Below are 55881 nucleotides of genomic sequence, written 5' to 3'. Positions count from 1 at the left end.
CATGCGACTGTATCCTTGCCAGTGTCATGAGGATGACGTGGCCGGTCGGGCGTGTGTGACATCTCCGGATGATTTTCTTGGGTGTGAAAACAAAAAAGCGGCGGCCCCAGGGAGGAGGGGGCCGCCGCCTTCGTCATGCCATCCGGTCAGGGAGGAGGAGGACCGGTTTGACAATCTCTGCACCGTTTTTGGTGCGGTATTCGTGCGACGACATTCGGGAGGAGGTGAATGCCGCCGCGCTTGCAACATCGCGTCGGTCAGGGAGGAGGAAGACCGAAAGTGCGATGTATTGCGGTGTTAAAGTGCGGCGACGCCAGGGAGGAGGAAGGCGCCGCCGCCAATTTCAGATGCCCCAGGGAGGAGGAGGGGGCGATCTGATCCGTGTGTTCCTTGTTTACGCCGCGACGTCGTTCGCGGATTCCCAAGCCACGCGCTTCAGTTCCGACCGGTGCAGACCCAGATCGGCCAGTTCGCGGTTGGACAGAGCGTTCAGCTCGGTAAATGTGCTGCGGAAGATGCGCTGTTTTGCGCGACGCTCTGCAGCAGCTTCAAACACGCGGGCAACCGTGCCGAGGGTACGTTCGACGAGGTTGGTGCGACGTGCTACGTCATTGTAATAGGCCATGTTCTTTGCCTCATGCTCGTTTCGTTGACCTGAATATAAGCCAATGCTGCGGGTGCACAATACACACCAATTCAATGCTGCTATGCAGCAATTGCATGGGGTTCCGGTCGAATTGTCGGGCAATGTGCACAACGATGCGGCGTTTGCGCCGTAGCAGTTTACGGGCTCTTGCAAGACGGGAAATTTGTGCCATTTCTTTCACCATAAAGCGGGGAAATCGAGCATGGCTGTCACGAAGCAAAATGTTATGGACGCGCTGACGCGCGTGGGAATGCCGGACGGTGGTGATCTGATCAGCCGTGATTTGATTCGAGCGGTGCAGGTGCAGGGCGATGCCGTGCAGTTTGTGATCGAGGCCCCGACCCCGGAACTGGCGGCGCAAATGGAGCCCGTGCGTGCCGCTGCCGAGGCGGCCGTCCGGTCGTTGGAGGCCGTGGGCGATGTGCGCGTTGCATTGACCGCACATGGACCTGCCAAGAAGGCCGCGGCCCCGCCAAGCCTGAAGATCGGGGGACATCCGAAACCTCAGGAGGGGCCCACCAAGCCCACAGGCGTCAAACGCATCCTTGCCATCGGATCCGGCAAGGGCGGTGTCGGCAAATCCACCGTGTCGTCGAACCTGGCCGTGGCGCTTGCCAAGCAGGGACGCAAGGTTGGGCTGCTGGATGCAGATATATACGGTCCGTCCCAGCCCCGGATGATGGGAGTGAACAAGCGCCCGGCCTCGCCCGATGGCAAAACCATCATTCCATTGCACGCCCATGGTGTGACCCTGATGTCCATCGGGTTCATGTTGGAAGAGGGTAAGGCCGTCGTTTGGCGTGGCCCCATGCTGATGGGCGCGCTGCAGCAGATGCTGGGGCAGGTGGAGTGGGGCGAGTTGGACATTTTGCTTGTCGACCTGCCGCCCGGCACTGGCGACGTACAGCTGACCTTGTGCACCAAGTCCGAACTGTCCGGGGCCATTGTTGTCAGCACCCCGCAGGACGTTGCGTTGATTGACGCCCGCAAGGCGCTGGACATGTTCACCACGCTCAAGACGCCGGTGCTGGGTCTGATCGAGAATATGTCGATGTTTGTGTGCCCCGACTGTGGATCAGAGCATCAGATTTTCGGTCAGGGCGGTGTGGCGGCGGAGGCCGACAAGCTGGGTGTGCCGCTGCTGGGTGCGCTGCCCATCGACCTTGAGACCCGGCTGGCCGGGGACGGGGGGACGCCCGTTGCGTTGGGCGATGGCCCCATGGCGCAGGCCTATGCCCGCATTGCCGAGGGGCTCATCAAGGGCGGGATGGCGTGATCAGACGTCACGCCCTTCGACGGCGATGCCGTAGATGGTGGTGAGGATGCTGGCGCTGACGAGGGCGTAGAGCAACGACACGATCACAGAGATCAGTCCGCTGACGATGTTGTCCGTCAGGATCGACGACAGGACGGTGTTCAGGGCGAAATCGAAGACCGCAAGGATGATCATGATCCCGAAGATCGTGCCGGCCAGCGGTCTGGACGCCTCCCAGCTTTCGCTGAACTTCATCTTGTGCCCGATTGTGCAGGCGGGGAGGATCAAGCTCCACCGGAAGAACACCCAGCCTAAAAGCGCGACCAACGGGATGGCGACAAGGCTCGCGACGACCTCGCCCGCGGCGGCTCCGACGATGCCAACGGGAATGAAGATCGGGATGGCGATCAGGCCGAGGACAAGGCCCAGAAGGATGCTGCGACCCAAATAGCCCAGCACGATGCCGGCGCTTGGCGTGAACCCTTCGCCTCGCCGCTCGGGCGGGAGCAGAACAAAGCGGTGCCAGGCCGCGATCATCATCAGGTATCCGACCGCCATCAGGAGGAAGGCGGGGATGATCAGCGCGAAATTGATATCGCTTTCCGCGTCGCTGGATGGGACGAATGGATCAGGTAGGGTGGTCACACCGCTTAACAGCCCGGGGGTGACTGCAATCAACAGCGCTGACCCCACTGCAATCAGAAGAATGCCCGCCGACGTGGCCCGCACCGTGGCGGAGAAGTCGCGGAACACCATGGAAATAGCATGGCTGAAGATTCGGACGGCGTGGGACATGTGTGCTCCTGTCTTGATCTTGGATGCTGTTGCCGCGTCTGTGCGGTCGGCGCAAGGGATTTCATGGGACTGAGTGCGGGGCGGGTGTGTGATATGGGAAATCATGGGCGCAGAGTGTCAAAACGACCATGATTCGAATCAAGTCGTTTGATTTCTGCACCAAAGATCTGGAACAATAGAAGAACATGAGCGTATTGATATCGCTCGGCGCACTTTTTTGGGAATTTGTGGGAAAAACTAGCGCTGGCCTCTGCGGCACTACATGTTGTGTCTGTCTCTTGCAGAGTGCCATCATCGTCCGTAGGGTTGGCCGGTTTAGCCACAATATGTTGTTTTTGAGCGTGCGCAAAAGCAAGCTGTTGCACCTACCACCCTCAAAAAACCATTGCTTCCCATGTTTTCCCACGTCATACCTAATGACATCAGATGAGAACGAGCACGGGGCAACGAACGACCCCAAGCAAAAAACAAAACTCTAGCAGGTTTCATACAGGCACCTCGCTTTCATCAGACCAGAGATCCGGCGCGTGAGCGAGCAGACATCCCCCCAGGTGGCGCGCGCAGCTGGACATCCCGCGAGGCGGGACGAGGGCGGCGGGTTGATCAGTGGCAGCAGATCAACCCGCCGTTTCCATTTCTTGCCCCTTGAGGGGCGGTGGAAAACACAAGCCCCGGCAAGAGGGCGCAGGTGACTGGGGAACGAATTTGAAGCGCGGGGGCGCGGAAACGAAATAGGGACGGGCCAAACAGTGGCACGCAGGTTCAGAGGCGAAAGCGACCACAAGGTGGACGCAAAGGGGCGGGTGTCTATCCCGGCCTCGTTTCGTCGTGTGATCGAAGCCTGCGACCCCGACTGGACTGACGGCCTGCCGCCCCGCGTGATCATCGTCTATGGTGGCGCGACCCGCGGTTACCTTGAAGGCTTCACAATTGAAGCCATGGACGAGGTGGACGCCAAGATTTCCAAATTCCCACGAGGGTCCGCCAAGCGGAAGGCGATGGAGCGGCTGTACAGCGCGCAGGCCATCGAAACCGTCGTGGACGACACGGGCCGCATCGTGCTGCCCGCCAAGCTGCGCGAGAAGATCGGCCTTGATGGCATGGCGCGCTTTGTCTCCTCGGGCGATACATTCGAGATCTGGCAGCCCGACGCCTATGACGAGAGTATCGCGGCGCTGGACGATGACGGTTTCGATCCGGATCTGGACCCGTCAGCCTACCTTGACGGGGACATGGAGTAGGAATGGCTGGGGGGCCACATATTCCGGTTCTGATCGACGCGATCCTGCAGCACTGTGCGCCGATTGAAGGCGCGTGGCTTGATGGCACCTTTGGCGCCGGGGGCTACACCCGCGCCTTGCTTGAGGCAGGTGCGGATCGGGTGATCGCCGTTGATCGCGATCCGCTTGCGTTCGAGATGGCCGCCGGTTGGGCGGATGCCTATGGCGACCGTATCACGATGCAACCCGGTGTGTTTTCCAAGCTGGATCAGTACGGTGAGAGCCTTGATGGCGTTGTGCTGGACCTTGGTGTGAGTTCAATGCAACTGGATCAGGCTGAGCGCGGCTTTTCCTTCATGAAAGACGGGCCGCTGGACATGCGCATGTCGCAGGATGGGCCGTCGGCGGCGGATATCGTGAACGAAGCCGATGAAGGCGTGCTGGCCGATATTCTGTTTCAGTACGGAGAAGAGCGGGCGAGCCGCCGTATTGCGCGGGCCATCATCACGGCGCGTCCGATCACCACGACAATGGCGCTGGTGGGCGTGATCGAGAAATGCTTGCCCCGTCCCAAGCCCGGTCAATCGCATCCCGCCACACGAAGCTTTCAGGCGCTGCGCATTGCGGTGAACAACGAATATGACGAGCTCTATCAGGGGCTTATGGCCGCAGAGCGGGCATTGAAGCCCGGCGGCAAGCTGGCTGTTGTGACCTTCCATTCGGTCGAGGACCGGATGGTCAAACGCTTCATGACGGCGCGGGGCGGGCGGCAAGCCAACCCCAACCGTTACGCGCCCGAGGTCGAGGCCGCACCCGCGCAGTTCGAATTGAAGACCCGCAAGGCCATTGGACCCGACAGGGATGAGCTGGACATGAACCCGCGCAGCCGGTCGGCCAAGCTGCGGGTGGCGGTGCGCACAGATGCGCCCGCCGGAGAGATTGACGCGAAGAGTATTGGTATGCCGCAGGTCAGGGGGGCCATCTGATGCGCACTGTTTTGTATATTTTTACCACGTTGGCCGTGATTGGCTTGGCCTTCTGGGCCTACCGCGAGAACTACGCGACGCAAGAGGCGCTGTCCAAGACGGACAGGTTGCATCACGACATTCGCACAGCGCATTCGCGGCTTGCGGTTCTGAAGGCTGAATGGGCCTATCTGAACCGTCCGGACCGGTTGCGTGACCTGGCTGATATCAACTTTGACAGGCTGGGCCTGCTGCCTTTCCGTCCCGACCAGTTTGGCCATGTGGACGAGGTGGCGTATCCCGCGCCTCCGCTGCTCATCATCGACAATGCGGTCGAAGTGTCTGGTGAATTGCCTGGCGACGGAGAGCAGCCATGACCCGTACCCCCCTGCGTCCTCTGGCCCGCATCCTGCCTGCACGCGCTGCCGGTGAAAGCACCGAGGCGATCGAGCGTGAAAACCTGCGTGCCCGTCACGAGGAAATGCGCGACCGGTCGCGTCAGCGCGCCGAAGGGCGTTTGCTGGTTTTGGGCCTGTTCTTTTTCTGCGCCTTCGTGACCGTCGCTGTACGCATGGGTGTGCTGGCGACGTCCGAACCGGTTGAACCGCGTGCGAGCGCCCAAGGGGCGGCCATTTCAGCGGCCCGTGCGGACATCGTGGACCGGAACGGGCGTTTGCTGGCCACGAATTTTGAGACCCATGCGCTGTATGCCCAGCCGCCACAAATGGTGGACCCGGCGGCATCTGCCAAGGGATTGGCCGCGATCTTTCCCGATCTGAAGGAAGAGGAGCTGCTGAAAGACTTTATCGGCAAGCGCAAGTTCCTTTGGATCCGCAAGAAAATCAGCCCCGAGCAGATGCAGAAGGTGCATGAAATCGGTGATCCGGGTCTGTTGTTTGGTCCCCGTGACATGCGTCTGTATCCAAACGGATCGTTGGCAGCACACGTCCTGGGCGGTGCGAGCTTTGGCAAAGAAGGTGTAAGTGCCGCCGAAGTCATTGGCGTTGCCGGGGTCGAAAAGCATTTTGATGACTACCTGCGCGATCCGGCAAACGGGCAAAAGCCGCTGCAACTGTCACTTGATTTGACCGTTCAGGCGGCAGCCGAACGCGTGCTCTATGGTGGCATGCGCTTGATGAACGCCAAGGGTGCGACATCGGTCCTGATGGATGTGAAGACAGGCGAGGTGATTTCGGTCGTGTCGTTGCCGCATTTCGATCCGAACAACCGGCCTCGGCCTGCGACCAGCGGTGACCAGTCTGACAGCCCTTTGTTCAACCGATCGGTGCAGGGCGTGTATGAGCTTGGATCCGCGTTCAAGATATTTACGGCGGCGCAGGCCGTCGATCTGGGGCTCGTGTCGCCCTCGACCATCATCAACACGGCAGGGCCGATGCGTGTAGGTGGTTTCCGCATCGGTGAGTTCCGCAACAAGAACTATGGCAAGCTGAGCGTTGCAGATATCATTGTGAAATCGTCGAACCGCGGCACGGGTCGCATGGCCTTGCAGATTGGTGCGGAGCGGCAGCAGCAGTTCCTGAAGTCACTGGGTTTCTTCGAGCCGACGGAGTTCGAGATTGTCGAGGCGCGCACCGGTAAGCCGCTTTTGCCCAAACGCTGGACAGAACTGAGCGCTGTGACGGTGAGCTATGGCCACGGGCTGTCGTCCTCGCCCATGCATCTTGCGGCTGGATATGCGGCCATTGCCAACGGCGGGCGGCTGGTGAAGCCCACGATTCTCAAACAGCAGGGCCCTCGTCTGGGCGACCGGGTGATGAGCGAAGGTGCAGCACGCTCTGCACGCGAGATGCTGCGCAAGGTGGTGACGGATGGGACTGCCAGCATGGCTGAGGTGCCGGGGTATGCCGTCGGCGGCAAGACCGGGACCGCCGACAAGCCGAAGCCGCGTGGCGGGTATTATGATGACAAGGTCATTGCCACCTTTGCCACCATGTTCCCGGCCCACGATCCGAAATACGTGCTGGTGGTTACCCTGGACGAACCTGTCGAGACTTCCGGCGACAAACCACGCCGTACGGCGGGCTGGACCGCCGTTCCCGTAGCGGCGGAGATGATTGGCCGGATCGCGCCGCTTTTGGGCCTGCGTCCAAGCGTTGAACCTGTCACGCTCGCTGATATAACGCTGACCAGCAGCAACTGAGCCAAAAGGCCATCCATATGGGCGCGCAGGCACGATCACTTTCATCGCTGGGCCTGACCGCTCGCGGTGGGGCCAATCCAGACATCACCGGCATTGCCGTCGACAGCCGCGAGGTGAAGCACGGGTTCCTGTTCGCGGCCATGCCCGGGTCTCGCGTGCACGGAGCGGAGTTCATTCAATATGCCGTACGCATGGGGGCAGCGGCTGTTCTGACGGATGCCGAGGGCGCGACGTTGGCCGCGGATTGGTTGAAGGACGTGGCGGTTGTTGTCACCGATGCACCGCGCGAGGCGCTGAGCCGCACGGCCGCCCTGTGGTTCGGCGGTCAGCCTGATGTGATGGTTGCCATCACCGGCACCAATGGCAAGACATCCGTGTCGACCTTTGTGCGCCAGATCTGGATCGAGATGGAGCTGCCCGCCGTCAACCTTGGCACAACGGGTGTCGAGGGCACATGGACCGCGCCCTTGGCCCATACGACGCCGGAACCCATCACGCTTCACAGGACCCTGGCCGAAGCGAAAGCCAATGGCATCACCCATGCCGCGATGGAAGCGTCGTCTCATGGCCTTGACCAGCGGAGGCTGGACGGGGTCACTTTGCGAGCAGCCGGGTTCACGAATTTTACCCAGGATCATCTGGATTATCATCACACTTTCGAGGCGTATTTTGATGCCAAGGCCGGTCTGTTTGCCCGGGTCCTGCCCGAGGACGGGGTGGCTGTGATCAACATGGATGATGCGCGTGGTGTGGATATGGCAGCCATTGCACGCGCACGCGGCCAAAAGGTGTTGGCCGTTGGTCGCGATGGCGGTGACCTTTGCCTGACAGCACAGCGTTTTGACGCCACGGGGCAGGATGTGCGATTTGAATACGGGGGCAGGGCCTATACTGCGCGTTTGCCCCTGATCGGGGGGTTTCAGGCTGACAATGTCATGCTGGCCTGCGGTTTGGTCATTGCTTGCGGGGCTGAGCCTGCGCGGGTCTTTGAGACATTGCCGCATCTGGGTACAGTGCGAGGCCGCATGCAATTGGCCGCAACGCGGCAGAATGGCGCTGCGGTGTTCGTGGACTACTCGCACACGCCTGACGCGGTGGCGACCGCGCTCAAGGCCATGCGCCCCCATGTGATGGGGCGGTTGATTGCTGTTGTCGGGGCGGGTGGTGATCGGGATGCGGGTAAGCGCCCATTGATGGGGCAGGCCGCGGCCGAGAATGCGGATATCGTTTTTGTCACTGACGACAACCCGCGCAGCGAGGATCCCGCGTTGATCCGTACCGCCGTTATGGAAGGGTGTCCGGACGCGACTGAAGTTGGCGACCGGGCCGAGGCGATCTTGCGCGCTGTGGATGCGCTTGGCCCGGGTGACGCGCTTTTGATTGCGGGCAAGGGGCACGAGACGGGCCAGGTGGTTGGCGATGATGTGTTGCCCTTTGACGATGTGGAACAGGCCAGCGTGGCAGTGGCTGCCTTGGAAGGACGATTGACATGACGCTTTGGACCTCAGCCGAGGCTGTTGCCGCAACGGGCGGTCGGGCCACGACGGATTGGACGGCCACGGGTGTCTCGATCGATACGCGGACCTTGCAGCCCGGTGATGTGTTTGTGGCGCTGAAGGCGGCGCGGGATGGGCACGAATTTGTTGCTCAAGCGCTTGAGAAAGGGGCCGCGGCAGCCCTTGTGACCCATGTTCCGGAGGGTGTGGCCGAAGACGCGCCTTTGCTGATCGTCGAGGATGTTCTGCAGGGGTTGGAGGCGCTGGGTGTTGCGGCGCGTGCCCGCACGGAGGCCCGTGTGGTCGCGATCACGGGATCGGTTGGCAAAACCTCGACCAAGGAAATGCTGCGCGCGATCCTGTCGGATCAGGGGCGCACCCATGCCTCTGTCGCCAGTTACAACAATCACTGGGGCGTGCCGCTGACCTTGGCGCGGATGCCCAAGGATACGGAATATGCCGTGATCGAGATCGGGATGAACCATCCCGGCGAAATCGCGCCCTTGGCAAAGATGGCCCGCCCGCATGTCGCAATGATTACAACCGTGGCGGCTGCGCATCTGGAAGCCTTCGAGAATATCGAAGGGATCGCGGTCGAGAAGGCATCGATCATTGATGGGTTGGAGCATGGCGGTGCAGCGGTGCTGAACAATGATTGTTCGACAGCCGCGATCCTGCAGGCCAAGGCGCATGATGCCAAGCGCCGCGACATTGGCTTTGGCGAACACGGCTTTGATTTCAAATTGAAATCCGTTGATCTAAAGCGCGATACAACCGTGGTGCAGGCCGAGGCGCATGATGTTCCGCTGCTGTTCAAGATCGGCGCGGTGGGCAGGCACTATGCCATGAACGGTTTGGGTGCGTTGGCCGCAGCCGAGGCGCTGGGCGCGGATCTGGCGCTTGCCGCGCAGTCGCTGGGCCGGTGGTCGCCTTACCAAGGGCGCGGTGCGAGAGAGGTTGTCGTGCTGGATCCGGTTGAAACGCATATGACGCTTGAACTGATCGATGACAGCTACAACGCCAATCCGACGTCGATGGGCGCGGCACTTGAGGTGTTGGCGGCAGCGGAAGTGACCCATGACATCGGGCGCGTCAGCAAGGGGCGGCGGATCGCCTTTGTCGGTGACATGAAAGAATTGGGCGATGAAGGCCCCGCAATGCATGCCGAGATTGCCGAATTGCAATCGGTGTCGGCCATCGACGTGATCCATTGCGTTGGCCCGTTGATGCAGCACCTGCACGAGGCGTTGCCTGCGGACAAGCAGGGCCAGTGGACCGAAACGTCGGACGAGATGGCAGGACAGGTGCGGCGTCGGCTGGACAGCGGGGACGTGGTGCTGGTCAAGGGCTCGCTCAGCATGAAACTGGCGCTGGTCGTTGACGCGATCCGCAAAATGGGCCATCCGATGGTTAAGGGCGAAGACCCACAAAATAATGCGTAGGGACAGGCAGGCATGCTCTATTGGTTGACGGCACTTTCGGATGGCGGGGACTTTTTCAACCTGTTCCGCTATATCACTTTTCGGGCCGGGGGCGCGTTTCTGACGGCCCTGGTCTTTGGATTTCTGTTTGGCCGTCCGCTGATTGCGGTGTTGCGGCGCAAGCAGGGCAAGGGCCAGCCGATCCGCGATGACGGTCCCGAGGGGCACTTTTCGAAGGCCGGGACGCCAACGATGGGCGGGCTGTTGATTGTTGGCGCGCTGGCGACCTCAACGCTGTTATGGGCGCGCTGGGACAACCCGTTCATGTGGATCGTGCTTGGGGTTACGCTTGCGTTCGCCTTGATCGGTTTTGCCGATGATTATGCCAAGGTGTCCAAGCAAACCACGGCAGGTGTGCCCGGTAAGATACGGCTTTTGCTTGGGTTTTTGATTGCCGGCATTGCTGCCTATTTTGCGACGATCAGTCATCCGGACGATCTGCAGAACCAGTTGGCCGTGCCTGTACTCAAGGATGCGCTGATCAATATGGGTGTACTGTTCATTCCGTTTGCCATCATCGTCATCGTTGGCGCCGCAAATGCCGTAAACCTGACGGACGGGCTGGACGGGCTGGCCATCATGCCGGTGATGATCGCGGGTGGGACGCTGGGTATCATTGCATACGCTGTGGGCCGCGTTGATTTCACCGAGTATCTGGATGTGCACTATGTGCCCGGCACGGGCGAGCTGTTGATCTTTACCTCTGCTCTTTTTGGCGGGGGGTTGGGGTTCTTGTGGTACAATGCGCCGCCTGCGGCCGTTTTCATGGGCGACACCGGGTCTTTGGCGCTGGGTGGTGCTTTGGGTGCGATCGCCGTTGCGACGAAACACGAATTGGTTCTGGCCATCGTAGGTGGCTTGTTCGTGGTCGAAGCTCTGAGCGTCATCATCCAGGTCCTCTACTTCAAACGGACCGGCAAGCGGGTGTTCCTGATGGCCCCGATCCATCACCACTATGAGAAAAAGGGCTGGGCCGAGCCGCAGATCGTGATCCGGTTCTGGATCATCTCCCTGATCCTCGCGATGATCGGTCTTGCCACGTTGAAGGTGCGGTAATGCCCCGTGCGCTGATCACCGGCGGCAACCGAGGGATCGGATATGCCATGGCGCAGGGCCTGCTGGCGCGGGGATGCGACGTTGTGATTGGGGCAAGAGATGCGCAGGCCGGGGCAAAGGCCGCGACCGAATTGGGCTGCGACTGGGTGCATCTTGATCTTGAAGACGCCGCCAGTTTTGCACCGGCCATTGAGGCCGCTGGTGGTGTAGACATCCTGATCAACAACGCAGGCATTCTGATCGAGGACAGCATGGTGCGCCATCCCGAGGGTTTGCGCCGTTCCATGCAGGTGATGTTCCATGCACCGTTCGAACTGATCCTTCTGTGTCTACCACATATGGAGCAGGCTGGGCAGGGGCGGATCATCAACGTGAGCTCTGGTTGGGGCGCTTATGACGAAGGCATGGAAGGCCCCGGCGGATACGGTGTTGCCAAAGCCGCGCTGAATGCACTGAGTTTTGCGCTGCCGCGCGATCTGCCGCCGGGAGTGACCGTCAACGCGATGTGCCCCGGTTGGGTGCATACGCGCATGGGAGGGGCTGCTGCACCGGGGACGCCTGAGCAGGGCGCCGATACAGGCATCTGGCTTGCCTTGGACGCGCCTGCTGATGTTACCGGGAAGTTCTTTCGCAACCGTCAGGAAAAGGCGTGGTGATGATCCTTCTTCTGGCTGAAAATACCTCGGGGGAGGCCGCAGGCCGGGGGCAGAGCCCCCAAGGAGCACCGCAATGATCCCGGTGCAGGGTCTGAACGGTGCGCGTGTGGCGGTTCTTGGGCTTGGACGCTCAGGCCTTGTTGCGGCGCGCGCGGTGAAGGCGGGCGGGGCGACACCGATCTGCTGGGACGACAATCCGGACGCCCGCGCCAAGGCTGAAACCGAAGGGTTTGCGTGCCTCGACCTCAAGAAAGGCGGTGCTTTTGACGATGTTGCACGCCTGATCGTCAGCCCCGGCATTCCGCATCTTTATCCGTGGCCGAACCCGGTGATTGCGGCGGCTTGGGCGGCCGGTGTGCCCGTAGACAATGACATCGGTCTGTTCTTCCAGTCCTTCGCCACATCCGAGTGGAACCGCTTTGACACCGTGCCGCGTGTGATTGCCGTGACCGGATCCAACGGCAAATCGACGACCTGCGCCCTGATCCATCACATCATGGAGGTCGCGGGCCGTCCCAGCCAGCTTGCGGGCAATATCGGTCGTGGTGTGTTGGATATCGACCCGCCCCATGATGGAGAGATCGTGGTGCTGGAGCTGTCGAGCTACCAAACCGACCTGGCGCGCAGCCTGACACCGGACGTGGCCGTGTTCACCAACCTGTCGCCTGATCATCTGGACCGGCATGCGGGTATGGGTGGATATTTTGCCGCCAAGCGCAGGCTTTTTGCCGAAGGTGGCCCGGACAGGGCCGTCATCGGCGTGGATGAGGATGAAGGGCGATCCCTTGCAGGACAGCTCAGCGAAGGGCCAAGCGATGATCGCGTGATCCGCGTGTCTGGTGCCGAAAAGCTGACCGGCCCGGGATGGCAGGTCTTTGCCAAGAAGGGGTTTCTGGCCGAGTACCGCAAAGGACGGCAGGTGGCGTCGATTGATTTGCGCGACGTCGCAGGGTTGCCCGGTGCACATAATCATCAGAACGCCTGTGCGGCCTATGCCGCCGCACGCGCTGTTGGTGTGGCCCCCAAGGTGATCGAGCAGGCGTTCCACAGTTTTGCAGGCTTGCCGCATCGCAGCCAGACCATCGCCGAGGCGGATGGTGTCAGGTATGTGAACGACAGCAAGGCCACAAATGTGGACAGCGCGGCCAAGGCGCTGGCGGCGTTCAAGAACATCCGTTGGATTTGCGGTGGGTTGCAGAAGGAGGGCGGGCTTGACCCGCTCAATCATGCGGCATCTGGTGTGCGCAAAGCCTATGTGATTGGCCGTGAAGCGGCACAGTTCGCAATGCAACTGAATGTCGAGACGCAGGTTTGTGGCAGCATGTCGGCCGCTGTTGCGGCTGCCATGGAGGATGCCGAGGCCGGGGACGTGGTCTTGCTTGCCCCGGCGGCGGCCAGTTTCGATCAGTATGACAGTTTTGAACGCCGCGGCGAGGACTTTGCCGCCGAAGTCACGAAACGAATGTAATCCAAAGGCGCGCCTGCGGCGCATTCCATTTTGATTTTGGGCGCGCCCTACTGCTTCTTTCGGGCCCGGATCAATTCTGGATGGCGCGTGCGGCCGCCATGGCCGATGACCAGGCCCATTGGAAATTGTACCCGCCCAACCAGCCGGTGACATCCAATGCTTCACCGATAAAGAACAGACCGGGGGTGGTTTGCGACTCCATGGTTTTGGAGCTGATCTGGTCCGTGTCGATCCCGCCCCGCGTCACTTCCGCTGTGCGGTACCCCTCTGTGCCGCCCGGCGTCAAAAGCCAGTTTTGCAGGTCGTGGGTCAGTGCCTTGATCCGCGCGTCTGACATGTCACCCAGACGCCCCGACATATCCATCTGAGTGCTGAGGTGATCAACAAGCCGTGCGGGCAGGTGGCGGGCCAGTTCGGTTGTCAGTGCTTTTTTTCCGTCTGTTTGCCGTTTGTCGCGGAGAATTGTGGTCAGGTCCGTCTCGGGTGCCAGATGCACAGTGATGTCCTGACCCGCATGCCAGTAGCTGGAGGCCTGCAGAATGGCCGGACCGGACAGACCGCGATGGGTGAACAGCATGGCTTCATCAAAGCTGGTGCCATTTGCCGTGACCCGGGCGGGGCATGCGACACCTGAAATGTCGGCAAAGCGGCGGTCGGGGAATGTGAAGGGGACAAGGGCAGGCTCGGTCGCGGTCACGCGGTGCCCGAATTGACGAGCAATGTCATAGGCAAAGCCGGTGGCGCCCATCTTGGGGATGGATTTGCCGCCACTGGCGATAACAACGTTGCGTGTGGTGATCTGCCGTTTGTCGCTTAGCGTGGCGACAAAACCGCTGTCGCTTTTGGCAAGGTTGGTGGCTGCTGTTTGCAAACACAGTTCAACGCCAGACTGCTGCAGGAGGCCACGCAGCATCGCGATGATGTCCTTGGCTGAATTGTCGCAAAACAGCTGGCCCAGTGTCTTTTCGTGCCACGAGATGCCGTGCCGATCCACCAGATCGATGAAATCCCATTGGGTGTAACGCGCCAGCGCGGACTTGGCGAAATGCGGGTTCTGGCTGATGAAAGCGTGCGCATCGCAATAAAGGTTTGTGAAGTTGCAACGTCCGCCGCCCGAGATACGGATCTTTTCTCCCGGTGCCTTGGCATGGTCGATCAGCAGCACGCGCCCACCGGTGTGGGCCGCGCACATCATACCTGCGGCCCCAGCCCCAATAACAAGCGTGTCATATTCCATGACGTCCCCGTGCAGCATCGCACAGAAAGGGTCAAGCAGATGGGGTTGTGTGGCTCACAGCCTTGCCTAGGTCGAAGAAAGTGCAACAAACATGAGGATATTCTAAATGACAGCTTTGGCCGCAGGCAGCGTTTTCCCGAAACTTGATGTCGCAAAACTGGGCGGCGGTACGCTGACCCTGGGTGAGCCGCAGAGCGCGCATGATTGGCAACTGGTCATTGTGTATCGCGGTTTGCATTGTCCGCTTTGCAAAAAGTACCTCGCGCAGTTGCAGGAGCTGGAAGCGAGTTTCAACGCGGTGGGTGTCGACGTTGTGGCCGTGTCGGGTGATCCGCAGGACAAGGCGCAAGCGATGGTCGATGAGAAAGAGCTGAGTGTTGCCATGGGGTATGGATTGACCGTGGCACAGATGGAAGCGCTGGGTGTGTACGTGTCTGACCCCCGCAGCGCGCAGGAAACAGACCGCCCATTTCCAGAGCCCGGCCTGTTCGTCGTGAACGGTGACGGTGCGATCCAGATGGTCGATGTATCGAATGCACCGTTCCTGCGTCCCGACCTTCAGAGCGTGTTAAACGGTCTCAATTTTGTGCGTGGCAATGATTATCCGATCCGCGGGACGCATAAAGCGGCATAAGCTTGCTTGCGGGCCAGTAAACAAAGGCTGGCCCGCCTGACCATTTGTCGCTATGGTGATTGCGCGCACCTTGGATCAACCGGGGGCGTGAGGCAGTTACAGGTAGCAAGGCGGCAGATCATGACTGAGATGGTCTATGGCGCGGTCCCGGTGCGGGACGGCGAACCAATTCTTCCAAAATGGTGGCGCACGGTCGACAAGTGGTCGCTGAGTTGTGTTTTGTTCCTGTTCGCCATTGGCTTGCTGCTGGGGCTTGCGGCCTCTGTGCCGCTGGCCGAGAAAAACGGTTTTCCTCCATTTCACTACGTCGCCCGGCAGGCCTTTTTCGGCTCGGTCGCACTGATGCTGATGATTGTCACGTCGATGATGTCGCCCGTTGTGGTCCGCCGTCTGGCCGTGCTGGGTTTTCTGATTTCCTTTGTGGCGCTTGCGTTGTTGCCGTTTTTCGGCACCGACTTTGGAAAAGGGGCGGTGCGTTGGTATTCGATGGGCTTTGCCAGTATTCAGCCGTCCGAGTTTCTGAAGCCCGGCTTTGTTGTGGCCGCTGCATGGATGCTGGCCGCCAGCCAGGAATTGAACGGCCCGCCGGGGCGCACGTGGTCTTTTGCGCTGTGTGTCTCAATCGTTCTGATGCTCGCGTTGCAACCTGACTTTGGGCAGGCATGCCTTGTCCTGTTTGGCTGGGGGGTCATGTATTTCGTGGCCGGTGCGCCGATGATCCTTCTGGTCGGCATGGCCGGGTTGGTCGTTTTTGGGGGCACCATCGCCTATTCCAATTCGGAGCACTTTGCCCGCCGCATCGATGGCTTCCTGAGCCCTGATGTCGATCCGCGCACGCAGCTTGGCTACGCAACGAACGCCATCCAGGAAGGTGGGCTTTTTGGTGTTGGTGTTGGTGAGGGGCAGGTGAAATGGTCACTTCCTGACGCACATACCGATTTTATCATCGCTGTCGCGGCCGAGGAATATGGCCTGATCCTCGTGTTGTGCATCATCGCGCTTTACACCGGCATCGTGGTGCGGTCGCTGATGCGGTTGGTGCGCGAACGTGATCCGTTTATCCGCCTTGCGGGCACGGGGCTGGCTTGCATGTTCGGTGTTCAGGCCATGATCAACATGGGCGTTGCCGTGCGTCTGTTGCCCGCCAAGGGCATGACCCTTCCGTTTGTCAGTTATGGTGGATCGTCCGTGATCGCATCGGGCATTGCCGTCGGCATGCTGCTAGCCTTTACCCGAAGCCGCCCGCAAGGTGAGATTTCGGATCTTTTGGGGCGCCGTCGATGACGCAACAGCCGCTTCTTCTGATCGCAGCCGGTGGCACCGGTGGTCACATGTTCCCGGCCCAGGCTTTGGCCGAGGCGATGCTGGCGCGCGGTTGGCGGGTGAAGCTGAGCACGGATGCACGAGGCGCGCGCTACACCGGTGGGTTTCCGCATACGACCGAGATTGAACAGGTGTCCTCGGCCACCTTTTCGCGCGGCGGGGTGCTGGCCAAGATTGCCGTTCCGTTTCGTATTGCTGCGGGCATAGCGGCGGCCAAGATCAAGATGCTGCGTGACCGTCCCGCTGTTGTCGTGGGGTTTGGTGGCTATCCCACCATTCCTGCCTTGGCGGCCGCCACGATATTGCGCGTCCCGCGTATGATCCATGAGCAGAATGGTGTGCTGGGCCGCGTGAACCAGCTGTTTGCCAAGCGGATGGATGCTGTTGCCTGCGGCACATGGCCAACCGAATTGCCCGAGGGTGTCGAAGGCACCTATGTTGGCAACCCGGTGCGCGGGGCCGTGTTGGAGCGGGCCGGAGCCGGGTACATTGCACCCGGCGACTACCCGATGGAGGTGCTGGTCATCGGTGGCAGCCAGGGCGCGCGCATCCTGTCGGACGTCATCCCGCCTGCCATTGCCAGCCTGTCCATGGATCGGTTGCGCAACATCCGCGTCAGCCATCAGGCCCGGGGTGAGGATGAAGATCGCGTGCGCGCGTTTTATGCCGAAAGCGGCATCAATGCCGATGTGCAGCCGTTCTTTCACGATGTCCCGCGCCGGATGTCCGAGGCACAGTTGATCATTTCGCGTTCCGGCGCGTCTTCGGTTGCTGACATTTCGATCATCGGACGGCCTTCAATCCTTGTTCCATTGGCCGCAGCCATTCGGGACGAGCAGACGGCTAACGCCCGTGGTCTGGTGGACGCGGGGGCGGCCATCCTGATCCCCGAAAGCCAATTGAGCATCGAAAACGTGGCGGAACAGATCAACGCTGTACTGGACAATCCCCACGGCGCGTTGCAGATGGCCAACGCCGCGCTGAGCGCTGGCAAACCGGATGCCACCGAACAACTTGTCTATATGGTCGAAACCCTCAGCCAGAAAGGGGTCTGACAATGAATGCCGCAACCAAACTGCCCGGAGATGTCGGGCCGATCCATTTCGTTGGTATTGGCGGGATTGGGATGTCCGGCATCGCCGAGGTGCTGTTGAACCATGGATATGTCGTGCAGGGGTCGGACCTTAGACGCACGCCGATCACGGAACGGTTGCAGGAACTGGGCGCGCATATCTTCGTCGGTCAGAATGCCAAGAATGTCGAACAGGCGGAGGTGGTTGTGATTTCGTCCGCCATCAAGCCGGGAAACGCGGAACTTGATGCCGCCCGTGCACGCGGATTGCCGATTGTGCGGCGGGCCGAGATGCTGGCCGAGCTGATGCGCTTGCGGTCGAACATCGCGGTTGCCGGAACCCACGGTAAGACGACAACCACCACTATGGTTGCGGCCCTGCTGGATGAGGGCAAATTTGACCCGACCGTGGTCAATGGTGGTATCATTCACGCCTACGGCTCGAACGCCCGCAAGGGTGATGGCGAGTGGATGGTGGTTGAAGCGGACGAGAGCGACGGGACCTTTAACCGCCTGCCTGCGACCATCGCCATCGTAACCAATATCGATCCCGAGCATATGGAACACTGGGGTACGGAAGAAGCACTGCACAAAGGCTTTTATGACTTCGTGTCGAACATCCCGTTCTACGGGCTTGCCGTGTGCTGCACCGATGATCCCGACGTACAAAGCCTGGTGGGTAAGATCACCGACCGACGCGTGACGACCTATGGCTTCAATGCGCAGGCCGATGTGCGGGCCATGAACCTGACCTATGAGAATGGTGTCGCCCATTTCGACATTGCTTTGCAGGCCGAGGATCAGGTGATCGAAGGTTGCAGCCTGCCTATGCCCGGTGATCACAACGTGTCGAACGCTTTGAGCGCTGTTGCCGTGGCCCGTCATCTGGGCATGAAGGCGGATGAGATCCGCACGGCTCTAGCCAATTTTGGCGGCGTTAACCGTCGGTTTACCCGTGTGGGCGAGGTTGAGGGGGTTACGATCATTGACGATTACGGCCACCACCCAACCGAGATTGCCGCCGTGTTGAAAGCTGCGCGTCAAGCGACAACGGGCCGCGTGATCGCGGTCCACCAGCCGCACCGCTATACGCGGCTGCATCATCATTTCGATGATTTCTGTTCCTGCTTCAACGACGCTGATGTCGTGGGTATCGCCGATATTTTTGCCGCGGGTGAAGACCCGATCGACGGGGCCAGCCGCGATGATCTGGTTGCGGGCCTGATCCGTCATGGTCACCGTCACGCCCGCGCTGTGGTCGATGAAAACGACTTGGAACGGTTGGTACGCGAACAGGCGCGGCCCGGTGATATGGTCGTGTGCCTTGGGGCCGGGTCGATCAGCGCATGGGCCAATGGTTTGCCTGCGCGGTTGCACAAGGGGGCGGCGTGACGTCCATGCACATGGTTTGGGAGCAGGTCAAAGGTGGGCAGTACCCCGGGGTGTTCTGGGTTACTGCCGTCGCCGCGGCGGCTATCGGGCTTGCAACAACGGCTCTGATGCAGCATGGATTTGTTCTGTTTGGACTTGCAGTCAGCCTTTTGGCGGTGCCCATCATCGTCACCTACGTCGTGGCCACGCTGACTGCAGACATCAGCATCGCGGCCAAGGCAGCTCGCGTGTTGGCGTTGTTTGCCGTGTCGATGGTCCTGTTTGTTCTACTGAACGGTATGAGGACAGCATGACCACAGTTGCGATCATATTCGCGCTGTTGATGATGCCCGTCGGTATCCTGCTGCGCATGCGTAACCTGCCAATGGTGTTGGGGGCGCTGGTTGTCCTTTGCCTGGTTCTGAGCCTTTACAATCTCTTTGTCAGTGCGCCTGGCTCACCTTTGTTCTTTGCCGGTCCCGCAGCACTTGCGTTGATGCTGGGGTGGGTCCTCGGCAAGCGGTTTGGAGGGCGCGGTTGATGTTGATCTGGGCGTGTATCGGGTGGGTCTTTGCCGCGACGGTTGTCGCAATGCTGCCCATGCGCCATCAGTATTTTCCGGGTATCGCCCTGCTGATCGCGGCGCCGCTGCTGATCCTCTGGATCGGCGTTTCAGTGGCGTGGTGGGCCGGCCTTCTGGCGCTTGCGGCCTTTGTATCAATGTTCCGCAATCCACTGCGCTATCTCTGGGCCAAGGCCCGCGGTCAGAACCCTCAACTTCCGCCGGAGCTCCGCTCATGAGCCTATCCCTGATACTCGCGTGCCTATGGGGTGTTGCGGCAAACGTCCTTGCGATGATGCCAAGCCGTGACAACCATTGGACAAATGCCTACGCGCTCATTGCGATTGGTATTCCCATCATTGGCTACGTCACGTGGCAGCATGGTCCGTGGTTGGGGTTGATCGTCATGGTTGCAGGAATGAGTATCCTGAGGTGGCCGGTCATTTACCTCAGTCGCTGGCTCAAACGGAGGGTGATCCGATGATGTATGCAATTGCGCTTACGGCGCTTGGTTTGGGTATTGTCGCTGGATGGTCGATGGCCTCGCGTTTCATGTTGCGCAGTTTGGCAGCCGTATTCATTCTGCTGGCTTCGACGGTCTTGTGGGTCAGTCTGGCGCCCGGCACGCTTCCGGGCGACGGGTTTGCGGTGGTTGTGGCGACCTTTCTGGTTGCTCTGCCCATGGCCTCCGGGCTGCTGGGCGGCGCAGTGTTTTGCGGCTTGATCCGGCGTCATGCCAAGGCGTCTTGACCTCGTGTCAACGTGACGGCATTGCAGCGGCATGAGTTATGATCTGCCAGCCGTACGCGGCACTCTGACCCCAAACAGGGATTTGTCCGGCCTGACCTGGTTGCGCGTTGGCGGTCCGGCAGACTGGTTTTTTCAACCGGCCGATGTCGCAGACCTGAGCGCATTTCTGACAGCCCTTGACCCATCAGTGCCGATCTTTCCCATGGGTGTGGGCAGCAACCTGATCGTGCGGGATGGCGGTCTGCGGGCCGTGGTGATCCGGCTGGGACGTGGTTTCAACGGCATCGAGGTGGACGGCGACACGGTCACGGCAGGGGCGGCGGCCCTTGATGCGCATGTTGCCCGCAAGGCGGCGGACGCGGGCGTTGATCTGACCTTTCTGCGTACCATCCCCGGAGCCATCGGTGGTGCCGTGCGCATGAACGCGGGCTGCTACGGCAGCTATGTGGCTGATGTTTTTGTCCAGGCGCGGGTCGTATTGCGGGACGGTACAATCAGGACCTTTGAAGCGGACGACCTGAACTTCCAGTATCGCCAAAGCGATTTGCCCGAAGGCGCTGTGCTGACCCATGTGACGTTGCGGGGACCAATGGGGGCCCCCAACGCCCTGCATGGGCGCATGGCTGATCAATTGGCAAAACGCGATGCAACCCAACCCACCAAGGATCGCAGCGCCGGATCGACGTTCCGAAACCCGGCCGGATTCTCGTCCACCGGGCAGGACGACGACGTGCACGATCTCAAGGCGTGGAAGGTGATTGATGATGCGGGCCTGCGCGGCGCACGACGCGGTGGCGCGCAGATGAGCGAGAAACATTCCAACTTTATGATCAACACCGGGCAGGCAACCGCCGCCGATCTGGAGGGATTGGGCGAAGAGGTGCGAAAAAAGGTTTACGATTCCAGTGGCATCACGCTAGAATGGGAAATCATGCGGGTTGGTGATCCGATCTAGGATTTCACGCGCACGGCAGGCCGAAATTCGGCGAAAAATTGAGGGTCCGCAAAAGGGCCCCGGGACTTAGAGGCACATGTTGGGGCAGTCGAGCAGACGTTCCAAAGTGGCGGTGTTAATGGGTGGCCCCTCGGTTGAGCGCGAGGTGTCGTTGTCAACGGGACAGGCCTGCGCAGCCGCGCTGAGGGGCATGAAATATGATGTGGTTGAGGTCGATGCCGGCCCCGACCTTGTTTCCGTTTTACAATCAATATCGCCTGATGCCGTCCTGAACTGCCTGCATGGCCGCTGGGGCGAAGATGGTTGCGTGCAAGGCATACTCGAATGGCTGGGTATCCCGTATTCTCATTCAGGTGTGCTGGCCTCGGCCCTTGCCATGGACAAGCAGCGCACCAAGGATGTGTACCGTGCGGCGGGTCTGCCGGTTGTCGACAGTGTCATCCGGTCGAAAGTCGATGTGATGGCCGATCATGTCATGCCGGTGCCCTACGTGGTGAAGCCCAACAATGAAGGGTCGAGCGTTGGTATTTACCTGGTCAACGAGGGCGCCAATAGTCCGCCGCGTCTGGGCGATGAGATGCCAGAAGAAGTCATGGTCGAAGCATTTGCGCATGGGCGCGAACTGACCACGACAGTGATGGGGGATCGCCCGCTGGGTGTGACCGACATCATCACCGTTGGCTGGTATGACTATGACGCAAAGTACAAACCCGGCGGTTCCCGCCACGTGATCCCTGCGGATATGCCGACCCAAATTTACGAATTGTGCGAAGACTATGCTTTGCGCGCCCATGTTGCACTTGGGTGCCGAGGCGTCACGCGCACTGATTTCCGCTGGGACGAGAGCAAGGGCGCCGATGGCCTGATTCTGCTGGAAACCAACACGCAACCCGGCATGACGCCGACCTCGCTCACGCCTGAACAGGCGCAGGCCGCGGGCATGTCCTTTGGCGAGCTGTGCGCCTGGATGGTGGAGGATGCCTCATGCAACCGGTAAGGCGCTCGGATCCCGCTCCTTCACGCTGGTCATGGCGCATGCAGCGCTTGATGCTGACGCCCGGTATCCGGCTGATGCTGCGCGCGGGCGTGCCGTTTGTCCTGTCATTTGGTGCTGCCACGTGGTGGCTGTCGAACCCCGATACGCAGGCCGCCATCCGCGCCACGGTTGCTGAAGCGCGCGCAAGCATCGAACAGCGCCCTGAGTTCATGGTGAACCTGATGGCCATTGATGGCGCGGACACAAAGCTGTCCGAGAGCATACGCACGGCTGTCCCGCTCGATTTCCCAATCTCGTCCTTTGACCTCGATCCGGCGGCAATCCGTGCCACGGTGCTTGAGATGCCTCCGGTCAAGGAAGCCTCTGTGCGGATCCGCCCGGGCGGCGTCTTGCAAGTTGATATAACGCCCCGTGTCCCCATTGCCATCTGGCGACGGCCCGAAGGTCTGACCCTGATTGATGAGGCAGGCGCTCTTGTACGTTCGGTTGCGCGGCGGGGGCTGCGTCCCGATCTGCCCGTGATCGCGGGGGAGGGGGCCGCGAGCCACGTGGATGAGGCCATGAAGCTGATCGCAGCGGGCGCACCGCTTGGTGATCGGATGCGCGGGCTTGTCCGCCTGGGTGACCGGCGTTGGGACGTCGTTTTGGACCGCAACCAACGCATCATGCTGCCCGCAGACGGTGCGGTGCAGGCGCTGGAGCGGGTGATTGCCCTTGATGGTGTGGACGAGGTGTTGAAGCGCGACATCGCCCGCATCGACCTGCGTTTGGAGGATCGCCCGACCGTGCGCATGACAGACAATTCCACCGCCGAATGGCGGCGTATCAGACAGTTGACCCCGGGGACCGAGTAGTAGTGATGACCGACCTTTATGCCAGCCAGCGCAGCATGCGTAACATGCGCAAGATCGCGATGCAGCGGGGTGTCGTTGCGATCCTTGATGTCGGCAGCTCGAAAATTGCGTGCCTGGTTCTGCGCTTTGACGGCACGAACCAACTGGGCGAAGAGGGTGAGATCGGCTCGCTTGCCGGGCAATCCGGCTTTCGAGTCATCGGTGCTGCGACAACCCGGTCGCGTGGGGTGCGCTTTGGTGAGATCTGCGCCATGCAGGAAACCGAGCGTGCCATTCGCACTGCGTTGCAGGCTGCACAGAAGATGGCCGGTATCCGCGTGGATCACGTGATCGCATGTTTTGCGGGGGCTGAACCGCGCAGCTACGGCCTTGATGCGCGGCTGGACCTTGAGGGCGGTGTCGTCTCTGAACAGGATGTGGCGCGCGTGCTGTCGCGCTGCGATGTGCCGGACTATGGGGAAGGACGCGAGGTGCTGCATGCGCAGCCTGTGAACTTCGCGCTTGATCACCGCTCGGGCCTGTCTGATCCGCGCGGTCAGTTGGGCAATGAATTGGCGGTCGATCTACACATGCTGACTGTCGATGCTTCTGCCGTGCAGCACTTGGCGCATTGCATCAAGCGCTGTGATCTGGAACTGGCGGGTATTGCCTCATCGTCCTACGCGTCCGGGATCGCCGCACTCGTGGAGGATGAGCAAGAACTTGGCTCCGCCTGTATCGATCTGGGTGGTGGGTCGACTGGCGTGTCGATCTTTATCAAGAAACACATGATCTACGGTGATGCGGTGCGCATGGGCGGTGACCACGTGACCAGCGACATTTCCATGGGGTTGCAAGTGCCTATGGCCAATGCCGAACGGATCAAGACGTTCTATGGCGGCGTGCATGCCACCGGTATGGATGACCGCGAAATGATCGAAATCGGTGGTGATACAGGCGACTACGAACATGACCGCCGCACGGCGTCTCGGGCTGAACTGATTGGAATCATGCGCCCCCGTGTGGAAGAGATTCTGGAAGAGGTACGCGCCCGTTTGGACGCTGCCGGGTTTGATCACCTTCCCAGCCAACAGATTGTGTTGACCGGCGGCGGTAGCCAGATCCCCGGCCTTGACGGTCTCGCCTCTAAAATCCTGGGCCAGCAGGTGCGTCTGGGCCGGCCTCTGCGTGTTCACGGTTTGCCGCAGGCGGCGACCGGGCCCGGCTTTGCGTCGGCTGTCGGTCTGGCCCTGTTTGCGGCCCATCCGCAGGACGAATGGTGGGATTTCGATATCCCCGCGGATCGCTATCCCGCGCGCAGTCTGCGGCGCGCGGTCAAATGGTTCCGCGACAACTGGTAGGCGACCGCCTATTCGCGATTGTGCTGGCGGTGCTGTTTGGGCAACCGGGCACGGCCCAACAGCGGATCGCCCCCGAAGAGTTTCTGGCAAGGGTCACGGGTAAAACAGTTTCGTTCTATGATCGCAGCCGAGGCAATCTGGTTGGCGTCGAGCAGTTCCTATCCCCACGGCTCTCCGTTTGGCGCGGTCGCGAAAACAGATGCGTATATGGTGAAATCACGACGCCCGACGGGCAGGTCTGCTTCCTTTACCGTGATCTAGATCAGACCGAACCGGTGTGCTGGGTGCCTTACGACACAGAGGGGACTCTTATGGTCTTTGGTCTGGGGCGTAGCTTTGGGCAAAGCCAATTGGCGCGGTTCAACGATCAGGATCTGGGGTGTCCGGAGGTGCCGCTGAGCTAGGGAATCGCTTGATTGTCAGGGCGTTATGGACCACCCTGCGTCCAACGCCCGAAAGAGGCGCGCGGCACATGGCAGGCCGCAACACATGGCAGACCGAGCAGTTTGCACCCAAACCCGTTCTTTGCACGCCCTCGCGGCGCGCGCCGTTGTGTTGCTTGTGTCATTGCCGCTTTGAGACCCAACATGTGCATGTTTCGGCGAAATTTTGCGGATCATCATTCGAATATGGCCATATTTTGCGGTGAAACTGCGATTTGTGGGTGACGTTGGGGCGTTGAATCGCTAAGATTGCGAGGATTTAGGCACAAAAACACCCGCGAATGCGGCAAACCAGACAGGCGGACCCGACCTATGACCCTCAACCTCTCCATGCCCGGACATGACGAGCTGAAACCCCGCATCACCGTCTTTGGTGTTGGTGGTGCTGGTGGCAACGCCGTCAATAACATGATTGAAAAACAACTGGATGGCGTCGAATTCGTCGTTGCCAACACCGATGCGCAGGCGCTGCAACAGTCCGCCGCGACCAACCGGGTCCAGTTGGGCATCAAGGTGACTGAGGGCCTTGGGGCAGGCGCGCGCGCCTCCGTAGGGGCTGCGGCAGCCGAAGAATCAATTGAGCAGATCGTTGATCACCTGGCTGGCGCGCACATGTGCTTTATCACCGCCGGTATGGGCGGCGGCACCGGCACTGGGGCCGCGCCGATCATCGCACAGGCCGCCCGCGAACTGGGTGTTCTGACCGTCGGCGTCGTGACCAAGCCTTTTCAGTTCGAAGGCGCCAAGCGGATGCGTCAGGCCGAGGACGGCGTTGAATCGCTGCAAAAGATGGTCGATACGCTGATTATCATTCCGAACCAGAACCTGTTCCGTCTGGCGAACGAGAAAACGACCTTTACCGAAGCGTTCAGCATGGCTGATGACGTGCTTTATCAAGGTGTTAAGGGCGTGACTGACCTGATGGTGCGTCCGGGCCTGATCAACCTCGACTTCGCGGACGTGCGCGCCGTGATGGACGAGATGGGCAAAGCCATGATGGGTACGGGCGAGGCTGATGGCGAAGATCGCGCAATCCAGGCCGCCGAGAAGGCCATCGCGAACCCGCTGCTGGACGAAATCTCGCTCCGTGGCGCGAAGGGTGTTCTGATCAACATCACCGGCGCACACGACCTGACCCTGTTCGAACTGGACGAAGCGGCCAACCGCATTCGCGAAGAGGTCGATCCAGATGCGAACATCATCGTCGGTTCGACCCTCGACACAGCGATGGAAGGCAACATGCGCGTGAGCGTGGTCGCGACAGGCATCGACGCGTCCGACGTAAACAGCGAAATCCCTGTGCCGCGCCGCTCCATGGCGGCACCGCTCAGCCAGCCGATCATGTCGGATGAGACTGCGCCTGCTCCGACAGCAGAGCCTATGCCAGAACCTGCGCCAGCCCCGATTGCTGCCGCAGCGGAAGAGCCAACATTGTTCCAGGAGATGGACGTTCAACAGGTTGCCGCACAGGACATGGCCGAAGACATCTTTGCGGATGAAGCGCCTGCTGTGGCGCAAGATGACCTGCCGCCCCCGGCTTATCAGCCACAGGTGGCCGCGTTCGAACCGAAACCCGACCCTGAAATCACTCCTGCAGAGGAATTCGTTGCGCCGCGTGCGCCAGCACCCGGCACCCCGTCGCCCGAAGCGCTGGCCCGTTTGCGCGCCGCCACACAAAAGGCGGCACCTGCTGCTGCCGCGGCGGCACAGCAACAACCAGCGCAGCCGACAGCTGCACCGGGTGAAAAGCCGCGCTTTGGTATCAACTCGCTCATCAATCGGATGACGGGCACGGCCGATGGTGCCCCGGCGGCGCCGGAGCGTCCAGCGCGTCAGCAGCCCCCTGTTCAAGGAAACGGAGCAGCCCCAGCGCCCGCGCCACGGCCGGCGGAAGCTGTTGATCCGGACCAGGAACGGATTGAAATTCCGGCCTTCCTGAGGCGTCAAGCGAACTGAATTCTGGTCACAAACCAGCATAAGGGCTGCCATCAGGCGGCCCTTTTTGTTGTTTGATTACAACTATTTGCCACCTCATGCGCGCATTGCTGCGCACCTGTTACATCCATGTTTCAGACCGTTGCAAAGAGTGAGTTGAGTGTTGGCGTCCATCACCTTAGCTCTGGCCATGTCATGAAACTGTAATGGGTGGACCCCGTGCAAACGACCGTCAAAGGACCAGTGGTGTTTACCGGATGCGGGCTGCATTCCGGAAAACCTGCGCGTTTGACCATCCGTCCCGCCATGGCAGAGCATGGTATCTGGTTTCGACGCACTGACATCACGGACCGCGACGCATTGGTCCCGGCCCGCTATGACGTGGTTCACCAGTCCCCCTTATGTACGACACTTGTCAACGAAGCGGGCGTATCGGTTGGTACGGTCGAACATATCATGGCCGCTATCGCGGGCTGCGGTGTGCACAACGCGCTGATCGAGATTGACGGACCCGAAGTACCAATCGTTGACGGTTCTGCATTGCCATTTGTCCGCGGCATCATGCGGCGTGGCCTGCGCCGTCTGCCAGCGCGTGTGCGGGCTTTCGAGGTGCTGAAAGCGGTAACCGCCACTCAGGGGGACGCGACAGCAACCATTGCGCCTTCGGACGTGGTGCGGATCGACTTCCATATTGATTTTGCCGACACCGCCATTGGTCGCCAATCCAAGTCGTTGAACATGTCCAATGGCAGCTTCGCACGCGAGTTGAGCGACAGCCGCACGTTCTGCCGCCAAGATGATGTGAAGCAGATGCAGGCAAATGGTTTGGCCCTCGGCGGCGCCCCCGGCGTGAACGCGGTGGTCTTTGACGGTGATCGTGTATCCAGCCCCGGTGGCCTGCGCCACTCGGATGAGCCTGTACGCCACAAGATGCTGGACGCACTTGGCGACCTGGCGCTGGCGGGTGCGCCGATAATCGGCCACTACACCGGCACGCGTGCGGGGCATACGCTGACCAATCAATTGCTGCGCGAACTGTTCGCGACACCCGATGCCGTACGCATGGTGACATGCGATCCAGAGATGACGGCAAGGCTGCCGGGATCGGGTCTGGTCTGGGATGAAATCCCCGAAGTTGCCTGATCCGCATCATACGGATAAATCGTCATTTCATCCTTCCGAAACTTTGTGCTAGAGACGGGCAAACAGCCTGAAATGGGCGGTGTTGAGCATCTTGGGGGTGGCAAGGGATGATCCGCGGAAAATCCATCACGCGACTGGCAGCTGTTGTGACGATCACAGCCTTTGTTGCGGCTTGCGGCAACAGCAATGGGCGGCCAACCACGGGCGGTTTCTTTAACCGTCAGGAAGTGCCGCTTGAGAACTTCACCGCCGAGCAGATCTTTGAGCGGGGCGAGTTTGAGCTTGAACAGGGCGAACTGCCGGAAGCGGCCTTCTACTTCTCGGAAATCGAACGGCTTTATCCCTATTCGGACTGGGCACGTCGTGCACTGATCATGCAGGCCTTTGCCCATCACCGGGACAAGGACTATCCGAACAGCAGGTCAGCGGCGCAACGTTTCATCGATTTCTACCCGGATGATGACGATGCGGCCTATGCCCAGTACCTTCTGGCACTCAGCTACTACGATCAGATCGACGAAGTGGGCCGCGATCAGGGCCTGACCTTTCAGGCGCTGCAATCGCTGCGCGAGGTCATTGAACGTTATCCCGACAGCGAATACGCCAGATCATCGATCCTGAAATTCGACCTGGCCTTCGACCATCTGGCGGGCAAGGAAATGGAAATTGGGCGCTACTACCTGCGCCGCGACAACTTTTCGGCGGCGATCAACCGCTTCCGTGTGGTGGTCGAGGATTTCCAGACCACAAGTCACACGCCTGAAGCGTTGCACCGTCTGGTCGAAGCGTATCTGTCGCTCGGCCTCACGGACGAGGCGCAGACGGCGGGCGCGATCCTTGGATACAACTTCCAATCTACCGAATGGTATCAGGACAGCTTTAACCTGCTGACGGGGCAGGGTCTTGAACCGAACGCGCGTGGCAACAACTGGCTGTCGCAAATCTATCGGCAGATGATCAGGGGCCGGTGGCTCTGATCAAAAGGCGGGGTTTGCCGCCCTTAGTGAGGGTCTGTTGATGCTGCGCGGGTTGGATATTTCCGACATGCTGATCATTGACCGGTTGGAATTGCAGTTCCAGCCGGGCCTTAACGTGCTCACTGGCGAAACCGGTGCGGGCAAATCCATCCTGCTCGACAGCCTTGGCTTTGTGCTGGGATGGCGCGGGCGCGCCGATCTGGTGCGTCAGGGAGCGGCCCAGGGCGAAGTGACGGCCTGGTTTGATCTGCCCCATCATCATCCGGCACGCGCGGTACTGGACGAAGCGGGGCTGCCCGCGGATGACGAATTGATCCTGCGCCGCGTGAACACGGCGGACGGGCGCAAGACGGCCTGGGTCAATGATCGCCGCTGTTCGGGCGAGGTGTTGCGCGCATTGTCCGACACGCTGATCGAATTGCATGGCCAACATGACGACCGTGGCTTGCTGAACCCGCGTGGCCACCGCGCGATCCTTGATGAATTTGCAGGCCTCGAAGCTGCGCGAGGCAAGACACGCAAGGCGTGGCGGGCGATGGGGCAGGCGCGCAAGGCAATGGCCGAGGCCGAAGCGGCAATGGCCGCGATCCGCGACGAGGAAGAGTTTCTGCGCCATGCGGTGGCTGAACTGGATGCGCTTGACCCACAGCCGGGCGAGGAAGCCGACCTCGACACCCGCCGCCGTCTGATGCAGGGGGCCGAACGTATTCGCGAAGATGTGCAACGTGCGCATCAGATCCTGGGTCACGACGGCGCCGAAGGGGCCATGAGTGATGCGATCCGTTGGCTTGACGGGGTGGCGGACAAGGCCGAAGGGCAACTTGATGCACCACTTGCAGCCCTGGCGCGTGCGATGGTCGAATTGGACGAGGCGACCGACGGTATCGTATCGGCATTGGATCATCTGACCTTCAATCCAACCGAGCTTGAGGATGCTGAAGAACGGCTGTTTGCTATTCGCGGTCTTGCGCGCAAGCATGATGTCGCCCCGGATGATCTGGCCACCTTTGCGGCAGGGCTGCGCGAAAAGCTGTCCGCGCTGGATGCAGGCGATGCCGATCTGGGGCGCTTGCGATCCGTTGTGGCCGAGGCTGAAGCAGCCTACGACACGGCCTCTGAAAAGCTTGGTGCGGCGCGTCGCAAATCGGCCAAGGCACTGGACAAAGCCGTGATGGTGGAACTGGCCCCGCTCAAGATGGAGCGGGCGGTTTTCGAAACCCAGATCACGGCTGATGAACCCGGGCCGGAAGGCAGCGATTCAGTGGCCTTTACCGTTGCAACGAACCCCGGGGCACCGTCTGGCCCCCTGAACAAGATTGCCTCTGGTGGCGAACTCAGCCGCTTTCTTCTGGCGCTCAAGGTGTGCCTGACGCGCGAACAGTCCGGCCTGACCATGATCTTTGACGAGATTGACCGCGGGGTGGGCGGAGCGACCGCTGATGCTGTGGGCCGCAGGCTCAGCCAGATTGCCGAGACAGGTCAAGTGCTGGTCGTCACCCACTCGCCCCAAGTCGCCGCCCTTGGTGCCCATCATTGGCGTGTGGAAAAGCAAGTGTCGCAAGGCATGACTACCTCGCAAGTCGTACCGCTTGCCGCGCCAGAGCGGGTGGACGAGATCGCGCGTATGCTAGCGGGTGACACCATCACCGACGAAGCGCGCGGCGCCGCCCGCGCCTTGCTGAGCGGTTAGGGCCACAGTCTTCGCTCTGTGACATCGCGGGGGCTTTCGCAGGCGCAGCAAAGGGCGTAACCCTCGAAGGGTCAAGTATCATTGTAGCCCGACCTCATGTCCGCTCCCAACCGATCTGTTCTGTCCCAGCAATTCGCTCACGCGGCGACCGCGTGCAAGGATGGTTGGCACGTGCTGCGCCACCGCGGTCCCAGCCAGGTCCAGTTCTGGTTCATCGCGCTCGCGATCGGGATCGCCGCGGGGTTCGCCGCGTTGCTCTTCCGTAAGGGGATCGAGGCGCTTCAGGCATTTCTATACGGCACGGAGGATGTGCAATACCTGCACAGTTTTGCATCCTCCTTGCCATGGTACTGGATTCTGATCATTCCGATCGTTGGCGGACTCATCACCGGCCTGATCCTGCATAACTTCACCCGCGACGGGGTTGCCCGCAGCGTTGCCGACGTGATCGAAGGGGCTGCCCTGAGAGACGGTCGCGTGAGCACGCGGGCCGGGGTGGCCTCAGCCTTCGCCAGCTTTATCACCCTGTCCACAGGCGGCTCGACGGGCCGAGAGGGACCGGTGGTGCACATCGCCGCGGTCATATCGACCAAGGTGTGCCGCTGGATCAAGGCGGACGGGGTGACCGGGCGCGACCTGCTTGGTTGTGCGGTGGCGGCAGCCGTCTCTGCCAGCTTCAACGCGCCCATTGCAGGGGCCCTCTTTGCACTCGAGGTGGTCTTGCGCCACTTTGCCGTGCACGCTTTTGCCCCCATCGTCATCGCGTCGGTTGCAGGCACAGTCATCAACCGGCTTGAATTTGGCGACGTGACCGAATTCCGGCTGCCGGACACCAATGAACTTGTGTTCTATCGAGAGCTGCCAGCCTTCCTGCTGCTGGGTCTGATGTGCGGTCTCGTGGCCGTCGTGTTGATGCGGTCCATTTTCTGGACGGATGACATGGCCTCTCAATTTCAACAGCGCACCGAGTTGCCCCGCTGGCTGCGCCCGACGATGGCAGGCGCGTTGTTGGGAGGTATGGCGATCTTCTACCCCCACATCATCGGGGTTGGGTACGAAACCACGTCCATGGCTCTGACTGGGCAATTGGCCCTCAACGAAGTCATGGTGTTTATCGTAATGAAGACTGCGGCGGTTGCGATCACCATGGCCGGGCGCATGGGGGGCGGTGTCTTTTCCCCCTCGCTGATGATTGGGGCGCTGACGGGGCTCAGCTTTGGTTTGGTGGCGACAAGCATCTTCCCGGATGTCTCGGGGTCCGTCACATTGTATGCGTTGGCTGGAATGGGCGCGGTGGCCGCGGCCGTGCTGGGCGCTCCGATCTCTACTACGCTGATCGTGTTCGAATTGACGGGCGACTGGCAAACCGGGCTTGCAGTGATGGTGGCGGTGTCGATGTCAACCGCACTGTCATCCCGCCTGGTGGACCGGTCCTTTTTCCTGACCCAGCTTGAACGACGAAATGTGCATCTCGCCGCCGGACCGCAAGCCTATCTGTTGGCGATGTTCCGGGTGGGGTCGGTTATGCGCAAGCCTGACGATCCCCGCATGGCGGATGAAGCACGCTGCTGGGAGATGATCACCGAGGGGATATATGTAGATGAAAACGCCACGCTCGAAGCTGCGCTACCGATCTTTGATCGTACGATGGTACCCTTCGTTCCCGTGGTCACGCTGACGGGCGAAAACGCGGCCCCCGAACTGCGCGGCGCGTTGTTCCATGTCGATGCTCTCAAAGCCTATAACCGCGCCCTTGCCGCCACAGCAGCCGAAGAGCACAGCTAGATCAGATCTGCTCGACAGTGATCCCATCACCCACATAGAAGGCAAGATGATCCTTGACGCGGGCGACAGGGTTCTTCGGGTCCTCATATGTCCAGACGGCATTGGCCAATGTCTGTGATTTTGTCACCACTGAAAAGTAGTTGGCGTCGCCCTTGTGTGGGCAATGGCTGGCCTTGTCCGTGCGATCAAGAAAGGCCATGGCGATGTCGTTGCGCGGGAAATAGATGACGGCAGGATAGTCACCCTCGCTCAGCTCCAGCGCATTGCTGCTTTCGCCCAGAACCGCGCCCCCTGCACGTACCGTCCATGTGCCGGGTGCTTTGCGGATCGTGATGTGATCAGCCATGCCTGAGCCTCCTGTCGTGAGTGTTTTGCAGTGATGAAGGGCCGGTGTAACAGATGAATGAAACGTGGGCCAGACTTACAGCGGTGCGCAGGCCTGCATCAGCCATTCGCGCGCATCATCCGAGACGCGTGGGCCAATTTTATCAAGTGTTTCAGCGTGATAGGCGTTCAGCCACGCGCGTGACGTCGCGTCCAACATGTCTGCAATGATCAGTCGGCGATCAATGGGTGCAAAGGTCAGTGTACGCCAGCTCAGCATCTCGCGATGTGCATCGCCGCCGGGTGGGCACTCGGCCTTCTGCACAACGATCAGGTTTTCGATACGGATGCCGAAGCCGCCTTCGCGGTAGTACCCCGGCTCATTCGACAGGATCATGCCGGGTTTCAGCGGCACCGTGCTTAAACGGCTCAGCCGCTGCGGCCCCTCATGGACCGACAGATAAGCACCGACACCATGGCCCAGCCCATGATCAAAATCCTGGTGCGCGTACCACAAAGGTGCACGACCGATTGCCTCGATATCCCGTCCCGCCAGTCCAACCGGCCAGATCAGCCGCGACATCCCGATCATGCCCAGCAAGACGCGGGTAAAGGCAGCGCGCGCCTCTTCGGGTGGGGTACCGATGGGAATGGTTCGCGTGATGTCCGTCGTTCCATCAAGGTATTGCCCACCGCTGTCCAGAACGATCAACTGGCCGTCTTCGAGCGTGCGGTCCGTCTCTTCCGTGACGCGGTAGTGCATGATGGCACCGTTTGGCCCCGTGCCAGCGATGGTTTCGAAACTGATATCCTGCAGGGCATTGTCCCGACGGCGAAAAGTCTCAAGCTGGGTGACGACCTGCGTCTCTTGCACCGACCCGGGCTGTTGGCGATCCAACCACGCCAACAATTCGACGATAGCGGCCCCGTCACGCAAATGCGCTTCTGCCGTCCCCGCGATCTCGGCGGCGTTCTTGCAGGCCTTGGGTAGGGCGCAGGGGTCATCCCCCCACTGCACTCGGTCACCGATGACGTCGGCCACGATCACCGGAACCGAGGACTTATCGAGAAGAACAGTACCTTCCAGCCCAGATAGTGCATCCAGAAACGCGGCTGGAACATGACACATCACATCGTCGCCAAGATGGTCCTGAACCTCGCTCAGCTTGGTTGGGTCCATAAACAGATCCACGGCGCCTGATGCGTGCAGCACTGCAAAACCTTGTGCAATCGGATTGCGCGGGATGTCTGAGCCACGGATATTCAACAACCAGCACAAGCTGTCGGGCAACGTGATGACGGCAGATGCAGCACCGGCCTTTGTCAACGCCTCGGCAAGCCTTGCGCGCTTTTCACGATGACTTTCCCCTGCGAATTCAAGCGGGTGCGCCTTGGCCGGTTCCGCTGCCGGTCCCGGTTGCTCTTTCCACACCCGGTCGACGAGGTTGGCGCATTGCACCAATGCGATACCGCTGCCTTTCAAACGGTTTTCGGCCTTCTCGATCTGTCCCGAGGTGTGCAGCCAAGGATCGAAACCGACACGGCCACCGTTGGGCATCTGTTCCTTCAGCCATTCGGCCAGCGAGATTTCGGGCCATGGCACCGGTGTGTAGACATCGGCCACCTGTGCCTTCACTTGCGTACGATAGCGCCCGTCGATGAATACACCGGCAACATCGCGCAGTACTGCACAAAATCCAGCTGATCCGGTAAAGCCGGTCAACCATGCCAGACGCTCGTCCCGGGCCGAGACATACTCGCCCTGATGCGCGTCGGCACGGGGGACCAGAAACCCGTCCAGCTCCTCGACCTCCAGCTCAGCACGCAGGGCCGCCAGCCGGGGAGGACCTTGTTCAGGGCGTGCGGTAACTTCAAAGCTCTGAAACATGATCCACCTTCATCTTGCCCGATAAACTCTCCCCGAAGGGCCGATCTCAGCTGGCGCGTCGCATGCCCATGACGCGCGCCCGCGCCCTCGGGTCACTGTCAAACAGGGCTGCCAATTGCTCTGTCATGGCGCCTGCCAGCTGTTCCACATCCGTGATGGTTACCGCGCGGTCATAGTACCGGGTTACATCGTGCCCGATCCCGATGGCCAACAGTTCCACAGCCCTTTTGCGCTCCACCATTGCGATCACATCGCGCAGGTGTTTCTCCAGATAGTTGGCCGGGTTCACGGACAGGGTGCTGTCGTCAACAGGGGCCCCATCGGAAATCACCATCAGGATCTTGCGCGCTTCGGGACGGTTTACCATCCGGCGATGCGCCCATTCCAGCGCCTCACCATCGATGTTTTCCTTGAGCAACCCTTCCTTCATCATCAGCCCAAGATTGGGCCGCGTCCGCCGCCATGGCGCGTCGGCGGATTTATAGATGGTGTGGCGCAGATCATTCAGCCGCCCCGGTTGGCTCGGACGTCCATCGTTCAACCACGCCTCGCGGGCCAACCCGCCTTTCCACGCACGGGTGGTGAAGCCTAGGATCTCAACCTTCACATTGCACCGCTCAAGCGTGCGCGCCAGAACGTCGGCACAGATGGCCGCAATCGAAATCGGACGCCCACGCATGGAGCCTGAGTTGTCCAACAGCAAGGTCACGACGGTGTCGCGGAACTCGGTGTCCTTCTCGACCTTGAAGGACAGCGGCGTCGTCGGGTTCGCCACCACGCGCGCCAGACGCCCGGCGTCCAGAATCCCCTCCTCGCGGTCGAACTCCCAACTGCGGTTCTGTTGCGCCTGCAAACGCCGCTGCAACTTGTTGGCCAGACGGCTCACGGCGCCCTTCAAAGGCTCCAATTGCTGATCCAGATAGGCACGCAGCCGCTCCAACTCGACCGGTTCGGCCAGGTCCTCGGCCCCGATCTCCTCGTCATGGGCATCCAGATAGACCTGATAGTCCGGATCAGCCTCGGACACGGGCTGCGGAGCGGGGGGCTCAAGCGGGGCCTCACCCTCGGGCATTTCCGCCTCTTCTCCCATCTCCTGATCGGCCATGTCATCCATGGAGACCTGGGCCTCTGACGCATCCTGCGTCTCGTCCTGCGAGCTTTCAGGCGTGCCTTCGGCGTTTTCCTCGTCCTGATCGTCCTGGCCGGTGCTGTCGGGTTCCTGATCCTCTTCCTGGCCTTCCTCGGCCTCGTCTTCCATATCGTCGTCGAGCTGGTCGGGGTCATCCCCCAGCTGATCGCCATAGCCCAGATCGGTGATCACCTGCCGCGCGAATTTCGCAAAAGCGGCCTGATCGTCGAGGATGTTGTCGAGATTTTCCAGCGTCCCACCGGCCTGATCCTCAATGAACCCGCGCCACAGCTCCATCGCGTTTTCGGCACCGGCGGGCAGATCACGCCCGGTCGCCAGATGACGCACCAGATAGCCCGCAGCGGCAGCAAGCGGCACGTCAGAGGCCTGCTTGCACTGGTCATAGCCTTTGCGCAGGGCTTCATTGGTAATCTTGGCATCAATGTTTCCTGCAGTGCCCGGCATGTCCCGCGCACCCATCGCCTCGCATCGGGCAGTTTCCATGGCTTCGTATAGATCGCGTGCCATCTCGCCCTGAGGTGAATACCGGGCGTGGGTCTGCCCATTGTGATAGCGGCGGTGCAAGGCCAAAGCATCGGCAGTCCCACGGGCCAGCAACACCTCTTCACGGGTCATACGACGGGAAACCTGTGGCAAGCGCATGGAATCGCCCGACACACCCGCCGGATCGACAGAGTAAGAGACGTTCAACTCAGGATCATTCGCCATGACCTTGGTGGCCTCGGCGAGGGCCTTTTTGAACGGATCGGCGGGGTTGTCGTTTTGGGTGCTCATGCAGAACCGCCTACGGAATGGTCAGACAGGGTGGCGCGCCCGGTCGCGAGGGCAACCAGCACATCCACATGGATATCAAGCGCGTCGATGACTTCATAGCCCACGTCGCGCCCATCAAAAGCAAGGTTGAGATCGGTGCCAGCCAACACAACAGCTTGTGCCCCCGCATTGACCAGTTTGCGCCCTTCTTCGGTGAAAAAGGCGCGTTGCTCGTCTGTGCAGGCACCAGCCAAGGCCATGTCGGTGTAGGCCGTTCCAACTCCGTCGATATCTTGCGGCGTAACGGCCTTGGTGCGTTCAAGCTGGCCATACAACTGCGTACACATGACGACGCCCGTTCCAAGCAATCCCACCGTTCCAAAGCCATTCGCGGCAAAGAATGCATCAAGTGGGCTTACCGCGCTGACCAAAGGCAATGTTGACAGCGCAACAGTCTCGTCAAAACAGAAATGTCCGCCCAGCGACGTGATGGCCGCGCACTCGGCACCGGCCGCCTTCAGCCGTTCGATGAGGCCAGCGTAAATCCACGCCTGCGCCGCCGTATCCCCGGCTAAATTGTTAGCTAACAAGGTCGAGGCTTCGGTATTGACGATGGTCAGTTCCAAAGGTGCAGCCAGCGCACGCATGGCATCGGTCAAGCGCTGGTAATACGAAATGGTCGCGGCCGGACCAATCCCACCGATCAGACCGATGTGCATCGTTACGGTCCCCGCCCAGACAACGCTGTGGCACAGTCCGTGACAGTCTCTGGCTCCGTCATTGGTTCCGATGGAACAGTGAGCAAAGAAACGATTCCAGCGCCATATTCTGAGCGGAGTCCGAGTGCAGCCTTTCCAAGCAAGTCTGCGCTGTTTTTGTACGAAGCGGCGAGATCCTTGTCGGTGGTTTCGGCGGTCTCATAGAGGGCTATGCAACTCTCAATCCAACCAAGCGCTGTGATGGCATGAGCAGGTGGCGCTAGCGTTGTAACACAAGCAACAGCTGCAATCTGCACCGACCTCATCCCAAGCTCACACTCGCCGCACTTTCCGGCAATTCCTCGTCGAACAGACGCTGATAGAACTCGGCCACTGTCTGCCGCTCCAACTCATCGCATTTGTTCAGGAAGGACAGGCGGAATGCATAGCCTACGTTGCGGAAAATTTCGGCGTTCTGTGCCCAGGAGATGACCGTCCGAGGCGACATCACGGTCGACAAGTCGCCGTTCATAAAAGCGGTGCGGGTCAGGTCAGCGACGGTCACCATCTGCTTGACCGTTTTGCGGCCCTCTGCCGTGTTGTAGTGCGGGTTCTTTGCCAGAACGATCGCCGTCTCAGCATCGATCGACAGGTAGTTCAGCGTCGCCACCAGCGACCAGCGGTCCATCTGGCCTTGGTTGATCTGCTGCGTGCCGTGATAGAGGCCGGTTGTGTCGCCCAGACCGACCGTGTTGGCTGTCGCAAAGATGCGGAAATAGGGGTGCGGGTTGATCACCTGGTTCTGGTCCAGAAGCGTCAGCTTGCCGTCAACCTCCAGAACGCGCTGAATGACGAACATCACGTCGGCGCGGCCCGCGTCGTATTCGTCGAATACGATGGCGGTTGGGTTGCGCAAGGCCCAAGGCAAGATACCTTCTTGGAAATCAGTGACTTGCTTGCCGTCTTTCAACTTGATGGCATCCTTGCCGATCAGGTCGATCCGGGAAATGTGGCTGTCGAGGTTCACACGCACCGCAGGCCAGTTCAGACGCGACGCCACCTGTTCGATATGCGTTGACTTGCCCGTCCCGTGATAGCCTTGGATCATCACGCGCCGGTTGTGGGAAAAGCCTGCAAGGATCGCCAGCGTGGTGTCGGGATCAAACTTGTAGGTGCTGTCCAACTCGGGCACGCGTTCTGTCCGGTCTGCAAAACCTTTGACCACCATGTCCGTATCAATGCCGAACACTTCACGGACCGAGATTTCCTCGGTTGGTTTTGCGTTGATATCCATTCCACCGTCCGCCATCTCAAATTGTCCTTAAGCATAGAAAACGCGCCCCGGATGGGCGCGCTGATCGTGGTGCAACATATAGCCGGAAAGGGCAAGGGGAAGGGGGCGGTCGCCTCGGAAATTGCGCAAGACCTGCACAAGCGACAGATCAGTCTCTGCACAAGTCTTGGTCACATTGGGATCGTCAACAAAGGAAATCTGATCGTGACATGCTTTATCAACCCCTCCATTCGACTGCACAGCGCCATCCTGACCGGCATAGGCGGCGGCGCAACAGCGCAAGCCATGAGCCTGTGGGGCGGCGATTTGGCGCGCTTTCTGCCACCAACATGGCTCCTGACTTTGACAGCTGTTTTTGGTGCGGCTTGCGCAGGCGCCATCCTGGCCAGCGCCTTGGGCCGCAGCGGGTTGATAGGCGTGGTGATCTGCATCTTGGCATGGCCGGTCGCCACCGCACTAGGGGCGGCCATCGCTGCGGTGCCGTTCGGCCTGTCAGTGGCCGATATGCGTTACGGCGTGGCCGGTGGTTTCGTCACGGCCATGAGGGAGGCAGCTCCCCTGGGTCTTTTGGCCGTCGGCGATGGCATCACCACCAGTTGGGTCGTCGCCGCCGTCTGGGTGCTGTCGGCGGCTCTGGTTCATGTAGTGTTGCGTACGGAAAGGCAGGTATCTATTTGAAATTCCGGCTGTCCTTGATCTGATCCCAAGCCCAGACAACCTCCTGAAGCTGCTCTTCCTGGCTGCGATCCCCGCCGTTCATGTCGGGGTGTAGCACCTTGATCAGCGCCTTGTAGGCCTTGCGCACTTCGGCTTTGGTGGCGTCAGCTTTGGCTTCCAAAATCTCGATTGCGCGCTTTTCGGTGGGCGGAAGGCGCCTTGATGCGGCCGAGCCGCCACGACCGGGGTTCTGCGTCGCGTTTTTGCCGAGCACCTGGTGCGGGTCCTCGATGCCCAAGCGTGCCCATGCACGTGCCTCGGGGTCGCCCATGGGCTTGGTCTGGCGTTCCCACACCTTGTCCTTGGACTGCTGGGCGTTGATCTCGGCCTCGGTCGTGCCGTCAAAGAAGTTCCACTTGGTGTTGTACTCGCGCACGTGCTGCTGGCAGAACCAGAAGAAATCATCCAGCACGTCTGGCGCCTTGGGTGCGCGAAACTTGCCTGCTTCTTGGCATCCATCATGGTCGCAAACGCGCGTCGATGTCTCTGACGCGCCGGACATACCCCGGCGTCCGCGCGGATTTTTCTTCTTCGCAGAAGACACGGACATATCGAAACCAAAGGGATCAGGCTTAGGCATGGGAAGGGGTCCTTTCCGACTCAGGCCCACAAGTTTAGAGTCTGAGCGGAGAGATTGAAGGGGGTGTGGGAAAAAAATGTCAGGTAAAATGACGGTTCGGCAAGAAATTGAAGACAAGCTGAGCGTCGCGTTCAGCCCACGCGATATCGTCGTGGTCGATGACAGCGCCAGCCATGCAGGGCATGCCGGGGCGCCGGCTGCGGGTCAAAGCCACTTTAATGTCATGCTGCGTAGCGCTGATTTTGAAGGAAAAAACCGGGTCGCGCGCCACCGTGCAGTACATGCCGCCCTCGGGCCGGAGTTGATCGGTCGCATCCACGCATTGGCACTGGATCTGGACGTCTGAACCGGTTCTAGTCCTTCAGGTCCGCACTCTTGCGTTGTGTTGCAAGATTCTTGAGTGATGTCGTCATACCGGACACCGGGCTTGTTTCTTCAACACCATTGTCAGCGGCCATCTGCGTGGCGCCTTCGCCAGGCGAAAATGTCGCGTCCGTTTCGCTGCTATCGGACGACGCGTCTGCCGAAGCTTCATCCATTTCCGGGGCGTCCGCCGGGGGCGGCAGCAATTCGGGTTCGAATGCATCCATCGGATCGCTGACCGTGCGACGAAAGACCAGAAGGTTGCGCCATTCCGTCTTGGTGCCGGTCAGGCGCGACCGTTCGGTCGAAGGGAGCGTTTCGGCGCGCAGAAACTCCCAGCCATCACCGCCCATGTCATTCATCATCAGCTCAAGGGCATGAGCAAACCGTGCTTCTGGACCTTTGACACCCTTGCTTTTCAGGCCTTTGATGGGGGCGGGTACGACCTTGTATTCCCAACCTGGCATGATCTGTCCCTCTGTCATGTTTGGCGCGGATATATCCGGCGCAGGACAAAGTGGAAAGCCCTTGGCTCAGTTGCGGCGGATACCGATGTTGGCATGAACGCCTTTCGGCTTTGGCAGAGCCGCATGGGCCCGGGCAATGGTTGCAACGCGTCCCAGCACATCTTCCGGCATCGGTGCCACGCGGGGGCCGGACTGGTCTACATGCAATGTCATCGTTTCGCCCGTCGCGGCCAGCCAGCCGTCCGCATGGCGCAACTCCTGAAAGGAATGCAGCCGCTTTTCGTCATGATCCACAAGGTGATAGCTGACGATCACACGATCATTCACATGCAGCTCATGCAGATAGCGCACATGAAACTCGGCGGCATAGGTCGTGTTGCCGGTGCGCGACTGGTAATCGCGACCAAAGCCAAAATGGGCGAACATCTGGTCCGCGCCCATATCGAACAGCACGCCGTAATAGGCCATGTTCAGATGGCCATTGAAGTCGATCCACTCTGGTTTGACCGTCATCACGGTCGATTGAAACGGGGTCTGCATCTGATCTCCTGTCCCTTGTCCAGTCCACCCCGGATTGCATGCGCGGCCAAGGGTGGTAAAGCTCAAACCATTCTTTGAGTGGATACGACATGACCGATACCGTCCGCGCCCAGTACGAGGCGTTCCCTTATCCCGAACGCAAGCCAACGGACGAACGTAAGCGGTTGATCACCGGCTCGCCCTCGCTGCCGGTTGAAATGGATCACTGGCTATGGGGTGGCGCGCGCGACTGGTCACAGCCGCTGCGCGCGCTCGTGGCGGGGGGCGGAACGGGCGACGCCCTGATCCAGTTGGCGCAAAAACTGACGGATGCGGGGCGGCCCTACGACATCATCTATCTTGACCTGTCGCTGGCCGCGCGCCGTATTGCAGAGAAGCGGGCAGGTGTGCGCAAGTTGAGCGGTATTACCTTTGTCACGGGATCACTGCTGGATGCGGGCGATCACGCCCCCTTTGACTACATTGATTGCTGCGGCGTGCTGCACCATCTGCCGGACCCGCAGGCCGGGTTCAACGCGTTGGCGAACGCACTCAAACCGGACGGTGGTATGGGGCTGATGGTCTATGCACCGCATGGGCGGTCGGGCGTCTATCCGTTGCAAGATGCCTTCAACGCCCTGTTGCAAGACCAGCCGCCCGAGAAACAACTCAAAGCTGCCAAGCGCATCTTCGACCGTCTGCCCGGCGCCCATCCGTTCAAACGTAACCAGCGCCTTGTGGATCACAAAGGCGGAGATGCAGGGTTCTATGACCTGCTGTTGCACAGCCAGGATCGCCCGTTCACGATCACGGCGCTGATCGAGGCATTGCACACGTCCGGTCTGGACTATGCGGGAGCACCCGAGGTGATGCTTTATGATCCCACTACGCTGCTGGATGGTGAAAGTGATTTGGACCCGATTGCCGACATGCAGCTGGCCGAAGATCTGCGCGGCACCTTCAAGACCCACATTGCTTATGCCCGACCCAAGGGGCAGGTCATCGCGCCACCATTGGGTCGGCCTGACGCGGTGCCGCATCTGCGTGACATGGATGCCTCTGGGCTTGCCGCCCATGTGGCAAACGGGCAGGGGTTGACCATCGACACGGCAGGCACCGCGTTTCACTACGATATCCCCGCTGACGCCGCGCCATTGCTGCAGCAAGTGGATGGGATCCGCTCGATCGCCGATATCGCGCATTCGCAAACGAACCATGCCGTTTGGGCAAAGGTTGAAATAGCCCTCTGCGGGGCTGGCCTAATGCACTATTCGCGTCTCTTGGAGTAGGGTCGGCAACCTGTCCAACACCCGAACTTTCGACCGGGTGCTGCGTTCATGCGCTGACTGTTCCTGTGAAACCGGCTTACAGCCCGAGTTTCCCGGCCACGATCTCGTTCACGGCTTTTGGATTCGCCTTGCCGCCGGTCGCCTTCATCACCTGGCCTACGAACCAGCCCGCCAGTTTCGGGTTCGCCTTGGCCATTTCGACCTGCGCGGGGTTGGCAGCAATCACCTCGTCCACGGCCGCTTCGATGGCGCCCGTGTCTGTCACCTGTTTCATGCCACGGGCCTCGACGACCTCGGCCGGGTCGCCGCCCTCGGTATAGATGATCTCGAACAGGTCCTTGCCGATCTTGCCCGAGATGTCGCCCTTGCCGATCAGGTCGATGATGCCGCCCAACTGGGTCGGGGACACGGGACTGTCGGTGATGCCCTTGTCGTCATCGCGCTTCAGGCGGCCGAACAACTCGTTGATCGTCCAGTTTGCGGCCTGTTTACCGTCGCGGCCCTCGGCCACGGCCTCGAAATAGACAGCTGTGTCCACATCCGCAGTCAGCACGGATGCGTCGTAGTCGGTCAGGCCGAAGTCGCCCATAAAGCGCGTCTTCTTGGCATCGGGCAGCTCGGGCAGGGAGGCCGCGATGTCATCCACCCATGCCTGTTCGATCTCAAGCGGCAGCAGATCGGGGTCTGGGAAATAGCGATAATCATGCGCTTCTTCCTTCGACCGCATCGACCGCGTTTCGCCCTTGTCCGGGTCATAAAGGCGTGTTTCCTGATCGACGGAACCTCCGGCCTCGACAATCGCAATCTGACGCCGCGCCTCGACGTCAATCGCCTGCTGAATAAAGCGCTGCGAGTTCATGTTCTTGATCTCGCAGCGCGTGCCCAGATAGCTGAAATCTTGCGTTTCCTGGTACTTTTCGTACTGGCCGGGGCGACAGATCGACACGTTCACATCCGCCCGCAAGTTGCCGTTCTGCATGTTGCCGTCGCAAGTGCCCAAGTACCGCATGATCTGGCGCAGCTTGACGATATAGGCGGCGGCCTCTTCCGGCCCGCGAATGTCGGGGCGGCTGACGATCTCCATCAGGCAAACGCCGGTGCGGTTCAGATCCACGAAGGACATGTTCGGGTCCATGTCGTGGATCGACTTGCCTGCGTCCTGTTCCATGTGGATGCGTTCGATCCGCACCATGCGCGCGGTGCCGTCACCCAGTTCGACCAGCACCTCACCTTCACCCACGATGGGGTGGTACAGCTGCGAAATCTGGTAGCCCTGCGGCAGGTCCGGGTAGAAATAGTTCTTGCGGTCAAAAGCCGAATTCAGGTTGATCTCGGCTTTCAGACCCAGCCCGGTGCGCACTGCCTGTTCCACGCAATACTCATTGATGACGGGCAGCATGCCGGGCATGGCAGCATCCACGAAGGCGACGTTGGAATTGGGTTCGGCGCCGAACTTGGTCGAGGCACCTGAAAACAGCTTGGCGTTGGATGACACCTGCGCGTGCACTTCCATCCCGATCACCAGCTCCCAATCGTGCTTGGCACCGGAAATCACTTTGGGTTTGGGAAGGTCATAGGTCAGGTCAAGCATGGTCTCACCGATCTGCATCAAGGGGCTATCGCGCGGTGTAATGCGCTGCTGCAGCGCTCGCAAGAGGGCGCGACGATGCGGCGTCTTTGCAGATGCCTCCCACCGTGCAAGCTGGCACCATGAAAATCGATGAAATTCCGGTGCCACACGGCACATTGATCGTGCCCTTTTCTGAAAAAGAGGCGTATTACACCGATTGCTTTGAAACGCCGGTTGCGGCGCCGGTGTCGCTCGAAACCTTCGTAAGAGCGTTCTACACTCAACCGCTGTTCCAGGCAGAGCGGTTGGTTTTGCGTTTGCTGGCGTGGCAAGCCTCAACAGATGCCGAAGCCGCGGCGTTGGCCGCGGGGATCGCAGACAGGTTTGCAATGTGGCAGGTCTCAGGCCGCAGCGACACCGAACTGCTGATGGCCGACCGGACCGGGCGTACGATGTCATGGCTCATGGCGACAGAGGGGTGCTTGCGGTTTGGATCGGTTGTTGTCCCCCAGCGCACCAAGTCCGGGAAGCTGACCCTTGGACCGGTGTTTCACAGTCTGATCGGAGCGCACAAAGTCTATTCCCGAGCGCTGCTGTCCGGCGCCGTGCGGCGGGCTCAGCCGGACTGAAGCTCGGGACCGTCCTCGGTGAACACCACGCTCCTGCCAGAGGCCAATTCGCGGCGAAACAGCTGGGTCAGATAGCGCAATGCGTCAGCATGGCCGGATGCTGCGAACCTGTTCGCACAGCGCACACGCAGCCCATTGTCAAAGCCGTATGCAGCATGAGCCCATAGCATCGGATGCAACTCGGTCAGGTGTTGGCGCACAATCTGGTCAGCGACCGCTGCAATCTGGATGCGGATATAGTCGGCTTCGTCGTGGCCGGTGGGGGTAGCACCCATCGTATTGGCGCAATAGGCCGCAATCAGGTTGACCGTATGCTGATCCGTGCTGCGCTCCAGAATGTCGTCCAGACCATCCAGAAGGAAATCCAGATCAAGCCGTGCACAGGCTTTGATATCCTGTGCAATGGCGTCAAGCATGACCCAAGCATAGGCCCCGCTCCCCCACAGATCAAAAGTGTGACCAGCGGCGCGGCGTGCTTCAAGCTCCAAACGCTCGTACGTGCCGTGCCAACGCGGCAGCAGATGGGTGCCCATACCGCGAAAGGCGCGGGGGTTTCTGGGATCCAGATTGATCCAGGTCTCGTAGCGTGACACCACGTCGTGGGCCGACCCGCCACGCCCGGCGATCAGGGCGCATTGGGCCGCAGCCAGAATGGGAGAGTCGTATTCTTTCGCATCAAACCCTGCCAGGATGTCGGACGCCCTGTCGAAATGCGCTGCAAAAGCTTCGCGATTGCGCACAGGCACTTCGACATACCAACCGGTACCGCGCCATGCCCAACCCAGATCCATGTGAGCCTGTGCCACGATCGTTGCGATCACGGGTTTACCGGGATATTCGGCCAACACCCGTTCCAGCGCTTCGATACCTTCAAGCAGCGGCGCTTGCGGATCGGGACGGCCAGAAACAAGGGCGTGCTCGGCCGCACTGACCACATCAGCGCGCGCGCCATACGCCAACAGATCCGCAACCGGTGTGCCACCCAGCGTTTTTTGCCGAGCTTTGTCGGTGCGGGTGATTTCGGCCGTCAACCGGCCCCAATCGTCCAGACGGGCCAGTTTCAGTCCCCGCGCCTGGTGCGTGTCCCGGGCGCGTTCTTCGGCAGTTGGATCCGGGCAGGGGATCGAAAGTTCCCCGAACGGTATCGCGGTTTTGGACGGTGCAGGCGTGGGGGACGCATCCTGGGTGCTTTGTCCCACCTGCAGAACGCCATCATGGGCCATGGAGAGAGCCGGTTTCGCGATCTTGCCGCGAATGTGGACCCATGGCGCCTTGAGGCGTTCTGCAAAAGCCATCGTTACGTACCCATTACTAACTACATGCACAATTCTGCATGCCAAATGGGACACAAAAGGGGCGACGCCGGGACATGTTCGCGCCTTGTATGCGATCATTTTCTGGAAACTCGCGCGTCGGTTTTATCAATGCCCGACATGCGTGCAGATTGTTGCTGACGGCGCCACAGATTAACGATTTGGACCTGAACGCTGGCTGGACAGGACGGGCGCGAACCGCGCATATTGGCCGTCATGTTTCGTTTGCGCTTATTGCTGGATGTCGCGGCTGTGCTTGGCACACCGATTCTGTCCAAGGCGCAGGACAGCAACCCAGATGCCGGGATACGCCCGCCCGCCCGCGTGGGCGACGTGCCGCGCACCCGATGGACGCACCAACCGGGTCATATCTTGTGGAACCGCGCTGCCCTGTCTGCGCTCAAGGGGCATGGCCAGTCGCTTGTCGATCTGGTTCCGGCAGACATCGCGGATTGGTGTCCGCGCTACCCGTCTGCAAATGATGATGACCGGCGCGCGTTCTGGCTGGGGTTTATGTCGGCCCTGGCCAAGTACGAAAGCACCTACAAACCCCGCGCCGTGGGCGGCGGCGGCAAGTGGTACGGCCTTTTACAGATCCTGCCTGCAACGGCGCGCGGCTACGGGTGTAACGCGGGCACGGGTGAGGCGCTGAAAAACGGGGCTGCAAACCTCAGTTGCGCCGTGCGGATCATGGCGACAACCGTACCACGGGACGGTGTGATCTATGGCCGCGGTGGGCAGGGCGTGGCTGCTGATTGGGGGCCGCTGCGATCGTCTGCCAAACGGGCGGACATGGCCGGTTGGCTGAAGCGCCAACGCTATTGCGCACCATTGGATTCCGTACGGCCCGTATCCCGACCGAAAACGCCCCCGGCCATTGATTGAACTGCGCGCCCTGCGCGGCGCACACGATGCTTTGCATCCCCCTCCGGGTGCTGCGTTTGTGCGAGGCTCTGCCTCGCGCTCCGTCGTATTTTCAGTCAGAAGAAGGCTCGTTCAGAGTTGACGTGATGCGATCCCAGACCTGCGGGTAGGTGAGCAGGATCAGGTGACCATGCCCGTCGATGAAGGTCACGCGCGCATCAGGCAGGGTGTCGACGAAGCGCCGGGTCGCCCAAGGCGGAAAGACTGGGTCGACCGCCCCGTGGTAAAATGTGATTTGCGCGCCTTTTAATGCGTCTGGATCAGGGTTTGTCCAGCGTCGAAGGTCACGGGTGTGACGTCGGTAGAGCCCGTTCTCGGGCAGCTCGATCCGGTCGTCATTCGCTGCCACCAGCGCATCTGCTGCCTCGACCGTTTCAGCGCGCGTGTCGACATCGGGGCCGTAAGCGAGGCGGCGGTAGTATTCGAGCCATACTTTGCGCGGGTTCAGGCTGCGCGCGCGGGCGGCTGCGGCGACGGTGCCTGCTGCACCGCGTAGACCGGCAAGCACAGGTTGCGGAGCGGGCAGGGCGGTCGAGATGGCGCTGACATGCACGTCGACATTCGGAGAGGCTGCGCGGATGTGCTTGGCCGCCTCCAGTGCAATCACGGCCCCGGTGGAATGCCCGATGAGGTCGATACGTCTCAGATCGTGGGTCTGTACAAGGCGTGCGATTCTGGCGGCGGCGCGGTCCAGAATGATGCTTTCCTCTTTTGGGCGCCCGTCAAAGCCGGGCAGGCGGAAGTAAGCCACGGCCCGCTTGGATGTCTTCATCCGGTCGATGGGGCGCAGCACGCGGACGGACGTCAGCGCACCGGGAATGCCGATCACGACGCTGTCGGCCTGTGCCAGCTCATTGCTGTCGTAGAGCAAGGGATCGGAGGGTGGTATGGTCTGCTGTGCGGCGCAGGCCGTCAACCACAGGCTCGCGACAAGGACCCGGAAGCACCTCATCCCAGTAGCGAGAAGTGGTGACGTTTCACGGTGATCCCACGGTCGGTCAGTACGGTTTCCAACGTGTCGGCGGATGGGGTCGCCTCGAGCGGGACGCGGACCTTGCGCCCCGATGTCAGCACCGCACTGGTCCGGACGGAAAAGTCGAGCCGCGTGTCGAGGCGGATATGGTCGATCTTGTCCCAAGCGATCTCTCCCGTGCGCCGCCCGGCAAACCAGCTTAGCCCGCTCGACGCCAGTGCAAGGCCCGCGCTGCGCCCGGAGATCAGGTCGTAGAGCGCGGGCGCTGTGCAGAATGCGATCAGCGCCATCAGGATCAGTGACGCGTCCAGAAGGACGATGGCCGCCAGGATCAACGTCCACACGACCAACAGCGCCACCAGCGTCCGCCGGTTGCGCCCGGTTGTTTCATATTCGTAAGGCGTCATCGCCCGCCCGTCACGTCAAGGGTCGAGCCTGTGACGTAGCTGGCCGCGTCGGAGGCGAGCCATAGGATCGCCCTGGCCACTTCCTCGGCAGATCCTTCGCGACGCATCGGGACCATGTGGGCCAGTTTTTGCGCGCGGCCCGGCTCGCCGCCCTTGGCATGCAATTCGGTGTCGATCAGGCCGGGACGGACGGACATAACACGGATGCCGTCGGGGGCAACCTCGTCCGACAGGCCCTTGGTGAAGGTGTCGATCGCAGCCTTGGATGCAGCGTAGTCAATGTACTGGTTGCCAGAGCCAAGCCGCGCGGCGGCGGACGAGACGTTGATGATGACGCCGCCCGTGCCCTGCGCCTGCATCCGCATCACGGCCTCTTTGGCGACCATCATTGCACCGATCACGTTGACGTTCATCATGCGGGTCAGACGTGCATGGTCTATGTCGGTCAGCTTGGCGGTCTGGTCCACGATGCCCGCATTGTTGATCAACACATCGATACGGCCAAAGGCATCGTCGGTCGCCTGAAAGATGCGGGCGATATCTGCCGGTTCTGCCACGTCGCCCTGCACTGTGATTGCCCTGCCACCCGCCGCCTCGACGGCAGTCTGGGCTGCGGTCGCGCCATCCAGGTCAGACCGGTAGGTCAGGACGAAATCGTAGTCAGCCGCACCAAGGCGGACACATGCCGCGCCGATACCGGCAGAAGCGCCTGTGATCAGGCAGACGGGGCGTTTGGACATGAAATAACCTTTCGAAATCAATCAGTTCAAGGGGGTATCGGATACCAGTGTGGTGCCGGCGCCATAGATGTGGAAACCGTCCAGATCACCTTTGCCCACCTTCGCACCTGCCATCCGCACGGTGGCATAGGCGAGGGTCAGGTGAAACTGTGCATTGGGCAGGGCATACAGCAACGCATAGTCTCGGCCCGTTTGCGCCAATGCGGCCTCTCCGGCGATATGGTCGATCTTGCGCGTCTCGGCCCCGTCAAGGGCTGCGCGATCCAGTTGATCCAGCAGGAACCGCATGTCATGCGCCAGCGCCAGGATTGCGCCCGGATCAGTGTCCATGGGCATCTCGGGCACTTCGTCCCCCATCAGGGGCATGACTGTACGGGCGACATAGCCCAAGGCCACACAAAAGTGCCCGGCCGCGGTGAAGCCGTCCGGGGCCAGCCGTGCTTCAAGCTGTTTTGGATCGTCCAGACAGGCCAGCAATCGCGGCACGGCGTCCGTGAGCCGTTTCAGAGGTGGGATCGTTGCGTCATAAAGGTCCATGGTCGGCTCGGTTTTGAAGGCAGGACCGGAGGCTCTGCCCCCGGACCCCCGAAGTTTACTTGGCAAGATGAAGGAGGATCAGGCCTCCCGAATGCGCGTGATCATCTCTGTTGTGTCGCGGCTCAGGTCGGGGGTTGATGCAATGCGCTCAAGCTCCTTGCCGATCATTGACTGACGGATGGCGTCATAGCGGCGCCACGTCTGGAAGGCGGAGCACATCCGGGCCGTGGTTTGCGGGTTCACCGGATCAAGCTTGATCAACCAGTCGGCCAGCAAGGTGTAGCCCGATCCGTCCTTGGCATGGAAGCCCGCGTGATGGGCGGCAAAGCTGCCCAAGGTTGCGCGGAAACGATTGGGGTTCTTCCAGTTGAAATCGGCATGTTTCGTCAGGGCCTTGGCGGTGTCTGCGGCATCGTCCGGCTTGGCCTCGATCACCTGCAGGCCGAACCACTTATCCATCACCAGACGGTCATGTTTCCACTGCGCTTCGAACTGCGCAAGGGCCGCATCGCCGCGTCCCGCTCGGGTCAGAAAGGCAAGGGCCGCCAATTGTTGGGTCATGTTTGTCGCCGTATCAAACTGCCCCTGCGCGGCATTGCCGCCATCCAGTTCCGTCAAAAGGGCGAGGGCCGCGTTGCCCATGGTGCGGTGACCGGTTTGCTCTGCGTCGGGGGCATAGGGCGCGTTCACCTGATGTGCCGCCAACAGATCGGGCAATGCGTCACTCAATCTCGCGGCAAGGGCCCGGCGATGTGCCTTGCCCGCATCCCAGATCGCATCCGGGTCGGGGGTAATGCCTGCCTCGTGCAAGTCCGCCGCCAGTTGCGACGCACCGGGCATGGCAAGGCAAAGCGCGCGATAGGCGGGATCCTGGGTCTCGTCTGTCAGCAGGTTGGCGACACCGTCGAGCCAGGCCTGGTTCGGTGCCGTGCCATCCGTGATGTTACCCAGAAGTGACGCCTTGCTCAGGTTTCGCGCCGCCTCCCACCGGTTGAAGGGATCGGTATCATGGGCCAACAGGAACGCATGGTCTGGTGTATGGTTCAGTTCAACCGGCGCCGAAAAACCGCGCAGGATTGACGGCACTGGTTTTGCGCCCAACCCCGGAAAGCTGAAGCTTTGCTTGTCCTTTGTCAGCTCCAGCACCTGCGTCGGCAACACCTCATCCCCGTTTCGACCCAGCAGACCGACCGCAATGGGTATGACCTGGGCTTGTGGATCGGGCGTCGCTGAAGACGCAGGCGTATGCTGTGCAAAGGTGAGGGTATAGGTGCCGTTGTCAAAGCTCTCTGACACCGCCACATGCGGCGTGCCGGCCTGCGCGTACCAGCGCTTGAACTGGGTCAGGTCACGCCCGGTTGCATCCTCGAAGACTTGTAGCCAATCCTCGATCGTCGCTGCATCGCCATCATGGCGGTCGAAATACAGGTCGAGGGCCTTTTTATATCCTTCATCGCCCACCAGCGTCTTGAGCATGCGGATCACCTCCGCTCCCTTTTCATAGACGGTGGCCGTGTAGAAGTTATTGATCTCCTGAAAGCTTTCAGGCCGTACCGGGTGGGCGAGCGGCCCCTGATCCTCGGGGAATTGGCGGGCGCGCAGGTCGATCACATCGCTGATGCGTTTCACCGGTTCTGACCGCATGTCGGCGGTGAATTGGCTGTCGCGGAAGACCGTGGGTCCTTCTTTCAGACACAGCTGGAACCAGTCACGGCAGGTAATCCGGTTGCCCGTCCAGTTGTGGAAATATTCATGCGCGATGATTGCCTCGATCCGCTCGAAGTTGCCGTCGGTGGATGTCTCGGGTGAGGCCAGGACAGCCGCGGCGTTGAAGATGTTCAGCCCCTTGTTCTCCATCGCGCCCATGTTGAAATCGTCCACGGCCACGATGTTAAAGACATCGAGATCATAGGCCCGGCCATAGATGTCCTCGTCCCATTTCATCGAGGCCTTTAACGCCTGCATCCCAAAGGCACATTTCCCTTCGTCCCCGAGGCGAACGTAAAGGGCTAGGTCGACGGCGCGTCCCTCCATCGTGGTAAAGCTGTCGCGGTGGGCAACAAGTTCGCCTGCAACCAGCGCGAACAGGTAGGCTGGCTTGGGCCAAGGGTCGTGCCATTCGGCCCACCCCTCACCATACGCTATCGGATTTCCATTTGACAAAAGCACTGGATGCGGTCCGTTGATGCGGACCGAGAAGGTCGACATTACGTCGGGCCGGTCGGGGTAATAGGTGATCTTGCGGAACCCTTCGGCCTCGCACTGGGTGCAGTACATTCCGTTCGATAGGTACAGCCCCTCGAGCGCCGTGTTCGCCGCAGGGTCAATCTGCACCTCCGCTTCCCATGTGAAGGGGACATTGGGCACGTCGCAGGTCAGCCCTTCTTCCGTCAGAGTGGGTTTGACCGGTTCCCCGTCGATCTTGGCGGAGATCAGGGACAGGTTTTCGCCATGTAGAAAGAAGGTCTTGTCGGACGCAGCGGCGTTTGGTGCAAACTTGATGCGTGACGTGACGCGCGTGGCCGAAGGGGCCAGATCAAAGGTCAGGTGCACCTCTTCCACTTTGTAGCCAAAGGGGGTGTAGTCCTTGAGGTAGATTGTCTGAGGGGCTGCGTCGCGCATGGGGTCGCCTTTGTGGTCCGGGGTTGGGCGGACGGTAGGCCGATGGCCGGGCAGCGGCAAGAGTGTCGCGGGCGGGTTGGCAAGGATGTGTTCACTGCTAGCTTTGCACTCATGACAACGGTGGTGTGGTTCAAACGGGATTTGCGGGTGAGAGACCATCCGGCGCTGGCACAGGCGGCGGCGCGGGGGCATGTCATTCCGCTTTATGTGTTCGAGCCGGAATATTGGGCACAGCCCGACGTGTCAGGTCGTCAATTTGATTTTGTGCGTGAGAGCGTCGAGGATTTGGCGCAGGATTTGACGCGCCTCGGTGCACCCCTGGTGGTCCGGATGGGGCGTGTCGTGGACGTGTTGGCGGATCTGCGCGCCGGTGTCGGACTTGACGCGGTGATCAGTCACGAGGAAACAGGCAGCGGCTGGACCTTTGCCCGGGATCGCAAGGTCGCGGCGTGGTGTAAAGACAATGGAGTTTTGTGGGAAGAACTGGCGCAATCTGGTGTGGTGCGTCGTCTGAACGGGCGGGATGGTTGGGCCAAGCAGCGAAATGCGTTCCTGCGTCAACCTCAGATTGGTGTCCCCGTGGGGCTGACGGGACCGCTGTTGGCGTCGGCTGAGGTGCCGCGTCCGATGTCTGACGATTATTGTCCTGAACGCCAGCGGGGTGGGCGGCAGATGGCATTATCCCTTTTGGGTTCGTTCTTGACCGAACGCGGACAAACCTATCGCAAGGACATGTCTTCGCCCGTGACGGGTGAATGGTCCTGTTCACGGCTGTCGCCCTATCTGGCCTTCGGGTGCTTGTCGGAGCGGGAGGCGTCCCAGGCCGCGGCCGCCCGGCAGCGCGAGGTGAAGGGCACCCGGGAAGGGTGGGGCGGATCGCTCAAGTCCTTTCAGGCGCGGCTCGCGTGGCGGGATCATTTCATGCAGAAGCTCGAGGATGAACCGGCGTTGGAACACCGCTGCCTGCATTCGGCCTATGAAGATGTGCGTCCCAAGGTCCCGGATACCCAACGGCTGGCGGCATGGGAAAAGGGCGAAACGGGTATTCCATTCGTTGATGCCTGCATGCGGTATCTTGCGGCCACCGGCTGGATGAACTTTCGGATGCGATCGATGCTGATGGCCGTCGCGTCCTATCATTTGTGGCTGGATTGGCGGGTGACCGGGCTGCACCTGGCACGACAATTCACGGATTTCGAGCCCGGGATCCATTGGCCGCAAAGCCAGATGCAATCGGGTACGACCGGAATGAACACTGTCCGCATCTACAATCCGGTCAAGCAGGGGAAGGATCAGGACCCAACGGGTGTCTTTACAAGGAAATGGTGCCCCGAACTGGCTTCGGTGCCCGACACCTATCTGCAAGAGCCATGGACATGGGAGGGGGCGGGGGAATTGCTGGGCAAAGCCTATCCTGCACCCGTCGTGGACGTTCCGAATGCGGCCCGGCAAGCGCGGGAACGGGTTTGGGCCGTGCGACGTGGCGGAGCGTTTCGCGAGGAAGCCAGGCGGGTGGTGCACAAGCATGCCAGCCGCAAGGACAGCGAGGGCCATTTTGTCGATGACCGAAGTCCAAAGCGGGGCAAGGCAGGGGCATCCCCCGCCAATGACAGCCGCCAGATTGGGTTTGATTTCTGATGGGGCGGATGCGGAAGAAGGTGGATTTGCCCGAGAAAATATGCCGGGTATGCCAGCGTCCGTTTAGTTGGCGGAAGAAGTGGGAAAAGGTCTGGGACGAGGTGAAATACTGCTCGGACCGATGCAGGCGAGAGGCCAAGTGGAAGGCGCAGCAGTAGCGGCGCCGTACTTTGTCCCCGCGAGGACACGCCATACGATCACGTAACGGGATGTTTGCCGGTCTGTGAAAGTCGTTCTGCATCAAAAGGTTGACCTGCCGAGTGTATTGTTTCACGGATTTTGACCGGTCGGGGCGTAATATGCATGTCGAAGGCAGGCGGTTGTCCCGAGCTTTGTGTAAGACACGTGCACACAACACTGTTACGTTGCCCGTGTTGGCACGGTGCGTGTATGATGCGACGGTCGCGTGGCTGATGCGCTATAAGACTGCGATGCCGCAGCGCTGCGTCCTCTTTCCCGGCGCTTGCTCGAAGTGGTCGTCAGCGTGCCGCCGACATCAAGGATCATGTGGTGCTGCACTGTCGGTACGTAAGGCGTGTCGCGACTTTTTGACTTGGCTGCTGAATCCTTGGAAAACAGGCGGGAGCCCTTTGAACGATTTAAGCCGAACCCCAAGTCCATATCGTTCTGTGCCCGCACTGCGGGACGAAACTCCAATTCGCTGCGGTTGCGCGAAGTTCGGCTTCGAGAGCGGTGACAATGGGTCAGTGCTGGCCTACTAACGAACAGCGGTCCAAGTTTTGCATAGAGGAGTATGTTTGATGATTGCCTATGTCACGGTCGGCGCAGATGACATGGTAAGCGCAGAACGCTTCTATTCTGCCTTCCTACTGGCCCTCGGCTATAGCCTCGAAAAGTACCATGGAGACTTGAGCTACATCCCACCGGCACAACCAGGTCACAAACCGACCTCGCCCGATTTCTACGTAAAATCTCCTTTCGACGGCGGTCCTACATCGGCTGGCAACGGTTGCATGGTGGCATTTGAGGCAAGCAGTCAAATCCAAGTTCGCGAACTTCACGCGGCAGCCCTTGCTGCTGGTGGGGCTGACGAGGGTCAGCCGGGCTTTCGTGCTTCATACGGATCTCATTTCTACGTTGGTTATCTTCGCGATCCTCACGGAAACAAGGTTGCTTTGTTCTGCGACAATCCAGACGAACCTGGGCGCGACAATTGAAACCAAACGATTGCTGACATTCGTGCAGCTCGCAGCATCAGTGGCTCCGGGCTCAAAGCGGTTGTCCACCAAAGGGCGAGCGCTTTTCTAATGATCAACACTGTGCGATTGCTTCCTGTATGAGCAGATCGAAAATCATTGTCTATTTCGCAGCGGTCGCATTTGCCACAATAGGTAACTATGCGTCTTCAGCCGCCAAAAATGCGGTGCCATTGGAACGATTGTTCGAGCTGTGTGAGGCGTATGTGCTCGACGACCCCACAATTGAAGAACTGACAACCTATGTTCGCGACGAAAAGTATCCCGCGATCTCTTACGGGGAAGTCAATAGCGACGCCGGTTTAGTGACGGTCAAAGTTGAAGCTGATGTCAAAAGATGCTGGGTCATGGGCGCCAAATTCACCGACACCAAGCGTATCACGACGATTTCCTGGGTTGACGCCAAAGACAGATCGATCAGTTGGCTGGACAAAAGAGTTGCTGACGCAACCGCTGATGGCTTTGTGCCACTTGATGTCCTTCGATTGGATGAGGGGGTATCTGTATCTTTCTGCATCGGCAAACTGTTGTCGCACAAGATAGCGACATCGTCGGGCGGCACTGATGATGAGGACAGAGCAATGCTCTTCTCATCAGCCATTGAAGGCTATGAATGGCGGGAATGCGCGGCCTGAACAGCCCAAAAACTGCGGCTGAACTGTCTCACTCATCAAGTTAGTGCATGTCGGACTTGGGCTCAAACCAGACCTCCGGCACCAAGATACGCCTACCGCAACACACTCGCCAGAAACTGCCGCGTCCGCTCTCTTTCTGGGGCGGAGAAAATCCTGCCCGGCGCACCTTCCTCCGCCACGACGCCCTGATCCATGAAGACCACCCGATCCGCGACCTCGCGGGCAAAGGCCATTTCGTGCGTCGCCAGCACCATCGTCATCCCGTCATCGCGCAGTTTCCGCAGCACATCCAGAGGTGGTCGCGGAATTTCGGACCGGTCGTTAAGGTGGATCGCATGATGAAAGTGACGATCCAGAATGAAGAAAC

57 protein-coding genes and 1 pseudogene (1 of these 58 only partly in view) are annotated in these 55881 nt (G+C 60.5%); 38 read left to right on the top strand and 20 right to left on the bottom strand.

All coding sequences use genetic code 11. The features are described from left to right. Together Q1A75_RS12935 and Q1A75_RS12930 are read right to left on the bottom strand one after the other, a co-directional pair. Positions 1-3: the 5' end (the start) of a hypothetical protein gene (locus Q1A75_RS12935; RefSeq protein WP_299548254.1), read on the bottom strand. Its footprint begins 381 nt before the window's first position; 3 of the gene's 384 nt are visible here — the first part of the coding sequence; the start codon lies at positions 1-3; its stop codon lies off the left edge, out of view. Between the two features lie 391 nt (positions 4-394). Next, complete coding sequence (locus Q1A75_RS12930; RefSeq protein WP_299548257.1) at positions 395-625, bottom strand: DUF1127 domain-containing protein; 231 nt, start codon at positions 623-625, stop codon at positions 395-397. Positions 626-848: 223 nt separating this feature from the next. Here Q1A75_RS12930 and Q1A75_RS12925 point away from each other — a divergent pair, with 223 nt between their 5' ends. Further along, a complete protein-coding gene (locus Q1A75_RS12925; protein ID WP_299548260.1) occupies positions 849-1922 on the top strand; it encodes an Mrp/NBP35 family ATP-binding protein in 1074 nt (357 codons plus the stop codon). Here Q1A75_RS12925 and Q1A75_RS12920 read toward each other — a convergent pair whose 3' ends face one another. Continuing rightward, the gene (locus tag Q1A75_RS12920) at positions 1923-2696 is read right to left on the bottom strand and encodes a hypothetical protein (protein WP_299548261.1); all 774 of its coding nucleotides are present in this window, start codon (positions 2694-2696) and stop codon (positions 1923-1925) included. Positions 2697-3445: 749 nt separating this feature from the next. Here Q1A75_RS12920 and mraZ point away from each other — a divergent pair. The 9 genes from mraZ to murD all read left to right on the top strand — a co-directional run bounded on the left by mraZ (position 3446) and on the right by murD (position 13199). Continuing rightward, entirely contained in the window at positions 3446-3937 is a 492-nt protein-coding gene (mraZ, locus tag Q1A75_RS12915; protein WP_299548264.1) for a division/cell wall cluster transcriptional repressor MraZ, read from the top strand. Positions 3938-3939: 2 nt separating this feature from the next. Continuing rightward, positions 3940-4902, top strand: coding sequence for a 16S rRNA (cytosine(1402)-N(4))-methyltransferase RsmH (gene rsmH, locus Q1A75_RS12910; protein WP_299548267.1), 963 nt, complete (start codon positions 3940-3942; stop codon positions 4900-4902). Continuing rightward, positions 4902-5258 carry a cell division protein FtsL gene (locus Q1A75_RS12905; protein WP_299548270.1) on the top strand — a complete coding sequence of 119 codons (357 nt, stop codon included), beginning with the start codon at positions 4902-4904 and terminating at the stop codon, positions 5256-5258. Before rsmH ends, Q1A75_RS12905 begins: the two co-directional genes overlap by 1 nt. After that, entirely contained in the window at positions 5255-7042 is a 1788-nt protein-coding gene (locus Q1A75_RS12900; protein ID WP_299548273.1) for a penicillin-binding protein 2, read from the top strand. The genes Q1A75_RS12905 and Q1A75_RS12900 overlap by 4 nt, the downstream gene beginning before the upstream one ends. A 17-nt stretch (positions 7043-7059) precedes the next feature. Then, positions 7060-8535 (top strand): UDP-N-acetylmuramoyl-L-alanyl-D-glutamate--2,6-diaminopimelate ligase, encoded by a 1476-nt coding sequence (locus Q1A75_RS12895; protein ID WP_299548276.1) that lies wholly within the window; start codon positions 7060-7062, stop codon positions 8533-8535. Continuing rightward, positions 8532-9980, top strand: coding sequence for a UDP-N-acetylmuramoyl-tripeptide--D-alanyl-D-alanine ligase (gene murF / locus Q1A75_RS12890; RefSeq protein ID WP_299548279.1), 1449 nt, complete (start codon positions 8532-8534; stop codon positions 9978-9980). The genes Q1A75_RS12895 and murF overlap by 4 nt, the downstream gene beginning before the upstream one ends. A 12-nt stretch (positions 9981-9992) precedes the next feature. Then, a complete protein-coding gene (gene mraY / locus Q1A75_RS12885; RefSeq protein WP_299548282.1) occupies positions 9993-11075 on the top strand; it encodes a phospho-N-acetylmuramoyl-pentapeptide-transferase in 1083 nt (360 codons plus the stop codon). Beyond that, entirely contained in the window at positions 11075-11731 is a 657-nt protein-coding gene (locus tag Q1A75_RS12880) for an SDR family NAD(P)-dependent oxidoreductase (protein WP_299548285.1), read from the top strand. The genes mraY and Q1A75_RS12880 overlap by 1 nt, the downstream gene beginning before the upstream one ends. A gap of 73 nt (positions 11732-11804) precedes the next feature. After that, positions 11805-13199 (top strand): UDP-N-acetylmuramoyl-L-alanine--D-glutamate ligase, encoded by a 1395-nt coding sequence (gene murD / locus Q1A75_RS12875; RefSeq protein ID WP_299548288.1) that lies wholly within the window; start codon positions 11805-11807, stop codon positions 13197-13199. A 70-nt stretch (positions 13200-13269) separates the two neighbouring features. Here murD and Q1A75_RS12870 read toward each other — a convergent pair whose 3' ends face one another. Continuing rightward, entirely contained in the window at positions 13270-14436 is a 1167-nt protein-coding gene (locus Q1A75_RS12870; RefSeq protein WP_299548291.1) for an NAD(P)/FAD-dependent oxidoreductase, read from the bottom strand. A 106-nt stretch (positions 14437-14542) separates the two neighbouring features. Between Q1A75_RS12870 and Q1A75_RS12865 the strand changes: the two genes are divergently transcribed. From Q1A75_RS12865 to Q1A75_RS12775, 19 genes are all read left to right on the top strand, one after another. Next, entirely contained in the window at positions 14543-15070 is a 528-nt protein-coding gene (locus tag Q1A75_RS12865; protein WP_299548294.1) for a redoxin domain-containing protein, read from the top strand. A gap of 120 nt (positions 15071-15190) precedes the next feature. Beyond that, on the top strand, positions 15191-16354 hold the full coding sequence (gene ftsW, locus Q1A75_RS12860) for a putative lipid II flippase FtsW (RefSeq protein ID WP_299548297.1): 1164 nt from the start codon (positions 15191-15193) through the stop codon (positions 16352-16354). Beyond that, complete coding sequence (locus Q1A75_RS12855) at positions 16351-17448, top strand: UDP-N-acetylglucosamine--N-acetylmuramyl-(pentapeptide) pyrophosphoryl-undecaprenol N-acetylglucosamine transferase (RefSeq protein WP_299548299.1); 1098 nt, start codon at positions 16351-16353, stop codon at positions 17446-17448. The genes ftsW and Q1A75_RS12855 overlap by 4 nt, the downstream gene beginning before the upstream one ends. 2 nt (positions 17449-17450) lie before the next feature. Next, the gene (gene murC, locus Q1A75_RS12850; protein WP_299548301.1) at positions 17451-18857 is read left to right on the top strand and encodes a UDP-N-acetylmuramate--L-alanine ligase; all 1407 of its coding nucleotides are present in this window, start codon (positions 17451-17453) and stop codon (positions 18855-18857) included. Continuing rightward, positions 18854-19150 carry a hypothetical protein gene (locus tag Q1A75_RS12845; RefSeq protein ID WP_299592381.1) on the top strand — a complete coding sequence of 99 codons (297 nt, stop codon included), beginning with the start codon at positions 18854-18856 and terminating at the stop codon, positions 19148-19150. Before murC ends, Q1A75_RS12845 begins: the two co-directional genes overlap by 4 nt. Then, a complete protein-coding gene (locus tag Q1A75_RS12840) occupies positions 19147-19377 on the top strand; it encodes a hypothetical protein (RefSeq protein WP_299548305.1) in 231 nt (76 codons plus the stop codon). Before Q1A75_RS12845 ends, Q1A75_RS12840 begins: the two co-directional genes overlap by 4 nt. Then, on the top strand, positions 19377-19637 hold the full coding sequence (locus Q1A75_RS12835) for a DUF2484 family protein (RefSeq protein WP_299548307.1): 261 nt from the start codon (positions 19377-19379) through the stop codon (positions 19635-19637). Before Q1A75_RS12840 ends, Q1A75_RS12835 begins: the two co-directional genes overlap by 1 nt. Next, complete coding sequence (locus tag Q1A75_RS12830) at positions 19634-19882, top strand: DUF2484 family protein (RefSeq protein ID WP_299548309.1); 249 nt, start codon at positions 19634-19636, stop codon at positions 19880-19882. The genes Q1A75_RS12835 and Q1A75_RS12830 overlap by 4 nt, the downstream gene beginning before the upstream one ends. Further along, entirely contained in the window at positions 19879-20148 is a 270-nt protein-coding gene (locus Q1A75_RS12825) for a hypothetical protein (RefSeq protein ID WP_299548311.1), read from the top strand. Before Q1A75_RS12830 ends, Q1A75_RS12825 begins: the two co-directional genes overlap by 4 nt. Before the next feature lie 31 nt (positions 20149-20179). Continuing rightward, positions 20180-21103, top strand: coding sequence for a UDP-N-acetylmuramate dehydrogenase (gene murB / locus Q1A75_RS12820; protein WP_299548313.1), 924 nt, complete (start codon positions 20180-20182; stop codon positions 21101-21103). A gap of 76 nt (positions 21104-21179) precedes the next feature. Continuing rightward, the gene (locus tag Q1A75_RS12815; RefSeq protein ID WP_299548315.1) at positions 21180-22100 is read left to right on the top strand and encodes a D-alanine--D-alanine ligase; all 921 of its coding nucleotides are present in this window, start codon (positions 21180-21182) and stop codon (positions 22098-22100) included. 38 nt (positions 22101-22138) lie between these two features. After that, entirely contained in the window at positions 22139-22954 is an 816-nt protein-coding gene (locus Q1A75_RS12810) for a cell division protein FtsQ/DivIB (RefSeq protein ID WP_299548317.1), read from the top strand. Positions 22955-22959: 5 nt separating this feature from the next. Continuing rightward, a complete protein-coding gene (gene ftsA, locus Q1A75_RS12805; protein ID WP_189369814.1) occupies positions 22960-24294 on the top strand; it encodes a cell division protein FtsA in 1335 nt (444 codons plus the stop codon). Further along, positions 24273-24698 carry a hypothetical protein gene (locus Q1A75_RS12800; protein ID WP_299548319.1) on the top strand — a complete coding sequence of 142 codons (426 nt, stop codon included), beginning with the start codon at positions 24273-24275 and terminating at the stop codon, positions 24696-24698. The genes ftsA and Q1A75_RS12800 overlap by 22 nt, the downstream gene beginning before the upstream one ends. Positions 24699-25049: 351 nt before the next feature. Further along, positions 25050-26693 (top strand): cell division protein FtsZ, encoded by a 1644-nt coding sequence (ftsZ, locus tag Q1A75_RS12795; protein ID WP_299548321.1) that lies wholly within the window; start codon positions 25050-25052, stop codon positions 26691-26693. Positions 26694-26891: 198 nt separating this feature from the next. Beyond that, a complete protein-coding gene (gene lpxC, locus Q1A75_RS12790; RefSeq protein ID WP_299548323.1) occupies positions 26892-27815 on the top strand; it encodes a UDP-3-O-acyl-N-acetylglucosamine deacetylase in 924 nt (307 codons plus the stop codon). 107 nt (positions 27816-27922) lie between these two features. Next, a complete protein-coding gene (locus Q1A75_RS12785) occupies positions 27923-28792 on the top strand; it encodes an outer membrane protein assembly factor BamD (RefSeq protein WP_299548325.1) in 870 nt (289 codons plus the stop codon). Between the two features lie 40 nt (positions 28793-28832). Next, positions 28833-30482: a DNA repair protein RecN gene (recN, locus tag Q1A75_RS12780; protein ID WP_299548327.1), complete on the top strand. Its 1650-nt coding sequence runs from the start codon at positions 28833-28835 to the stop codon at positions 30480-30482. Positions 30483-30578: 96 nt separating this feature from the next. Next, positions 30579-32267 (top strand): chloride channel protein, encoded by a 1689-nt coding sequence (locus Q1A75_RS12775; protein WP_299548329.1) that lies wholly within the window; start codon positions 30579-30581, stop codon positions 32265-32267. 1 nt (position 32268) lies between these two features. Here Q1A75_RS12775 and Q1A75_RS12770 read toward each other — a convergent pair whose 3' ends face one another. From Q1A75_RS12770 to cobS, 5 genes are all read right to left on the bottom strand, one after another. Beyond that, positions 32269-32613, bottom strand: a complete 345-nt coding sequence (locus Q1A75_RS12770; RefSeq protein WP_299548331.1) for a DUF427 domain-containing protein — start codon at positions 32611-32613, stop codon at positions 32269-32271. Positions 32614-32688: 75 nt separating this feature from the next. Continuing rightward, the gene (locus Q1A75_RS12765; RefSeq protein ID WP_299548333.1) at positions 32689-34479 is read right to left on the bottom strand and encodes an aminopeptidase P family protein; all 1791 of its coding nucleotides are present in this window, start codon (positions 34477-34479) and stop codon (positions 32689-32691) included. Positions 34480-34525: 46 nt separating this feature from the next. Then, the gene (cobT, locus tag Q1A75_RS12760; RefSeq protein WP_299548335.1) at positions 34526-36403 is read right to left on the bottom strand and encodes a cobaltochelatase subunit CobT; all 1878 of its coding nucleotides are present in this window, start codon (positions 36401-36403) and stop codon (positions 34526-34528) included. Further along, positions 36400-37101 carry an aspartate/glutamate racemase family protein gene (locus tag Q1A75_RS12755; RefSeq protein WP_299548337.1) on the bottom strand — a complete coding sequence of 234 codons (702 nt, stop codon included), beginning with the start codon at positions 37099-37101 and terminating at the stop codon, positions 36400-36402. Before Q1A75_RS12755 ends, cobT begins: the two co-directional genes overlap by 4 nt. A 301-nt stretch (positions 37102-37402) precedes the next feature. Further along, positions 37403-38389 (bottom strand): cobaltochelatase subunit CobS, encoded by a 987-nt coding sequence (cobS, locus tag Q1A75_RS12750; protein WP_299200750.1) that lies wholly within the window; start codon positions 38387-38389, stop codon positions 37403-37405. Between the two features lie 6 nt (positions 38390-38395). Here cobS and Q1A75_RS12745 point away from each other — a divergent pair, with 6 nt between their 5' ends. Continuing rightward, the gene (locus Q1A75_RS12745) at positions 38396-39052 is read left to right on the top strand and encodes a hypothetical protein (RefSeq protein WP_299640074.1); all 657 of its coding nucleotides are present in this window, start codon (positions 38396-38398) and stop codon (positions 39050-39052) included. On the opposite strand, the gene Q1A75_RS12740 is transcribed toward Q1A75_RS12745, so the two are convergent. Then, positions 39045-39671: a DnaJ domain-containing protein gene (locus Q1A75_RS12740; RefSeq protein ID WP_299548342.1), complete on the bottom strand. Its 627-nt coding sequence runs from the start codon at positions 39669-39671 to the stop codon at positions 39045-39047. The two genes, Q1A75_RS12745 and Q1A75_RS12740, sit on opposite strands and share 8 nt — an antisense overlap. A gap of 88 nt (positions 39672-39759) precedes the next feature. On the opposite strand from Q1A75_RS12740, the gene Q1A75_RS12735 reads away from it, so the two are divergent. After that, positions 39760-40017 carry a BolA/IbaG family iron-sulfur metabolism protein gene (locus Q1A75_RS12735; RefSeq protein ID WP_299548344.1) on the top strand — a complete coding sequence of 86 codons (258 nt, stop codon included), beginning with the start codon at positions 39760-39762 and terminating at the stop codon, positions 40015-40017. A gap of 7 nt (positions 40018-40024) precedes the next feature. Here the strand turns inward: Q1A75_RS12735 and Q1A75_RS12730 are convergent, their stop codons facing one another. Then, a complete protein-coding gene (locus Q1A75_RS12730; RefSeq protein ID WP_299548346.1) occupies positions 40025-40501 on the bottom strand; it encodes a DUF4177 domain-containing protein in 477 nt (158 codons plus the stop codon). Between the two features lie 66 nt (positions 40502-40567). After that, a complete protein-coding gene (locus Q1A75_RS12725) occupies positions 40568-41041 on the bottom strand; it encodes a thioesterase family protein (protein WP_299548348.1) in 474 nt (157 codons plus the stop codon). Positions 41042-41130: 89 nt separating this feature from the next. Here Q1A75_RS12725 and Q1A75_RS12720 point away from each other — a divergent pair, with 89 nt between their 5' ends. Continuing rightward, complete coding sequence (locus tag Q1A75_RS12720; protein WP_299548350.1) at positions 41131-42309, top strand: class I SAM-dependent methyltransferase; 1179 nt, start codon at positions 41131-41133, stop codon at positions 42307-42309. A gap of 76 nt (positions 42310-42385) precedes the next feature. Here the strand turns inward: Q1A75_RS12720 and gatB are convergent, their stop codons facing one another. Then, positions 42386-43900 carry an Asp-tRNA(Asn)/Glu-tRNA(Gln) amidotransferase subunit GatB gene (gene gatB / locus Q1A75_RS12715; protein ID WP_299548392.1) on the bottom strand — a complete coding sequence of 505 codons (1515 nt, stop codon included), beginning with the start codon at positions 43898-43900 and terminating at the stop codon, positions 42386-42388. A 119-nt stretch (positions 43901-44019) separates the two neighbouring features. On the opposite strand from gatB, the gene Q1A75_RS12710 reads away from it, so the two are divergent. Beyond that, on the top strand, positions 44020-44508 hold the full coding sequence (locus Q1A75_RS12710; protein WP_299592378.1) for a hypothetical protein: 489 nt from the start codon (positions 44020-44022) through the stop codon (positions 44506-44508). Here the strand turns inward: Q1A75_RS12710 and Q1A75_RS12705 are convergent. Then, entirely contained in the window at positions 44496-45803 is a 1308-nt protein-coding gene (locus tag Q1A75_RS12705; protein WP_299548354.1) for a hypothetical protein, read from the bottom strand. The genes Q1A75_RS12710 and Q1A75_RS12705 overlap by 13 nt on opposite strands. Before the next feature lie 234 nt (positions 45804-46037). Between Q1A75_RS12705 and Q1A75_RS12700 the strand changes: the two genes are divergently transcribed. Continuing rightward, on the top strand, positions 46038-46706 hold the full coding sequence (locus Q1A75_RS12700; protein ID WP_299548357.1) for a transglycosylase SLT domain-containing protein: 669 nt from the start codon (positions 46038-46040) through the stop codon (positions 46704-46706). A 91-nt stretch (positions 46707-46797) separates the two neighbouring features. Here the strand turns inward: Q1A75_RS12700 and Q1A75_RS12695 are convergent, their stop codons facing one another. The 5 genes from Q1A75_RS12695 to pepN all read right to left on the bottom strand — a co-directional run bounded on the left by Q1A75_RS12695 (position 46798) and on the right by pepN (position 52024). Then, on the bottom strand, positions 46798-47697 hold the full coding sequence (locus Q1A75_RS12695; RefSeq protein ID WP_299548360.1) for an alpha/beta hydrolase: 900 nt from the start codon (positions 47695-47697) through the stop codon (positions 46798-46800). Continuing rightward, on the bottom strand, positions 47694-48125 hold the full coding sequence (locus Q1A75_RS12690) for a hypothetical protein (protein WP_299548363.1): 432 nt from the start codon (positions 48123-48125) through the stop codon (positions 47694-47696). Before Q1A75_RS12690 ends, Q1A75_RS12695 begins: the two co-directional genes overlap by 4 nt. Continuing rightward, on the bottom strand, positions 48122-48865 hold the full coding sequence (locus tag Q1A75_RS12685) for an SDR family oxidoreductase (protein ID WP_299548366.1): 744 nt from the start codon (positions 48863-48865) through the stop codon (positions 48122-48124). Before Q1A75_RS12685 ends, Q1A75_RS12690 begins: the two co-directional genes overlap by 4 nt. A 21-nt stretch (positions 48866-48886) precedes the next feature. Beyond that, entirely contained in the window at positions 48887-49402 is a 516-nt protein-coding gene (locus Q1A75_RS12680; protein WP_299548369.1) for a DUF1993 family protein, read from the bottom strand. A gap of 78 nt (positions 49403-49480) precedes the next feature. Beyond that, positions 49481-52024 (bottom strand): aminopeptidase N, encoded by a 2544-nt coding sequence (gene pepN / locus Q1A75_RS12675; RefSeq protein ID WP_299548372.1) that lies wholly within the window; start codon positions 52022-52024, stop codon positions 49481-49483. Between the two features lie 111 nt (positions 52025-52135). On the opposite strand from pepN, the gene Q1A75_RS12670 reads away from it, so the two are divergent. The 4 genes from Q1A75_RS12670 to Q1A75_RS12655 all read left to right on the top strand — a co-directional run bounded on the left by Q1A75_RS12670 (position 52136) and on the right by Q1A75_RS12655 (position 55514). Continuing rightward, positions 52136-53662 carry a deoxyribodipyrimidine photo-lyase gene (locus Q1A75_RS12670; RefSeq protein ID WP_299548375.1) on the top strand — a complete coding sequence of 509 codons (1527 nt, stop codon included), beginning with the start codon at positions 52136-52138 and terminating at the stop codon, positions 53660-53662. Beyond that, positions 53662-53820 (top strand): DUF2256 domain-containing protein, encoded by a 159-nt coding sequence (locus Q1A75_RS12665; protein ID WP_299548378.1) that lies wholly within the window; start codon positions 53662-53664, stop codon positions 53818-53820. Before Q1A75_RS12670 ends, Q1A75_RS12665 begins: the two co-directional genes overlap by 1 nt. A 603-nt stretch (positions 53821-54423) precedes the next feature. After that, a complete protein-coding gene (locus Q1A75_RS12660; protein ID WP_299548381.1) occupies positions 54424-54840 on the top strand; it encodes a VOC family protein in 417 nt (138 codons plus the stop codon). 212 nt (positions 54841-55052) lie between these two features. Further along, positions 55053-55514, top strand: a complete 462-nt coding sequence (locus Q1A75_RS12655) for a hypothetical protein (RefSeq protein ID WP_299640062.1) — start codon at positions 55053-55055, stop codon at positions 55512-55514. A 92-nt stretch (positions 55515-55606) separates the two neighbouring features. On the opposite strand, the pseudogene Q1A75_RS12650 reads toward Q1A75_RS12655, so the two are convergent. Further along, positions 55607-55881, bottom strand: a pseudogene (locus Q1A75_RS12650) (hypothetical protein); the annotation flags it as partial.

Source organism: uncultured Tateyamaria sp. (assembly GCF_947504105.1).
In the GTDB taxonomy this organism is placed as follows: Bacteria; Pseudomonadota; Alphaproteobacteria; order Rhodobacterales; family Rhodobacteraceae; genus Tateyamaria.
This window is presented reverse-complemented; position numbering and strand designations above follow the sequence as displayed.

Coding starts and splice junctions, on each gene's coding strand:
- Q1A75_RS12930 (WP_299548257.1), bottom strand. CDS start 625: ATGGCCTATTACAATGACGTAGCACGTCGCACCAACCTCGTCGAACGT.
- Q1A75_RS12925 (WP_299548260.1), top strand. CDS start 849: ATGGCTGTCACGAAGCAAAATGTTATGGACGCGCTGACGCGCGTGGGA.
- Q1A75_RS12920 (WP_299548261.1), bottom strand. CDS start 2,696: ATGTCCCACGCCGTCCGAATCTTCAGCCATGCTATTTCCATGGTGTTC.
- rsmH (WP_299548267.1), top strand. CDS start 3,940: ATGGCTGGGGGGCCACATATTCCGGTTCTGATCGACGCGATCCTGCAG.
- Q1A75_RS12905 (WP_299548270.1), top strand. CDS start 4,902: ATGCGCACTGTTTTGTATATTTTTACCACGTTGGCCGTGATTGGCTTG.
- Q1A75_RS12900 (WP_299548273.1), top strand. CDS start 5,255: ATGACCCGTACCCCCCTGCGTCCTCTGGCCCGCATCCTGCCTGCACGC.
- Q1A75_RS12895 (WP_299548276.1), top strand. CDS start 7,060: ATGGGCGCGCAGGCACGATCACTTTCATCGCTGGGCCTGACCGCTCGC.
- murF (WP_299548279.1), top strand. CDS start 8,532: ATGACGCTTTGGACCTCAGCCGAGGCTGTTGCCGCAACGGGCGGTCGG.
- mraY (WP_299548282.1), top strand. CDS start 9,993: ATGCTCTATTGGTTGACGGCACTTTCGGATGGCGGGGACTTTTTCAAC.
- Q1A75_RS12880 (WP_299548285.1), top strand. CDS start 11,075: ATGCCCCGTGCGCTGATCACCGGCGGCAACCGAGGGATCGGATATGCC.
- murD (WP_299548288.1), top strand. CDS start 11,805: ATGATCCCGGTGCAGGGTCTGAACGGTGCGCGTGTGGCGGTTCTTGGG.
- Q1A75_RS12870 (WP_299548291.1), bottom strand. CDS start 14,436: ATGGAATATGACACGCTTGTTATTGGGGCTGGGGCCGCAGGTATGATG.
- Q1A75_RS12865 (WP_299548294.1), top strand. CDS start 14,543: ATGACAGCTTTGGCCGCAGGCAGCGTTTTCCCGAAACTTGATGTCGCA.
- ftsW (WP_299548297.1), top strand. CDS start 15,191: ATGACTGAGATGGTCTATGGCGCGGTCCCGGTGCGGGACGGCGAACCA.
- Q1A75_RS12855 (WP_299548299.1), top strand. CDS start 16,351: ATGACGCAACAGCCGCTTCTTCTGATCGCAGCCGGTGGCACCGGTGGT.
- murC (WP_299548301.1), top strand. CDS start 17,451: ATGAATGCCGCAACCAAACTGCCCGGAGATGTCGGGCCGATCCATTTC.
- Q1A75_RS12840 (WP_299548305.1), top strand. CDS start 19,147: ATGACCACAGTTGCGATCATATTCGCGCTGTTGATGATGCCCGTCGGT.
- Q1A75_RS12835 (WP_299548307.1), top strand. CDS start 19,377: ATGTTGATCTGGGCGTGTATCGGGTGGGTCTTTGCCGCGACGGTTGTC.
- Q1A75_RS12830 (WP_299548309.1), top strand. CDS start 19,634: ATGAGCCTATCCCTGATACTCGCGTGCCTATGGGGTGTTGCGGCAAAC.
- Q1A75_RS12825 (WP_299548311.1), top strand. CDS start 19,879: ATGATGTATGCAATTGCGCTTACGGCGCTTGGTTTGGGTATTGTCGCT.
- murB (WP_299548313.1), top strand. CDS start 20,180: ATGAGTTATGATCTGCCAGCCGTACGCGGCACTCTGACCCCAAACAGG.
- Q1A75_RS12815 (WP_299548315.1), top strand. CDS start 21,180: ATGTTGGGGCAGTCGAGCAGACGTTCCAAAGTGGCGGTGTTAATGGGT.
- Q1A75_RS12810 (WP_299548317.1), top strand. CDS start 22,139: ATGCAGCGCTTGATGCTGACGCCCGGTATCCGGCTGATGCTGCGCGCG.
- ftsA (WP_189369814.1), top strand. CDS start 22,960: ATGACCGACCTTTATGCCAGCCAGCGCAGCATGCGTAACATGCGCAAG.
- Q1A75_RS12800 (WP_299548319.1), top strand. CDS start 24,273: ATGGTTCCGCGACAACTGGTAGGCGACCGCCTATTCGCGATTGTGCTG.
- ftsZ (WP_299548321.1), top strand. CDS start 25,050: ATGACCCTCAACCTCTCCATGCCCGGACATGACGAGCTGAAACCCCGC.
- Q1A75_RS12785 (WP_299548325.1), top strand. CDS start 27,923: ATGATCCGCGGAAAATCCATCACGCGACTGGCAGCTGTTGTGACGATC.
- recN (WP_299548327.1), top strand. CDS start 28,833: ATGCTGCGCGGGTTGGATATTTCCGACATGCTGATCATTGACCGGTTG.
- Q1A75_RS12775 (WP_299548329.1), top strand. CDS start 30,579: ATGTCCGCTCCCAACCGATCTGTTCTGTCCCAGCAATTCGCTCACGCG.
- Q1A75_RS12770 (WP_299548331.1), bottom strand. CDS start 32,613: ATGGCTGATCACATCACGATCCGCAAAGCACCCGGCACATGGACGGTA.
- Q1A75_RS12765 (WP_299548333.1), bottom strand. CDS start 34,479: ATGTTTCAGAGCTTTGAAGTTACCGCACGCCCTGAACAAGGTCCTCCC.
- cobT (WP_299548335.1), bottom strand. CDS start 36,403: ATGAGCACCCAAAACGACAACCCCGCCGATCCGTTCAAAAAGGCCCTC.
- Q1A75_RS12755 (WP_299548337.1), bottom strand. CDS start 37,101: ATGCACATCGGTCTGATCGGTGGGATTGGTCCGGCCGCGACCATTTCG.
- cobS (WP_299200750.1), bottom strand. CDS start 38,389: ATGGCGGACGGTGGAATGGATATCAACGCAAAACCAACCGAGGAAATC.
- Q1A75_RS12740 (WP_299548342.1), bottom strand. CDS start 39,671: ATGCCTAAGCCTGATCCCTTTGGTTTCGATATGTCCGTGTCTTCTGCG.
- Q1A75_RS12735 (WP_299548344.1), top strand. CDS start 39,760: ATGACGGTTCGGCAAGAAATTGAAGACAAGCTGAGCGTCGCGTTCAGC.
- Q1A75_RS12730 (WP_299548346.1), bottom strand. CDS start 40,501: ATGCCAGGTTGGGAATACAAGGTCGTACCCGCCCCCATCAAAGGCCTG.
- Q1A75_RS12725 (WP_299548348.1), bottom strand. CDS start 41,041: ATGCAGACCCCGTTTCAATCGACCGTGATGACGGTCAAACCAGAGTGG.
- Q1A75_RS12720 (WP_299548350.1), top strand. CDS start 41,131: ATGACCGATACCGTCCGCGCCCAGTACGAGGCGTTCCCTTATCCCGAA.
- gatB (WP_299548392.1), bottom strand. CDS start 43,900: ATGCTTGACCTGACCTATGACCTTCCCAAACCCAAAGTGATTTCCGGT.
- Q1A75_RS12710 (WP_299592378.1), top strand. CDS start 44,020: ATGAAAATCGATGAAATTCCGGTGCCACACGGCACATTGATCGTGCCC.
- Q1A75_RS12705 (WP_299548354.1), bottom strand. CDS start 45,803: ATGGCTTTTGCAGAACGCCTCAAGGCGCCATGGGTCCACATTCGCGGC.
- Q1A75_RS12700 (WP_299548357.1), top strand. CDS start 46,038: ATGTTTCGTTTGCGCTTATTGCTGGATGTCGCGGCTGTGCTTGGCACA.
- Q1A75_RS12695 (WP_299548360.1), bottom strand. CDS start 47,697: ATGAGGTGCTTCCGGGTCCTTGTCGCGAGCCTGTGGTTGACGGCCTGC.
- Q1A75_RS12690 (WP_299548363.1), bottom strand. CDS start 48,125: ATGACGCCTTACGAATATGAAACAACCGGGCGCAACCGGCGGACGCTG.
- Q1A75_RS12685 (WP_299548366.1), bottom strand. CDS start 48,865: ATGTCCAAACGCCCCGTCTGCCTGATCACAGGCGCTTCTGCCGGTATC.
- Q1A75_RS12680 (WP_299548369.1), bottom strand. CDS start 49,402: ATGGACCTTTATGACGCAACGATCCCACCTCTGAAACGGCTCACGGAC.
- pepN (WP_299548372.1), bottom strand. CDS start 52,024: ATGCGCGACGCAGCCCCTCAGACAATCTACCTCAAGGACTACACCCCC.
- Q1A75_RS12670 (WP_299548375.1), top strand. CDS start 52,136: ATGACAACGGTGGTGTGGTTCAAACGGGATTTGCGGGTGAGAGACCAT.
- Q1A75_RS12665 (WP_299548378.1), top strand. CDS start 53,662: ATGGGGCGGATGCGGAAGAAGGTGGATTTGCCCGAGAAAATATGCCGG.
- Q1A75_RS12660 (WP_299548381.1), top strand. CDS start 54,424: ATGATTGCCTATGTCACGGTCGGCGCAGATGACATGGTAAGCGCAGAA.